This window comes from Knoellia subterranea KCTC 19937 (assembly GCF_000768685.1).
Taxonomy (GTDB): domain Bacteria; phylum Actinomycetota; class Actinomycetes; order Actinomycetales; family Dermatophilaceae; genus Knoellia; species Knoellia subterranea.
In genome coordinates this window covers 1-57671 of record NZ_AVPK01000005.1, presented here as the reverse complement: position 1 = coordinate 57671, position 57671 = coordinate 1, and the positions used below count along the sequence as shown (strand labels likewise).

The window sequence follows — 57671 nt, the reverse complement described above, 5'->3', positions numbered from 1 at the left end:
CCCTTGAGGAACGCGGTGGACGCGCGCGTCACCGTCTTGGGGTCGGAGCCGTACTGCCGTCCCCACTTGCCGATCGGCTCGTTCGCCTTGCCGATGTCGGCCGGGACGGTGTCGGTGACCGGCGCGAGGTTGACGTTGATTCCAACGGCCTTGAGCTCCTCGGCCCACCCCTTGGCGGCAGCCGTGAGGGCCGAGGACGACATCTGGGCCTGAACCTTCGCGGTGGGCGGGGCGGTGAAGCCCTCACCGCGCAGTTGGCGGACCTCGCCGCCCTCCTGGTCGGCCGCCAGGAGAAGGGGTATGCCGGCCGTCGCGGCCTTCGTGGCCTGGTCCTGGAGGTGGGCGCTCGTGGCCTTCACTCGCGTGGCCCCGTCCCAGCCACCCAGGTAGATGACGTTGCCGACGTGCTGATCGGCGATGAGGCCGTCCAGCGCCGTGCGCGAGGCAGCGGTATCGAACGCGACCATGAGGAGCTGCCCGAGAGCCTGCTCCTCGGTGAGGGACTCGGCCTTCTGCCGTGCGCAGGCCGTTGCCGAGACGGGGCCGCCGTCCGCGGACGGCGTGGTGCTCGCCGTGGCCGACGTCGAAGCCGACGGCTCCGTCGATGACGTGCCCGGGCCCGTGCTGGTGGTGCTCCCGCTGCTTCCCGTGGGGTTCGCCCCGTCATCCGAACCAGCGCCGCCGCATCCCGCGGCGAGGACGCCCACGAGCGCCACGGCGACGGCGGCGGTGAGGCGTGCACGGACAGGGGCGGTGGGGCGGGAGATCACCCCCAGACGGTAGTCGACCCACGGCTTACGCTCGGACCATGGCCCTCCCCGTGATTCTCGACGTCGACACCGGAGTGGACGACGCGTGCGCCCTGATCCTCGCGTGCCTGCACCCCGAGCTGGACCTGCGCGCGGTGACCTGCGTCGGCGGGAACGCGCCGCTGCCGGACGTGGTGCGCAACACCCTCACCGTCCTCGAGGCGTGCGGGCACACCGAGATTCCGGTCGCGGCCGGCGCATCGCACCCGCTGCTCGAGCGACCCGTCGATGCGCGGCACGTCCACGGTGATGACGGGATGGCCGACCTCGGGTGGCCCGAACCGACGATCGGCGTCGACGCGCGGCACGCGATCGATCTCCTCCGCGAGACCATCGACGGCGCCCACGCCGAGGGTGACCCGGTCACGCTCGTGCCGCTCGCGCCGATGACCAACATCGCCCTGCTCGCCCGCATGTATCCCGACTCCTTCGAGCGGATCGGTCGCATCGTCTTCATGGGCGGCGGTGCGATGGTCAGCAACGCGACTGCCGCCGCGGAGTTCAACGTCTTCCACGACCCGGAGGCCACCGCAGTCGTCCTCGACGCGAGCGCAGACCACGACGTCCCCGTGACGATGTATGGCCTCGACGTCTTCTACGAACCGCGCATCACCCTCGCCGACGCCGACGAGCTGGCGGCCCTGGACGAGCGCGGTCCCGGCGCCCTCGGGGCTGGGCTCATGCGCTTCATGAGCCGCCACTTCGACAGCGACAGCGCGACGATCGGTGACGCCGGAGCCGTGGCGCTGCTCGTCGACCCCGAGGCGGTGCGGACCGAGAGGCTCCCCGTCCGCGTCGAACTCTCCGGCACCTGGACCCGTGGTCGCACGATCGTCGACACCCGGGACTGGTCCGGGGACATGGACCACGACCCGCACGGCCTCGCCCAGGCCCAGGTCGACGTCGCCCTCGAGATCGACGGACCCCGCATCGCCCGACTCTGGCTCGACACCATCCGGAAGGCGTCTCGCTGATGGGTCGCGTCGTTGTCCTCGGTTCACTCAACGTCGACCTCGTCACCCGCGTCGAACGTCATCCCCGTCCGGGCGAAACCCTGCTCGGTGAGGGGCTGGACCGTCTCGCCGGCGGCAAGGGCGCCAACCAGGCCGTCGCCGCCGCTGCTGCGGGCGCACACGTCCACATGGTCGGATGCGTCGGGAACGACGCCGGCGGCACGGCATACGTGGAGCGCCTGTCCCGCAGGGGAATCGACGTCTCACGCGTCCGTGAAGTCGAGGGGCAGGCGACCGGCCACGCGCTCATCGCGGTCGACGACGCCGGAGAGAACAGCATCATCGTGATCCCGGGAGCGAACGGCGCCCTCGACGACACCGAGGTCGCTGCGGTCGACGAACTCGGACCGGGCGACGTGCTCCTGGTCCAGCTCGAGGTGCCGCTGCCGGTCGTCTGCGCGGCCGTTCGGCGGGCCGCTCACGTCGGTGCCCGCGTCGTCCTCAATACCGCCCCGTATGCCGCTCTCCCGGCCGATGTCGTCGCGCTCGCCGATCCGGTGGTTGCCAACGAATACGAGATGGTGGCGTTGGCCGAGTCGGGGGCAGTGGCGGGTTCGCTGCTCGTGACGTTCGGCGCCAACGGGGCCTCGTGGGACGGCGAGACCGTTCCGGCCCACCAGGTCGGCCCGGGAGCTGTGCGCGACACGACGGGCGCCGGCGATGCGTTCTGCGGTGCGCTTGCTGCGGCGCTGGCGTCGGGAGCCGATCGCGCGACTGCGCTGGACCGTGCCCTGGCGGCGGGTGCCGCTGCGGTCCAGCACGAGGGCGCCCAACCCGACCCTCAGCTTTAACCCGCACTTATTGCCCATTCGTGCACAGTCCCAGCGCAGGGAGCGGCTCGTGGACCTGCGCGAATGGGCAATAAGTGCGGAATCAGGCAGAGGAGACGATGAGCGCGGCGGCTTCCCCGCCGACGCGGGTGAGGACCACCGTGGCCTGTTCGCCGTCGCCGGCCTTGGTGCCGATCTTCAGGTCGCGACGCAGCTGCTCGTCATCGAGGCGGATGCCGCGCTTCTTGATCGTCAGCCCGGTGACGCCGTGCTCGCGCAGCCAGCCACGCAGGGTCTTGACCGTGAACGGCATGGCCTCGTGGACGGCATACCGACGGGTGTAGGCGAGGGAGACGTTGCGCGACGTGAGGACGTAGCCCGTGCCCTCGTCCGACTCCATGCCGGCGGTCGCGCGGGTCGCCGCGCCGACGAGGCCCGCACGGATGACGGCCTTGTCGACGTCGTGGAGCCAGCCGCCCACGTCGGAGAGTGACGTGGCCGTCGGTGGGAGGGCGTCCGCCATGGATTCGGTGACGACGACGGGTGTCGCGTCGGGGCCCATGATCCGGGCCGTGCGTCCGCGGGTCATGGCCAGCGGCCCCCACCACAGTGCGCACTCGACAACGTCACCGTCCCACGACGTCCACTGGGCCTCGGTGCCGGCGGGGATCGCCTCGTGGTCGAAGCCGGGGCTGAGCTTGACGCCCGTCGCGGGGACGGCCGCGGCGACCTGCTGGACGAAGTCCCAGGACGGCGAGATCTCCTCGAGGCGGAACGTGCGCCGGGTGCGTCCGGAGATGTCGGCGACCCCGCGAGTGCGGCGGGCCGGGTCGAGCCAGGCGCCGACCCGGTTGCGGCCCGGGTCGAAGCCGAAGTCGGCGTACTCGGCCTTGCCGACCCGCGCTCGCGAGTCCGGCCAGGGGCGCAGGTTCGCGTCGGCGACGGCAGCCGTCACGGGATCGGAGTCCACCGCCCGCACGGTCACTCCGAGCGAGGACAGGGTCACGGCATCGGCGCCGATCCCGCAGCCGAGGTCGTGCACCGTGGCCAGACTTGCCCGGCTGAAGCGATGGGCGTGGGCGACCGCAACCTCGAGGCGCGTCGCCTGCTCCAGCCCGTCGGGGGTGAAGAGCATGTCGGAGGCGAACTCACCGAACTTGGCGACCGCCCTGGCCCGCAGCCGTTGCTGGGTGAGGGCAGCGGCCGTGAGCGCGGCCGGGTGGCCGGCGCGACGGAGCCGATCCTGGACCGTGAGGACGTCGGAGTCGCTGTAGGGAGGGAGGGAACGCAAGAGCTCCTGCCCATCCGGGGCAGCCAATGCCCTCACAGTGCTCACGTCCACTGGTCAACCTTCTCATTGTCCGGTCAGTGGTCGTGACGCCGCTTCCACTCGTAAGGCGTCGTCGAGGTCACCCTGACGAGACCGGAGCGTTCGAGGATGGGGCGGGAGAACTCCGTCGAGTCGCTGTTGATCCAACGCTTCCCGTGGTCGATCGCCGACCGGGCCCGTGCCGCCGTGAGTGCGCGGTAGATTCCCCGCCCCCGGTGCTCTGGCCTCGTCGCGCCACCCCAGATGCCGGCGAAGTCGCTTCCCTCGACGGGTTCGAGCCGACCGGCGCTCACGATCACGCCACCCTCCTCGGCGGCCCACATCTCCATGTCGTCCCGAGTGCGCAGCCGATGAAGGAGGGCCTCGGCCATCTCGGCGGCGTCCTCGGCGTCATCGCCGAAGACCTCGGACTGCATGGCCACCATGGCCCGCACGTCGGCCTCGTCGGTGACCCGACGAACCGTGACCCCCTCGGGGAGGGCGAGGTCGAGCGCGAGAAGCGAGGCGTCGCCGACCATGACTGACTCGGGCTCGTCCGGCGTGAACCCCGCAGCGACGAGGGCGTCGTGGAGTCCCGGCGCGTGGTCGTGTCCGCGCGTCTTCCACTCGATCCGCTTGATCTCCGGGCGCGCGGCGTAGTGCTCGAGGGCGCCGGTCACGAGGTCGCGGATCGAGTCCTCGGTGGCTGGCTCGCCGTCCACCTCGAGGCTGCGGTAGGTGATGAACCCGCGCCCTCCGAGGTACTCGGCCAACAGGAGCGGGCCGAGTTCGGTCGTCCGGATGGCGGAGAGGACCTCGGCATCGCGGCGGAGCTGGGCGTCGTAGGCGGCAAGCAGGGTCGCGGTGTCAGTGTCGGTGTCGGTGTCGGTCACAAGGGTCAACCCTCGCGTCGGGCGACGTGCGCCGCAACTGGGTTGTCGGTCCCGTTGTGCCCTCGGCGAACACCCGAGAACCTTTGGCACTCGAGTTGACCGAGTGCTAATTGCCGACCTAGATTTGGATCATTGGCACTCACCTCCGGCGAGTGCCAGCGCAAGCGGACCGACACGACCCCCGCGACGGCGTATTGGCTCGACAGCTGCGCGCAACTTTGCATCCCATGTCCACCTTCGACTCATCCCAAAGGGGAGGTCACACAGTGTCGGTTTCCATCAAGCCGCTCGAGGACCGCATCGTCATCAAGTCGCTCGACGCCGAGCAGACCACCGCGTCCGGTCTCGTCATCCCGGACACCGCGAAGGAGAAGCCCCAGGAGGGCGAGGTCCTCGCGGTCGGCCCCGGTCGCATTGACGACAACGGCAACCGCGTTCCGCTCGACGTCACCGTCGGCGACCGTGTCATCTACAGCAAGTACGGCGGCACCGAGGTCAAGCACGGCGGTCAGGAGTACCTCATCCTGAGCGCGCGCGACATCCTCGCGATCGTCGGCTGACGAACCGCGTAGGCAACGCAGGGCGGTCAGCGCCCGAGGCCCGAAGCGGTGAGGAAGCCGACGCGAAAGCACGGCGGCTGACCGTTGTCTTGGGTCTGAACCACCACGTATGCCGTGGGCTCACCTCCCACGGTGAGCTCACGGCATACGCGCATCACCACTGCTGGACCACAGCGACACGATCGCTGTCCACTGACTACTGAAGGACATTCATGGCCAAGGAACTGGAGTTCAACGACTCCGCCCGCAAGGCGCTCGAGCGGGGCGTCGACGCCCTCGCCAACGCCGTCAAGGTGACGCTCGGCCCCAAGGGCCGCAACGTCGTCATCGACAAGAAGTGGGGCGCCCCCACGATCACGAACGACGGTGTCACCATCGCGCGTGAGGTCGAGCTCGAGGACGCCTACGAGAACCTCGGCGCCCAGCTCGCCAAGGAGGTCGCGACCAAGACGAACGACGTCGCCGGTGACGGCACGACGACCGCGACCGTCCTCGCCCAGGCCATGGTCCGTGAGGGCCTGCGCAACGTCACGGCGGGCGCCGCCCCGGCCGGTCTGAAGCGCGGCATGGACAAGGCCGTCGAGGCCGTGTCGACCAAGCTCCTCGAGACGGCTCGCGAGGTCGACGGCAAGGACGAGATTGCCTCCGTCGCGTCGCTGTCGGCGCAGGACAAGGAGATCGGCGCGACGATCGCCGACGCGTTCGACAAGGTCGGCAAGGACGGCGTCATCACGGTCGAGGAGTCCTCGACCGCGTCGACCGAGCTCGAGTTCACCGAGGGCATGCAGTTCGACAAGGGCTACATCTCCCCGTACTTCATCACCGACGCCGAGCGCATGGAGGCCGTCCTCGAGGACGCCTACGTCCTCATCAACCAGGGCAAGATCTCGGCCATCGCCGACGTCCTCCCGGTCCTCGAGAAGGTCGTCCAGTCGGGCAAGCCGCTCGTCATCATCGCCGAGGACATCGATGGTGAGGCCCTCTCGACGCTCGTCGTGAACAAGATCCGCGGCACGTTCAACGTCGCCGCCGTCAAGGCCCCCGGGTTCGGCGACCGCCGCAAGGCGATGCTCCAGGACATGGCCGTCCTCACCGGCGGTCAGGTCATCGCCGAGGAGGTCGGGCTCACGCTTGCCCAGGCCGACCTCACGGTCCTCGGCCAGGCCCGCCGCGTCGTCGTCACCAAGGACACGACGACGATCATCGACGGCGCCGGAGACGCGTCCGAGGTCGAGGGCCGCGTCAACCAGATCAAGGCCGAGATCGAGCGCACCGACTCCGACTGGGACCGCGAGAAGCTCCAGGAGCGCCTCGCCAAGCTCGCCGGTGGCGTCTGCGTCATCAAGGTCGGTGCCCACACCGAGGTCGAGCTCAAGGAGAAGAAGCACCGCATCGAGGACGCCATCTCGGCGACCCGCGCGGCCATCGAGGAGGGCATCGTCGCCGGTGGTGGCTCCGCCCTCATCCAGGCCGTCAAGGTCATCGACGGTCTCGACCTCGAGGGCGACGAGAAGGTCGGCGCGAGCATCGTGCAGAAGGCCGCGGCCGAGCCGCTGCGCTGGATCGCCGAGAACGCCGGTCTCCAGGGCTACGTCGCGGTCGCCAAGGTGTCCGAGCTCGAGCCGGGTCAGGGCCTCAACGCCGCGACCGGTGAGTACGAGGACCTCGTCAAGGCCGGCGTCATCGACCCGGTCAAGGTGACCCGCTCCGCGCTGCGCAACGCCGCGTCGATCGCGTCGATGGTCCTCACGACCGACACGCTCGTCGTCGACAAGAAGGAAGAGGAGCCCGCCCCCGCTGGCGGCCACGGGCACAGCCACTCGCACTGAGGCTGATCCTGTTCTGAACTGAACACGCACGTATGCCGTGTGCTCCCGTACAGGGGGAGCACACGGCATACGTGTTTCTGAGGGTTCGTTTTCTAGGGTTCGTCTCTGGGTTCGTCTCTGTTTTGCTCGACCCGACAAAGGTCCCCTTCACCCGAGTTGCCAACCCGGGCGAAGGGGACCTTTGTCGGGTCACCCGATAATGCGACGAGTGGCCGGTCAGGTGACGGTCACGGTCACCTGGGCCACGGTGTCGTTGCGGCTGTCGCCGACGAGGATCCGCACCGTGTAGGTGCCGGGCTTCGCCCAGGTGTGCGAGCCGCTCAGGGTGGCGGTGCCGTCGGCGGCCACGGTGACCGTGGCGTTCGTCGTCGGGCTGCCGTCGCCCCAGGCCACGCGGGCGCTGTAGCCGTCCTCGCCGAGCACACCACCCGCGACCTCACCCAGCGTCACCGTCGTGGCGACGCCGGACTTCGCCGTGGCGCTCGCGGCCGGCGTGACCTCGAGCGGGGTGCCGTTGTCGGCCACGGAGAAGACGTGGATCCGACCGTTGGCGTGCGGGTCGCCCGTCTGCGTCGGCAGCGTCACCGACTGGACGGTCTTGCCCGCGGGGATCGTCAGCGGTGCGGTGGCGAACAGCTTGAGGTGGCAGCTGTCCGTCCCCGTTCCGTTGAGGCGTGAGGTCATCTCGACGGCGAGGAGGTTGTCGAACTTCACGCCGCCGCACCAGTCGCCGTACTGGATCCTGTATGCCGTGCTCGTGCCATCGGTGTACGTCACCGTTCCGGTGGTGTCCTGGTCCTTCTGGGTCGCGGTGCCGATGAGGCTGAGCTTCGTGGCACCGGGCGCCAGGGTGATGGGCAGGGTCTGTCCGGCTCCCGTGGCGTTGTCGTTCTCACCCGCCGGGATCGCCGGCATGGAGAACCGCAGGTCGGTCCCGGGGACGGTGAGCAGCTTGCCGGGGGAGGCGCCCGCAGCGGCGAGGGCCGGGCGGGAAACCGCAGCCTGGTCGCCGTCGCACGGGATCTCCTGACCGGGGTTACCGATGCAGACGAGGTCGAAGCCCTCGGCATACGACGGCACGACGGCCTGGTGCACGGTCACGACCGCGGTCGCTGCCGCCTGACCCTTGGCGTCCTTGACCGTGATGACCGGTTCGTAGACGCCCGGCTCCTCCCACGTGTGGCTTGCCCGGACTGTGAAGGCGCCCAGCTCACCAGCAGTGATCGTGCCGGTGGAGGTGGCCCCGTCACCCCACGCGATCGTGGCGGTGTAGTCGGCCGCAGCGGTTCCCTTGCCACCGGAGAAGGTGGCGATGGTGCCGCTGATGGCCTGGCCCTCCAGTCCCTCGAGGTCGGTCGCTGGGCTCACCTTGATGCCGGTGTTCTCGGCGTGCGACCCGTCGGTGAGGAACTCGACCTCGGAGAGCGTCGGCGTTCCCGTGCTCGCCGTGACGACGAGGCGGTATGCCGTGTACGTCCCGGGCGTCGCGATCTTGAACGGACGGGTCTGGGTGCGCCAGGTGAACGACTGGTCCTGGCGGGTGTCGATCGTCGTCCACGAGCCGTTCTTGAAGCCCTCGACCCGCCAGGCCTTGGGTTCTCCGGCCGCCGACCCGTTGGTCAGGGTGTAGAACGTGGCCCGCTGTCCGATGCCGGACAGGGTGTAGGTCACCGTCGGCGTCGCCGAGTCGAACGTCGTCGAGGTCGTCGACGAGTTGTCGACGAGCGCCTTGGCGTTCGTCGCTCCCGGTGCCGTGACGGTGCCGCGGTTGGGTCCCGTGGCGTCACGGAGCGGCGCCGGCTTGGCGTCGCCCTTGGTCAGCGACGGGGGAGCGGCGTTCGGCTTGCTGCCGTAGTCCGACGGCGAGGAACCCATGGTGAAGTCGATCGTCGTCGGTCCCGTCATCATCGAGTGCGGGATCGAGACGTTCTTGAACCCGTCTCCGTTGACCTTGAGCTTCTGGACGTAGATGTTCTTCGCCGAGTTCGCCGGGGCGTTGACGACGAGGTCGCCCTGGGCGCGGTGCACCGTCGCCTTGGTGAACTTCGGTGAGCCGACGGCCCATTCGGCCGAGCCGACCTGGAGCGGGTAGATGCCGAGGGACGAGAGCGTGTTCCACGCGGACTGCTCGCCGTTGTCCTCGTCACCCGGGTAGCCCTGGCCGATCTCACTGCCGACGTAGAGGCGACGCAGCACCTCGCGCACGGTCTCGGCGGTCCGCCACTGCTTGCCGGTCCAGTTGTACATGTAGGGGATGTGGTGCGAGACCTGGTTGCTCATCCCGAACATGCCCATGCGGACGTCGCGGGCCTCGATGATCTCGTGGATGATCCCGCCGTAGCTGCCGGGCTTGGTCCCGGTCTCCGGTCGGGTGAAGAACTCGTCGAGCTTGTCGGCGAGAGCCTCCCGCCCACCGAGGAGGTTGGCGAGACCGTTGCCGTCCTGCGGCGCGTGGAACGCGAAGTTCCAGCCGTTGGTCTCGGTGTAGCCGTTGCCCCAGGCGTCCGGGTCGTAGTTCGGCGCGAACTCACCGCCCGCCTGACGGACCCGCAGGAAGCCGGTCTCGGGGTCGAAGTGGTTGACGTAGTCGGTCGCTCGCTTGAGGAAGTACTCCGACTCCTCCTTGAGCTGGGCCTGACGCGCCGCGGGCACGCTCGGGTCGGTGGCGAGTTTGGCCGCGTGGTTGCCGATGCCGAAGTCGTTGATGAATCCCTCGAGGCCCCACGACACGCTCTCGTGCGCCGTGTCCGGGGTGTAGCCGAGGAACTGCGACGAGTCCATGCCCTTGCGGCCCACGCCCGAGGAGGGCGGCAGGACCGTGGCGTTGCGCAGGGCGGCCTCGTAGGTGCCCAGCTTGTCGGGCAGGTCGACGCCCTTGACGAAGAGGTCCGCGAACGAGACGTCGGAGCTCGTACCCGTCATGAGGTCCGCGTAGCCCGGCGAGGACCAGCGGGCGACCCAGCCACCGTCACGGAACTGCTGGACGAAACCGTCGGCGATCTCGGCGGCGACCTCCGGGTAGAGCAGGGCGTAGGCCGGCCACACGGTCCGGTAGGTGTCCCAGAACCCGTTGTTGACATAGATCTTGCCGTCCTTGATGGCGGCGTTCGTCGTGGTCGGGGTGGCGTTGCCGGACTTCGGGGAGACGGGGCTGGCGTACTGGTAGCGCGGTGCGCTCGCCGTGCCCGTGTTCTCGAACTGGCTGTTCGGGTAGAGGTTGAGTCGGTAGAGGTTCGAGTAGAGCGTCGTCAGCTCCGAGTCGCTGGCATCCTCGACCTCGACGACGCGAAGTCGCTTGTCCCACAACGCCTTTGCAGCACCCTGGACGTCGTTGAACGACTTCCCGGAGAGTTCGAGGTCGTGGTTGCGCTTGGCCTGGTCGAGCGAGATGAACGATGTGGCGATGCGGAGTTCGACGTCCCGGTCGGTCGTCGTGTCGAACGACGCGAAGCGGGTGCCGGTGTGGCCGTTGGGTGCAGTGCCGGTCGCGCTGGCGGGCCGGTCGAAGACACCGTGGACGAACATGCGGCTGCGGCCGACGGAGAGGCCGCTGCCGTTGTCGACCCAGCCGGTGAGGGTGCCGGTCGCGGTGTCGACCGTGAACGAGCCGTTGTTGTCGACCGTGTCGATGACGAGGCTGCCCTTGGGGGCGCCCTCGGGGAAGGTGAAGCGCCAGATGCCGCCGTGGTCGGCCGGGGCGGTCTCGGCGATGATTCCGCCGTCCAGGTGGACCCGGTAGTGGTCGGGGCGGGACACCTCGGTCGCGTGGTCGAACGCGAGCCCGCGGCCGGACGCGCTGCCGGTCGGGGTGCCCGACGTGATCGAGGGCATGACCGACATCTGGTTGCGGTCACCCATCCACGGCGAGGGCTCGTGCGAGATCCCGAGCCCCTGGAGGACGGGACGGTTCTGCGCGTTGTTGCCCGACTGGTAGTCGTACTGCCAGGACTGCGAGTTGGCGTTCGTCACCGGGGTGAAGAACGTGAATCCGTTGGGGACGGCGCTGATCGGCAGGTTGTTGCCGCGCGAGAAGGACCCGCTCGAGTTGGTTCCGCGCCGGATGTCGACGGCGTTCGTCGGGCTCGTCCGGTCCAGCGCGGCCGGCGACGGGTCGATCTTCAGGTCGTCGATCCAGCCGCCGAACGTCGTCTCCTTCGTCGCCCCCGCGGTGTTGTCGTAGCCGACGAGAATCGCGTCGATCGTCTTGCCTGCAGCCTTGGGGCCGAGGTCGATGACGACGGAGTTCCACTGTGCGGCGTAGAGGATCTTGCCGACTCCCTGACCGTTGGGCGAGGCCGCCGTGTCGTGGCTGTCGGATGCGCCGAGGCCGGACAGGTAGGTGCCGTCGGTGAACTTGAGGTCAACGGCCGTGTAGGTCGACGGGTAGCTCAGGTCACCCGTGATCATGTCCGGGATGATCTTGTAGGTGAGCTGGGACCGCTGTCCCACAGGCACATCCACGTCGAAGAGCCGGTTCCAGGCGTAGCCGCGACCGCTCGCCGTGTGCCTGCCTCCGTAGCGCAGGGCCTTGACGCCGGTCCAGCCCACCTGGGCCTTGACGTTGTAGCCGGAGCGGGGCCCCGAGCCCACCGTCGAGACGATCGGCGACAGCTCGGGCTCCCCCGGCTCGATCGCGCCGAACAGTCCCCAGTCGGCCAGCTGCACGATGGAGGCGCCGTTGTTGGCCGTGACGTCGAGCCGGTAGTACGTGAAGTCGCCGGGTGTCGTCACGTCGAAGGTCTGCTTCTGCCCTCGCGTCGCGAACGCCAGGCCGGTGCGGCGGTCGAGGTCGGTCCAGGTCGTGCCGTCTGCCGACCCCTGAAGGGTGACGTCCTTGGGGTCACGGCCCGGCTCATCGTTGCCGGACGTGAGGCTCCACGTCAGGGCCCGCTTGGGTTGGGTCAGTTGGTAGCGCACCCACCCGGTCCGGGCGAATGCGAGCCACTTCGTGTCGGGGTTCGCGTCGGTGAGGTTTGCCGCGACCTCACCCGGAGCGTTCTCGGCGCTCGCGGTCACGGCACTGACGGAGCCGAGAAGGCTTCCGTCGGCTGCGGCGCCGCCGGTCACGTTCTGCTGCCGGGGGCTGTCGCCGTCGACCTCGACGGTCGACTCGAGCGGTTGCGGCTGGCCGGCCTCGAACGAGGTCGACCACGCGCTACCCTCGTCGGCCGCAGCCGGCACGTTGCCCAGCGCGTTGGTCGGGGGAGCGGCTGCGGCCGACCCGGGGGCCGTGGCCCACCCGAGTGCGAGCGCGAGGGCTCCTGCGGTCAGTCCTCTGGGGACGGCGGTCGTGAGACGCATGCTTCCTCCGGGGCTCATCGTTGAGCATCGGCCGATCTCCCGTGAGCGGCCGTCGGCACGACCCTGTCCGTATGCCGTCCGCCCGCGCAACGGGAGCCCCTCACCTTGTCCGGTCGTGACAGGGAATCGGACAAACCCGGGCGGACGCGGGCGCTGAAGGGGCCCCGACGTTGCTGTGCCGGGCGGAGTTTGGTGTGATCGGGGAGTGACAGCGTTGTCAGGGAAACGGACATCGGCGAGGCCGACGATGGCGGACGTGGCGCAGGAGGCGCACGTCTCCGTCAAGACCGTGTCCCGCGTCGTGAATCGGGAGCCGGGGGTCCGACGCGACACCGAGTTGCGGGTGCGCGGCGTCATCGATCGGATTGGGTTCATGCGCCACGACGGTGCGCGCATCCTCCGACAGGGGCGGACCCAGACCATCGCTCTCGTCGTCGAGGATCTGGCCAACCCGTTCTATTCGCAGATCGGCGCCGCGGTCGAGCGTGAGGCCCGGATCCGGCAACACCAGCTCATCACGGCCTCCGCGGAGGGCTCGCCCACGCGTGAACGGGTCGTCCTCGAGGGCCTCATCAACCGTCGCGTCGACGGCCTCGTCGTCGTCCCGGCAGGGGAGCGGCCAGTGTCGGACCCGACCGTGTCGGCCAGTGGGACGCCGATCGTCTATGTCGACCGGCCGGTGCGTGGCGAGCCGTGCGACACGGTCATCAGCGACAACCCGGGCGGGATGCGCAGTGCCGTGGAGCACCTCGTCGCGCACGGCCACCGGCGCATCGCCTTCGTCGGTGACAACGCCGAGTTCTGGACCGCACGCCAGCGCCGCGAGGCGTTCGTGTCGATCCACGAGGCCCTCGGCCTGCCGGGCGATGCCCGGATCGCCATGGGACCGCACACGACCGAATCCCTCACCGAACGGCTCGGCGACTGGTCGCGGGAGCGCAGCCCGGTCACTGCGGTCATCACTGGCAACAACCGGGTCACGCTCGCCGCGCTGCACGCCATGCGGGCGCTCGGCATCCGGATGGGGCTCGTCGGTTACGACGACTTCGAGCTCGCCGACCTGGTCGAGCCCTCGGTGACGGTCGTCCATCAGGACCCCGCATCGATCGGACAGAAGGCCGTTCTCCAACTCTTTGCCCGGCTCCTCGGCGACGAATCCCCGGCCCAGACCGTCGTCATGCCGACGCGCCTCATCGTGCGGGAGTCCGGGAGGCTCCCCGACCCGACCCCAGCCCGGAAGGCCCACCCATGACCGACACGTCGACGAGCGCGGCCTCGGCAACGACTGCATCCCTCGCCATCAACACACCGCGGCGCTTCTATCGCGGCGGGGAACGCATCCTTGCCTTCCGCGGCCTGTCTGCCCCCGAGGATTTCGACGGCTATCGCCCCGAGGACTGGATCGCCTCCACGGCACGGCTGTTCGCCGAGGGTGGCGGGGGCGTCAGCACCCTCGACAGTGGGACGGCGCTCCCCGAGGCGTTCTCGTCGGACGCCGCCGGGTGGTTCGGTGGCGCGCACGTCGCGCGCTTCGGCGGTGATCCCAATCTGCTGACCAAGCTCCTCGACAGCGGCGAACGCCTGCCGGTGCACTCGCACCCCAGCCGCCAGTTCGCCGCGGCCCACCTCGACTGCGACCACGGCAAGACCGAGGCCTGGATCGTCCTCGTCGCCGACCCGGGGGCGACCGTCTGGGTGGGGTTCCGCGACGAGCTCTCCCCGGACGAGCTGGCCGAACTCGTGGACGCCCAGGACGAGCGGCTGCTCGCGGCTCTCAACCCCATCGAGGTCACCGCCGGAGACGCCGTCCTCGTGCCCGCGGGCCAGCCTCACGCCATCGGCGAGGGCGTGCTCATCCTCGAACTCCAGGAGCCCACCGACTTCTCGGTCATGTTGGAGCACGAGCGTTTCGGCCTCGAGCTCGACCATGCGTTCCTCGGTCTCGACCACCAGGTCGCGCTGGAGAGCGTGGACCACGGTCCGGTGACAGCCGACCGCCTCGCAACGCTTCGGCGCCGCTGGGTGGATGTCGAGGGGGTCGGTCCGGCGCTGCCCGACGAGGCCGCGCCCTTCTTCCGCGCCGAGGTCGTGCACCCGGTGACGGGCGACGTGAGTCTCGACGCGGCATACGCCGCGGTGGTTGTCGTCGACGGCAGCGGAACTCTCTCGTCCACGGACGGCCCACGCGACGTCGCCGCTGGCGACGTCCTCCTGGTCCCGCACTCGGCTGGTGAGGTCACCGTGAGCGGCGACGTCACCCTCATTCGCTGTATGCCGCCCGCCCCTGATCGGGGACCGCGCCTCAGCTCTCCGCGACGACCGAGAACGTCTCGCCCGCGTAGGTGACCGTGTCGCCGGCGCGAACCTGACGTCCGCGCCGGGTGTCGACCTCGCCGTTGACCTCGACCTCGCCGGCCTCGATGACGGCACGGGCGTCGGCGCCGTCCTCGACGACGGAGGCGAACTTGAGGAGCTGGCCGAGCCTGATGCTCTCGCCGCTGATCGGGATCTCGATGGGGTTCACGCCACCAAGGATAGGTGTGCAGGTCGGTGGCCTAGGGTGCCGAGCATGCGCACCCTCGGAGTCCTCGGCGGGATGAGTTGGACGAGCACGGCGAGTTACTACCGCCTGCTCAACGAGGGGGTGGCGGCGCGACTCGGGGGACTGCGCTCGGCTCGCCTGCTCGTGCACAGCGTGGACTTCGCGCCGGTGGCAGCGGCCCAGCACGAGGACGACTGGGACGCCACCCTGGCGATTCTGGCCGAGGCGGCACAGGGGTTGGTGCGCGGCGGTGCTGAAGGGCTGCTGCTCGCGACGAACACGATGCACAAGATCGCCGACGAACTCGAACAGGCCTGTGGCACACCGCTGTTGCACATCGCCGATGCCACGGCGGACGCCATCCTGGCGGCCGGACAGACTCGGGTCGGACTGCTCGCGACCGCGTTCACCATGGAGCAGGACTTCTATGTGGGCCGCCTCCGGGATCGCGGCATCGAGGTCGTCATCCCCGACGCGGGTGAGCGGGCGGAGGTGCATCGGATCATCTATGACGAACTGTGCCTCGACGTGGTGCGCGAGGAATCCAGGGCGATCTATCGCGACGTCATCGGATCACTGGTTGGTGCCGGCGCGGAGGCGGTGATCCTCGGGTGCACCGAGATCTCCCTGCTCGTCCGGGACGAGGACAGCCCGGTGCCGCTCCACGACACGACCCGCATCCACGCCGCGGCCGGCATCGACTTCCTGCTCACCTGACCCCACCCGCCTCCCCTTTTACGGGTCACCCGTAAAAGGGTTCCCGAGCAAGGGAACTGTTCTCTTGCTCGGGAAATGTTGAGCGGGGGCCCCGTAAAAGGGGACTACTCCGAATCCGGCGGCCGGGCAAAGAATTGTCGGGTGGCCGAGAGCGTCCCTGTTCGCTCCCAGCCACCCGACCGAAGCGCCGAACCTTCGAGAGCGTCCCTGGTCGCCCCGGCCGGTCCGGCCGTCTGTGTGACTCGCCGCTGGTGTCAGCTGGCGAGTTCTGCCTGATTGAGGTGGCGGATCCGCTCCTCCTCGGTCATGCCTCCCCACACCCCGTAGGGCTCGCGTGCGGCCAGCGCGTGCTCGCGGCACATGGTGAGGACGGGGCAGGAGTCGCACACGGCCTTGGCGCGGTCATCGCGCCGCCGCCGCTGGTTGCCGCGCTCGCCCTCGGGGTGGAAGAAGACGTCCGGGCTGACCTGACGGCAGTGTCCGTCGAACTGCCACTCCCACACGTCAAGCGTCGGCTTGGGCAGCCGTGCGATGTCTGTCATGACCCCTCCTGTCCGTGGCTCTCGACGGCGTTGTCGAGCGCCTTCGTCGTGACGTGCCCGTGTGGGCAGGATCAGGCTAGGAACCGCTTGGCAAAAGGCGGGTCTGGCAGAGGTAAGAAGTTGGCAAAGTCCCGCAGGTGGGTGGAAACGCACAGGTCAGAGGCGTCTCAAGGCGTGGACCGAGCCTTGCCCGGCGTCGGTTCGGAGGCGTGGGCAGCCTGTCCTAGAATTGGGCAATGAGCCTTGGTGTCGACCGCCCATCCACCCACCTCGAGGCCGAGCCCGCCGCCCCGGCGCCGGCAGCCCCCGTTTTCGCCGCCGAAGCCGCACAGCCGGCGCTCCCGGCCCCGTTCGCCGAACTGGGCCTGACCTACGACGACGTCCTGCTCCTTCCGGGCGAGACCGACGTCATCCCCAGTGAGGTCGACACCACCGCCCGTCTGACCAAGGAGATCAGCCTCCGGGCCCCGCTCGTGTCGGCGGCCATGGACACGGTCACCGAGTCACGCATGGCCATCGCCATGGCTCGTCAGGGTGGCATCGGCATCCTGCACCGCAATCTGTCGATCGAGGATCAGGCCTACCAGGTCGACCTCGTCAAGCGCACCCAGACCGGCATGATCTCCAACCCGGTCACGATCGGCCCGGACGCCACCCTCGAGGACCTCGACAACCTCGCCGGTGAGTACCGCATCTCCGGCTTCCCTGTCGTCGACGGCGACAACCTGCTCATCGGCATGATCACCAACCGCGACCTGCGGTTCACGCCGGTCGCCGAGTGGACGACGACGCGTGTGCGCGACGTCATGACCCCGATGCCGCTCGTGACCGGACGGGTCGGCATCTCCCGCGAGGACGCGACGACTCTCCTCCGGCAGCACAAGCGTGAGCGCCTTCCGATCATCGACGAGGCCGGTCGCCTCGCCGGACTCATCACCGTCAAGGACTTCGTGAAGTCCGAGCAGTTCCCCGACGCGAGCAAGGACGGTCAGGGTCGTCTGCTCGTCGGCGCCGCGATCGGCTTCTTCGGCGACGCCTGGGAGCGTGCGACGAGCCTCGTCGACGCCGGCGTCGACGTCCTCGTCGCCGACACCGCCAATGGCCACGCCCGCCTGCTTCTCGAGATGATCACGCGACTCAAGAAGGACCCCGCGACCAGCCACGTCCAGGTCATCGGCGGCAACATCGCCACCCGCGCCGGCGCCCAGGCCCTCATCGACGCTGGTGTCGACGGCGTCAAGGTCGGCGTCGGGCCCGGCTCGATCTGCACGACGCGGGTCGTGGCCGGTGTCGGTGTCCCGCAGGTCACGGCCATCTACAACGCCGCCCAGGCCTGCACCCCCGCCGGCGTCCCGCTCATCGGTGACGGTGGCCTCCAGTACTCCGGTGACATCGCCAAGGCGCTCGTCGCCGGTGCCGACACCGTCATGCTCGGCTCGCTCCTCGCCGGGTGCGAGGAGTCGCCGGGCGAGCTCGTCTTCGTCGGGGGCAAGCAGTTCAAGGCCTATCGCGGCATGGGCTCGCTCGGGGCCATGGCCTCGCGTGGCAAGAAGTCCTACTCCAAGGACCGCTACTTCCAGGCCGACGTGGCCAGTGACGACAAGATCGTTCCCGAGGGCATCGAGGGTCAGGTTGCCTACCGCGGGCCGCTCGGCAACGTCGTCCACCAGCTCGTCGGTGGCCTGCACCAGTCGATGTTCTATGTCGGTGCCCGCACCGTCCCGGAGCTCAAGTCGCGCGGCCGCTTCGTGCGCATCACGACGGCGGGCCTCAAGGAGAGCCACCCGCACGACGTCATGGGCATCGTCGAGGCCCCGAACTACTCGTCCCGCTGAGCCACCGGTCCATGCGCCACACTGGAGTCACCGACGACAGGAGGGTGCCATGGCCAGCGAGGCCCAGCGCGATCTCGAGCAGCGCGTTCACGTCGATCTGCCGCGCATCACGGTTGACCAGATGACCACGGGTCAGGACACCGAGCCGCCGCCGGACCCCACTGGCGGTCGTGACGTCGAGACGGAGTTCATGATCCGCCACATCGGCTGGTGACTGACCTGCTCGAGGACTCCGCTGCGGGTGTGGCGGTCCTCCCGGCCCGCGGAACTCAGGCGTCCCGGGCGTCGATGACGTCGGTGTGCCCGAAGTCGTCACCCTTGAACAGCAGTGGTTCGTCCTCGTCCATGGCCAGTGCGTAGGAGAAGCAGTCGCCGAGGTTGAGTCCCGCCGGGTGCCCGGACCCGCGGCCGAAACGCTGGTGCGCCCGTCGCGCCGCGCGTGCGTGCTCGGCCGTGAACGGCACGACCTCGATGCCGAACGAGTCGAGAAGGTCGTCGAGCCGGCTCTGCCCGGTGGTGGACGGTCGTCTGTCGAGCACGATGGCCGCCTCCACGTAGGTCGCTGCCGACACTCGTGGCCTGCGCCCACCCCCGATCAGCTCCACGAACGCTTGTCGCTCCGGCTCTCCCTCGTGGATCGCGACGATGGCGGAGGAGTCGATGATCACCTGGGGAGGCCCGTCTCGGGGTCGTACATCTCGTCCATGATCTCGGCGACCGTCGGTCCGCCCTCGATTCTTGTGGCGTCGATTTCCTTGAGGAGGGTGTCGATGCGCCGACGCTTCGTGTCCCGCTCCGCCTCGCGGACGAGGTCGGCGAGGTAGCGCTCGAGGGCGCTCTCGATGGCACCCGTCTGGGTCTGCCCGGTGCGCTCGGCGACGTCGCGGGCCAGGGTCACAACCCGCTCGTTCTTGATGTTCAGGGCCATGGGTAGAAGTCTACCTTGGGCGTCTACCCTTCCACCATGGCATCGCGCCACGACGTGAGCGCCGCTCCACCGTTGGCGGTGCGGTCGACCGACTCCGCGGCCAGCATGGCGTGACCGATGGCGCGCGCGACGCAGTCGGCGGCCGCCGCCTGGAGGTGGACGAGATCGAGGTCGCCCGGCGCGTCCCGCTCACCTGTTGCGAGGGTGAAGATCGTGTCCCCGTCGTATGCCGTGTGCACCGGATTGAGGGCCCGAGCCAGTCCGTCGTGACTCACCTCGGCAAGCTTGCGGCACTGGGCCTTGGTGAGGGTGGCATCAGTTGCGACGACACCGATGGTCGTGGCCATGCCCGCGCGAAGCTCCGCCTCGGCTGCGGCCAGCGCCTCCCAATAGGCCTGTGCCGCAGCGGGATTCGGTGGTGGCACCGAGGCGAACTCGTCCGCGAGACCGGAGCGGACGGCATACAGGGATCCGTCAGGAGCGCACGGTGAGCCCATCGCGTTGACGACCACGAGCGCGCCCACGGTGTGCTCACCGATGCGAATGCTCGCGGTGCCGACACCACCCTTGAGGCCGCCGGCGCGGGCACCGGTGCCGCCGCCGACATTGCCCTGGGGGACGGGGCCATCCGTGGCCGACCCGTACGCCCTGTGCCCGTCGTCGGCGGTCGGCGCGTGGGCGAACGAGCCTCCTCGGCCGAGGTCGAGAACGACGGCGGCCGGGACGATCGGGACGACCTCGGCAGGCGACTCGGGGTTGGTCGGCCAACCCAGCCCGGCGGCATACGAGGCCTGCATGACCCCGTCCGCGGTGGCCAGCCCGAACGCACTCCCACCGGAGAGGACGACGGCATCGACGCAGTCGACGAGCCGCGTGGGGTCGAGGAGGTCGGTCTCACGCGTGCCCGGAGCGCCACCACGGACGTCGACTCCGCCGACCGTTCCAGAGGGTGGCACGACGACAGTGACCCCGGTGAGCCAGCCCGGCTCGTCGCGGGTCACGTGACCGACACGAATGCCGGCGACGTCGGTGAGGGCGTTGAGCGGTCCCGGCTGTGGCGCGTTCATGCCCCCAGCATGCCGAAAGCCCCGCTGGCTGCGACGTGGGTCGCGAACCAGCGGGGCTTTCGGGTCGATCAGTGCAGGATGACGGGGGTCGAGACTGCGTCCTCGTCGTCGAGCAGGTGGCTCTCCTCGTGCTTGCGCGGGAGGAAGGCCGCCGAGATCAGCGTGAACGCGACCATGATCGCGGCCACGAGGAACGTGTTGCCGAAGACCTTGCCCATGGCGTCGTGAATGGCATTCCCGAGCGCGGCCTGACCGGCGGCCTGGTCCTGGAACTTGCCGAGGATCTCGGCGACGGCCGGGAACTTCTGCAGGATCCCTGCAGCGCCCGCCGGGTCCGCCTTGACGGCTTCACCGTACGCAGCGGCCTGCGACACGAGCACGTCGTTCTTGAGGCCGTTGGTGAGGACCACCGAGATGATCGCGACACCGATGGAGCTGGCGATCTGCTGCGTGATGTTGAGCAGCGTCGAGCCGCGAGCCACCTGGTGGGCCGTGAGCGTCTTGAGCGCCGAGGTCATGAGCGGCATCATCGTCGCGCCCATGCCGAGACCCATGATGAACAGGACCGGGATGAGGTAGCCCCAGTAGGACGTGTCGCCGTCGACCTGGGTCAGGGCGAACATGCCACCCGTGATGGTGAGCAGGCCGAAGGGCACGATGCGGCCGACCGGGAACTTGTCGGCGAGCGCGCCGGCGATGGGCATCGTCAGCATGGCGCCGATGCCCTGCGGGGCGACGAGGAGACCGGCGTCGAGGGCCGACTCGCCACGAACCTGCTGGAGGTAGGTCGGGACGAGCAGCAGGCCTCCGAAGAAGGCTCCCGCGAAGATGAACATCGTGATAGTCGAGACCGTGAGGTTCTTGTTCTTGAACAGGCGCAGGTCGAGCAGCGGGTGCTCGGGCTTGAAGCTGTAGATCACGAACGCGACGATCAGGGCGAGGCCGACACCGGCGAAGCCGAGGACCTTGGCCGAGAGGAACGTGCCCTCCTCCGGGATGGACGAGATGCCGTAGAGGAAGGCCGCGAGACCCGGGCTCATCATGGCCATGCCGACGAAGTCGAAGGACTCGGACGGCTCGGGGTTGTCCTTGGCCAGCGCCCACCAGGCGTAGGCGAGGGCGATGAGGCCGAGCGGCAGGTTGATGAGGAAGATCCAGTGCCACGACACGGTGTCGATGAGCCAGCCGCCAAGGATGGGGCCGGCGATCGGGCCGAGGAGCATCGGGACGCCGAGGATCGCCATGAGGCGACCCATGCGGGCCGGACCGGCAGCCTTCGTCATGATGACCATGCCGAGCGGCATGAGCAGACCGCCACCGAGGCCCTGGATCACGCGGAAGAGGATGAGCATGTTGATGCTCGTGGCCATGGCGCACAGCACCGAGCCGAGCGTGAAGAGACCGAGGGCCAGCATGTAGAGGCGCTTGGTGCCGAAGCGGTCGGCCGCCCATCCCGTGAGCGGGATGACCGTCGCTAGCGCGAGGGTGTAGGCCGTGACCGTCCACGCAACGGTGGAGTAGGGTAGCGGGTTGTCGGCACCCGTGAACGTCACCTGGAGGTCAGGGAGCGCAACGTTGACGACGGTGATGTCGAGGATCGACATGATGGCGCCGAGGACGACGACGCCAGCGATCTTGAGAACCGCCCCGTCGATCTTCTCGGGGTACTCAATCTGAGCAGGGCTGGACAAACGAAGCTCCTCAGAGCCGAAGGATTGGTGGGAGGTCGGCGACGCTGCCGGCATGCGGGATCGCCCGCAGCAGACATTGTGCTCCTCGCCCAACCTTCGACGCCAATCTGTTATTCCCGCGCGCGCAGATAGGCTGCACCGCGTGAACGAGATCGAGATCGGACGTGGCAAGCGGGCCCGACGCGCCTACTCCTTCGACGACGTGGCGGTGGTGCCGTCCCGGCGCACGCGCGACCCCGAAGAGGTGAACGTCGGCTGGCAGATCGACGCCTACCACTTCGACCTCCCGGTCATCGCCGCCCCGATGGACTCGGTGATGTCGCCCGAGACCGCAGTGGCCTTCGGCAAGCACGGCGGCCTTCCCGTCCTCGACCTCGAGGGCCTGTGGACCCGCTACGAGGACCCGGCCCCGCTCCTCGCCGAGATCGCCACACTCGAGCCGGCCCTCGCGACGGCGCGGATGCAGGAGATCTACCAGGCCGACATCGTCCCCGAGCTCATCGTCGAGCGCCTGCGCGAGATCCGCGAGGCCGGTGTGACCGTGGCCGGTGCCCTCACCCCGCAGCGCACCCAGCAGCTGTGGAAGACCGTCGTCGATGCCGGCGTCGACCTCTTCGTCATCCGCGGCACGACCGTCTCCGCCGAGCACGTCTCGAGCCGCGCCGAACCGCTCAACCTCAAGCGCTTCATCTACGAGCTTGACGTCCCCGTCATCGTCGGCGGCGCGGCCTCCTACTCGGCGGCACTGCACCTCATGCGCACGGGCGCTGCTGGTGTCCTCGTCGGCTTCGGTGGCGGAGCCGCACACACGACCCGCCGCACCCTCGGCATCCATGCGCCCATGGCCTCCGCCATCGCCGACGTCGCGGCCGCGCGTCGTGACTACCTCGACGAGAGCGGCGGCCGCTACGTCCACGTCATTGCCGATGGTGGTGTCGGCACGAGCGGCGACATCGTCAAGGCGATCGCCTGCGGCTCTGACGCCGTCATGCTGGGCGCCGCGCTGGCCCGGGCCACGGAGGCTCCCGGGCGCGGCTTCCACTGGGGCGCCGAGGCGCACCACCCGGAGTTGCCGCGCGGTGAGCGCGTCGAGGTCGGTGCGGTCGCGTCGATGGAGGAGGTCCTCTTCGGACCGAGCCGCGTCGCCGACGGCACGACGAACCTCGTCGGAGCCCTGCGTCGCGCGATGGCGACGACCGGCTACACCGAGCTCAAGGACTTCCAGCGCGTCGAGGTTGTCGTCGCGCCCTACGACGCCGACTGACCACGACACGCGCCTCCGACGGCGGGCCAGCGGGGGGTGCCGCTCAGTGGGTCGCACGTCTCATGGGCAGGGTCTGTTGTCGGTGTGAACTTCTGGTTACTCTGCGGTAATGGCCGACGTCATCGCAGACCCGGAGCTCGACCCCACCGCCACGTATGCCGTGGACCCGACTCGCGCTCGCACGCTCGCCGCGCGCGTCGTGGCCAGTCCCGGGGGTGAGCAGCACGTCAGCCACACGCCGATGACGGGCGCCCCACTCGCGTCCCTACCGGTGTCGACTCCGCAGGACGTCACCGTCGCCATCGCCACGGCGCGCGCCGCGCAGCGGGCGTGGGCGCGACTGAGCGTCGAGCAGCGCGGGAAGGTGCTGCTGCGCTTCCACGACCTCGTGCTCGAGCGGCAGGTCGAGCTGCTCGACCTCATCCAGCTCGAGGCCGGCAAGGCGCGCAGCCATGCGTTCGAAGAGGTCGCCGACTGCGCGATCGTCGCGCGGCACTATGCCCGCAAGGCGCCGGCATACCTCAAGGACCTCAAGGTGCCCGGCGGCATCCCGGTGCTGTCGCAGACCGTCGTGGGCCATCGCCCGAAGGGCGTCGTCGGCATCGTCTCACCGTGGAACTACCCGCTCAGCCTGGCGATCACCGACGCCCTGCCCGCGCTCATGGCCGGCAACGCGGTCGTGCTGCGTCCCGACCAGCAGTCCTCGCTCACGGCGCTCGCCGGCCACGAGCTCCTCCTCGAGGCAGGGCTCCCCGAGGGCGTGTTCCAGGTCGTGCTCGGCCCGGGCAGCAGCACGGGGCAGGCGATCGTCGACCAGGCGGACTACGTCTGTTACACCGGCTCGACCCCGACCGGCCGGGTCGTCGGCCAGGCCGCGGCCAAGCGGCTCGTCGGCTTCAGCCTCGAGCTTGGTGGCAAGAACGCGATGTACGTCGCCGCCGACGCCGACGTGCCGCGAGCCGTCAAGGGCGCCATCCGCGCCTGCTTCGCCTCCGCCGGACAGCTGTGCATCAGCGCCGAGCGGCTCCTCGTGCACCGCGACGTCTACGGCGAGTTCGTCACCCAGTTCGTCGAGGCGGTCGAAGCGATGAAGCTGGGCACCGACCTCGCCTACGGCTACGACATGGGCTCCCTCGTCGGGCAGAGCCAGCTCGACACCGTGACCCGTCACGTCGAGGACGCCCGCTCGAAGGGCGCCATCGTGCTCACGGGTGGCCGTGCTCGCCCGGACATCGGCCCGTTCGTCCACGAGCCCACCGTCCTCAGTGGGGTCACCGAGACCATGGCCTGCCGCAATGACGAGACGTTCGGCCCGGTCGTGTCGATCTACGAGGTGGGGTCCGACGACGAGGCCGTCGCCTTCGCGAACGACACCGAGTACGGCCTCAACGCCTCCGTGTGGACCCGTGACGTCGGCCGCGGCCGCGAGATCGCGTCGCGGATCCAGACCGGAACCGTCAACATCAACGACGGGTATGCCGCGGCGTGGGGCAGCGTCGGCGCACCCATGGGCGGCATGAAGGCGTCGGGCATCGGCCGTCGGCACGGTCGCGAGGGCATCCTCAAGTACACCGAGAGCCAGAACGTCACGGCCCAGCACCTCGTCGGCTTCGGCGGGCTGCCCGGGGTGCCCGAGGACAAGTACGCCCAGGGCATGTCCGTGGCGCTGCGTGCGATGAAGGCGCTGGGTTTCAAGTGACCGTCTCTGACACCACCACCACCAACACCGGCTCCGCCACCCAGACCGACGTCGATGTCGTCGTCATCGGCACTGGCTTTGGTGGCTCCGTCGCCGCCCTCCGCCTCGCGGAGAAGGGCTACTCGGTGCACATGCTCGAGGCGGGTCGCCGCTTCGAGGACGAGGACTTCGCCAAGACCTCGTGGGACCTGCGCAACTACCTCTGGGCGCCGCAGCTCGGGCTCTACGGCATCCAGCGCGTCCACCGCCTGCCCGACGTCATGATTCTCGCCGGTGCGGGCGTCGGCGGTGGGTCCCTCAACTACGCCAACACGCTGTACATCCCGCCGGAGCCGTTCTTCCGCGACCAGCAGTGGGGCCACATCACCGACTGGTCGAGCGAGCTGGCGCCGCACTACGAGACGGCGTCCGCGATGCTCGGTGTCGTCGAGAACCCGTGCGAGGGGCCCGTCGAGGAGATCTGGCGCGAGGTCGCCGACGACATGGGCGTGCCGGAGACGTTCCGCAAGACGCCCGTCGGGATCTTCTTCGGCGAGCCGGGTGTCGAGGTCGACGACCCGTACTTCGGTGGTGCCGGGCCGAAGCGGCGCGGCTGCATCCAGTGCGGCAACTGCATGGTCGGCTGCCGCCACGGCGCCAAGAACACGCTCCGCAAGAACTACCTCCACCTCGCCGAGCGCCTTGGTGTCGTCATCGAGCCCATGCGCACGGTGACCCGGCTGGGAGTCGTGCCGGGCACGGAAGCCAGCGGGCCGGCATACGACGGAGAGATTTATCGCGTTCTCCACGAGCGCACCGGTCCCGTCCCGGGCAAGGACCCGCGGGTCATCACGGCTCGCCACGTCGTCGTCGCCGCCGGCACGTGGGGCACGCAGACGCTGCTCCACGCGATGCGCGACGAGGGTGAGCTGCCGCGGCTGTCCGACCGGTTGGGCTACCTCACGCGGACCAACAGTGAGGCGCTGCTCGGTGCGATGACGCAGCACGTCAGCCCCGAGGCCGGCCTCGCCGACGGGATCGCGATCACGGCGTCGTTCCACCCGGACGCGGACACGCACGTCGAGAACGTCCGCTACGGGCGCGGCTCCAACGCGATGGGCCTGCTGTCGACGCTGATGGTTCCCGGCGACACGGGTCGGCCGCGCCCGCTGGAGTTCCTCGTCCAGCTCGTGCGCGACCCGCAGGCGCTCATCAAGCTCTTCCCGTGGCCGCTGCGCTGGAGTGAGCGCACGATCATCGGGCTCGTCATGCAGAGCCGCGACAACTCGCTGCACGTCTCCGGGCGCAAGGGCCTCTTCGGGCGGCGCCGCCTCACATCCCGCCAGGGGCACGGCGAACCGAACCCGACCTTCATCAAGTCGGGGCACGAGTCGATGACGGCGGTGGCCGAACGGCTCGGCGCCCTCACCGGCGACTACGCGGTGGCCGGTGGGTCGTGGCCGGAGGTCTTCGACATCCCGCTCACTGCGCACTTCCTCGGTGGGGTGCCGATCTCGGACTCACCGGAGACGGGCGTCATCGATGCCTATCACCGTGTGTGGGGACATCCGGGCATCTCCGTCACCGACGGTTCTGCGGTCTCGGCCAACCTCGGGGTCAACCCGTCGCTCACGATCACGGCGCAGGCGGAGCGGGCGATGTCGTTCTGGCCCAACCGTGGTGAGGCTGACGCGCGACCGGTGCAGGGTGAGGGATACCAGCGCGTCGAGCCCGCTGAAGCCCGGAACCCGGCAGTGCCCGAGGTGCGCGCGCTCAACGGCTCGGGGGTCGACCTCGGCATGCCGCTCGTGCGAACGGTCTAACCCTCAGCCGCGCTCAGTCTTCATCCCGCCACGCCCGCCACAGGGCCGCATACGCCCCGTCACGTGCCATCAACTCATCGTGGGTCCCGAGTTCGGTGATCGTCCCGTCCTCGACGACACAGACCCGATCGGCGTCGTATGCCGTGTGGAGACGGTGCGCGATTGCCACCACCGTGCGTCCCTGCGTGACGGCCGCCAGCGACCGCTCGAGGTGTCGTGCCGCGCGCGGGTCGAGCAGCGACGTCGCCTCGTCGAGGACGAGGGTGTGTGGGTCGGCGAGGACGAGCCGAGCCAGCGCGAGCTGCTGCGCCTGCGCCTCGGTCAGCGTGTGCCCACCCGATCCCACGGTCGTCTCGAGTCCCTCCGGCAACGCACGCACCCAGGCGTCGGCATCGACAGCCGAGAGGACGGCATACAGGTCCTCATCGGAGGCGCCGGGACGCGGAAGGCGGAGGTTCTCCGCGACGGTCCCGACGAAGACGTGGTGCTCCTGGGTGACGAGCGCGACCTCGCCACGCAACTCGGTGAGGGTGAGGTCGACGAGCGGCACGCCGCCGACGGTCACGCGACCGGTGCGCGGTGCGTCGATGCCCGCGAGGAGGCGCCCGAGGGTCGACTTGCCGGCGCCGGACGGACCGACGATGGCGAGGCGTTCGCCGGGCTGCAGCGTGAGCGAGACGCCGTGGAGGACGTCGCGGCCGGAGCGGTAGGAGTAGCGGACGTCGTCGACCTCGATCGTCTCGCCACGGGGCTTCTCGCCGGTGGCGACGCGGTCGGGCGGGACCTCGCCGACGCCGAGCACGCGGGACAGCGATGTCGCGGCGAACTGGATCTCGTCGAGCCAGCTGATGAGGTCGCCGAGTGGGTCGAGCATCTGCTGGATGTAGAGCGTCACGGCCGTCGCGGCACCGATGGAGATGTGGCCGTTCCAGGCGAGCCACCCGCCCCACAGGACCGAGACGGCGATCGGCAGGAAGAAGCCGATCTCGAGCCACGGGAACCACCGCAGTCGCAGCCGCACGCCGAGTCGCTCGGCGCGTCCTGCCTCGTCGAGGGCCTCGTCGAAACGCTCGCCCCGGCTCGTGGCCAGGCTGAGGTTGTCCATGGTCCGCAGGCCCTCGATCGTCTCTGCGCCAACGGAATTGAGCCGGGCGTACGCCGCGTGCTCCCAGAGGTAGACCTTGCCGGCGCGCTTGAGGTACCAGGCGCTCGAGGGGATGTGGACGATCAGCGGAGTGAGGAGGGCGAGCGCGGCCAAGGGAGACGTGACGATGGCCGCCACGACGGTCGCGGTGACCGTCATGACGGAGACGACGATGGCCGGGATGCCGAAGCGGATGACGTGCGTCATTGCCTCGATGTCGTTGGTCGTGCGAGCGACGAGGTCGCCGGTGCCGGCCCGTTCGAGCGTCGACAGCGGGAGGCGCACGGCGTCGCGGACGAAGTCCTCACGCAGCCGCGCGAAGACGTGCTCGGACAGGATGAACGCCGCCCGCCGTGCGAACCACGTCAGCACGGTCTGGGCGACGATCGCGCCGACGAGGACGGCGATGAGGAGGTCGATCCGGCTCAGGCTCGCGCCGCCATGGGTCACTTCCTGGACGATCTGGCCGATGACCCACGGGCCGACGAGCCCCACGAGCGCGGCGAGTCCGTGCAGGCCGAGCACCCACAGGAGAGGGCGTCGGTGGTCGCGCAGGAGGACCCGCGTGTGGGCGATGACCGTCTGCCGCGTGGCGATCGGCAGCGACCGCTTCGCGTGGTCGACTTCGCCGATCTGGCTGAGGATCGGGGTCATGTCAGTCCTCCTCTCCGCGCAGGACGATGCGTCGGTATGCCGGGTTGTTGCGCACGAGGTCTCGGTGCGTTCCGTGGGTGGTCACCTTGCCGTCCTCGACGACGAGGATGCGATCCGCGCGGTCGAGGACGAGGGGACTCGCGGTGACGATGACGGTCGTGGAACCGTTGCGGTGCTTGGGAATTCGCTCGGCGATGCGAGCCTCGGTGTGCGCGTCGACGGCGCTCGTGGGCTCGACGAGGACGAGGACGGCGGGGTCGCGCAGCAGGGCACGGGTCAGGGCGAGACGTTGGCGCTGACCTCCCGAGAGGGACCGTCCGCGCTCCTCGATCTCACCGTCGAGCCCTCCGTCGATGGAGTCGATGACGTCGGCTGCATCGGCCGTGTGGAGGGCTGCGAGGAGGGCTTCGTCGTCACCCGTGGGAACGCCGAGCTCGCGACGCAGCGGTCCGCTGAACAGGTGCGGATCCGCCTCGGAGACAACGATGTTGGCGCGCACGACGTCGATCGGGAGGTCATCGAGCGAGGCGTCGCCCCACGTCACTCCGTGGCGCCCAGGGACGGTCCGGCCGAGGCGAGCCGCGATCTCCGCGGTCTCCTCGGGGCGCGCCGAGACGAGCGCCGTGAGCTCGCCGGGTTGGATCTGGACACCCGAGACCGGGTCGGTGAGCACCCCACTGCCCCTGTCTCGCGACTGATTGCCCGGTTGGGACAACTCGCTGGCGCTCGCCGTCCCAACCGGGCAATCAGTCGCGGTTTTCGGGTGGTCGGGCTGGGCCTCGAGGATCGAGGCGACGCGCTTGGCCATGACACGTGAGGTGATGAGCTTGTTGACGAACTCGGTCGCCGTCCGCAGCGGCATCGTGAGGAATGCCGTGTAGCCGTAGAACGCCACGAGCTGCCCGGGTGAGATGTCACCCGCCACGGCGAGGTGTGCGCCCAGCCCGGTCACGACCACGACGAACACACCGGGCAACAACACCTGGGCCGCATCGAGCACGGCCTGAACGCCGGCCAGACGCACACCGGCGGAGCGGACGCGACCGGACTGACCGGCATACCGGGTCAGGAAGTTCTCCTCACCGCCGACGCCCCGCAGGACGCGCAGACCGGTGACGGTGTCGGCGCCGAGCGCCGTGAGGCGACCGGCCTCCTCGCGCTGAGCCGCCTGCCGCTTCTGGAGCGGGCGCATGACGAGCGAGAGTGACGCCAGGAGCAGAGGCCCTCCGATGAGCATGACGAGACCGAGCGTCAGCGACCCGCTCAGCAGGATGATCGACACGACGGTGAAGCTCGCGATGGCTCCGGCGAACCGCGCGGACACGTCGAACACCATGCCCATCCGCCAGAAGTCGTTGGCATAGGCCGTGAGCACCTCTCCCGCCGGCTTCTCCCGGGTGAGCGCAGGACCGGTCCGTCGGATGGCGCGATCGGTGACGATGGCCGAGCGGAACGACGCGAACAGCCAGTTGCTCACCGCGAACCAGTGCCGCAGGTTGGTCGTCGCCGCGCTGACGAGACCCATCGCGAGGATGACGCCGGCCCAGAACAGCAGCGCCCGACCGTCGCGCGCGACGATCCCGTCGTCGATCGCCTTGCCGATGGACGCCGGCACGAGCGCAATCGAGAGCATCCACGGGATGCCGAACGCGGCGCCCGCCACGATGGTGCGCCACTGTCGCCGAACGAGCCAGAGGAGGAGTCGGTCGGCGTCTGTCGGGGGAGTGGCATCGGCCTCGAGGGCGTAGGGCCAGGAGAGTGTCGGCATCGCCCTCCAACCGTAGAAGCCGGCACCGACGCCGAGCCACCGAGTTTCGACGTGGCGGTCCGCCGTGAGACGGGAAACTGAACTCAGCCGAGGATGCCGCGCTCGTAACCCGCTGCGACGGCTGCTGCCCGGTCTGACGCCCTCAGCTTCTCGAAGACGTGCGTGAGGTGGGTCTTGACGGTGGCCTCGCTGACGAAGAGTTCCTTGGCGATGCTGCGGTTCGGCAGGCCCCGGGCCACGAGGACGAGCACTTCGCGTTCGCGCGCACTGAGCGATGCGCTACGCGCCGGCGCCCGGACGTGCGATGCGAGCCGGGTGGCCACCGATGGCGAGAGCACGGTCTCCCCGGCCGCCGTGGCGCGGACGGCAGAGACGAGGGTCTCCGGCGGCGAGTCCTTGAGCAGGTAGCCCACCGCACCCGCCTCGATCGCCGCGACCGTGTCCGAGTCCGTGTCAAAGGTCGTGAGGACGAGCGCCGCTGCCCGCAGCCCACGACGGCCCATCTCGCGCACGGCGTCGACACCGCTGCCACCCGGCATCCGCAGATCCATGACGACGACGTCCGGGTCGAGCACCGCTGCGAGGTCGACGGCCTCGGGGCCGCTCCCGGCCTGTCCGACCACCTCGAGGTCGGGTGCCGACGACAGCATGGCCGCGACGCCGTCCCGAACGACGGGGTGGTCGTCCACGACGACGATGCGGATGGGTCGGCCGGTCACGCGACGGCCTCACGAGGGAGCGCGGGCAGGCGCAGGGAGAGCGCAGTGCCACCGCGCGGTCGGGATTCGATCTCCAGCTGACCCATCAGTCGTTCGGCACGCTGGCGCATGCCACGCAGGCCGAATGACGTGGCGCCGGTGGCGGCGGCCGGGTCGAACCCGGACCCGTCGTCGCGCACGTCGAGGATGAGCTCGCCGTCGTCATAGCTCAGGGTCACTCCGACGCGCGCCGCGGTGGCATGCTTCGCGACGTTGGCCAACGCCTCCTGGGCTATGCGGAGGACGGTGGCCTCCACCTCCGGGTGCAGGTCGCGCGGTTCGCCCGTGATGACGAGCGAGGCGGTGGCTCCCTGCTCCTCGTCCCACTGCGCCACCAAAGCCTCGAGTGCGGCGGCGAGTCCTGCATGGTCGAGCGCCGCCGGCGCGAGGTCGAGCACCGACCGCCGCGCGTCGGCGAGTGCGTCACGCACGAGGTCCGTCGCGCGCACGACCCGCTGGACGCGACGGTCCGGGTCCGCGTCCGATCCGGCTGCCTGAAGCTGGGTCAGGGCCGCAGCCAGCGTCTGGGCGATCGTGTCGTGGATCTCGCGGGCCAGCCGCTCACGCTCGTCGTGCACGCCGGCGAGTCGAGCCTGGCCGACGAGGCGCTCGTGGAGTTCGGCGTTCTCGGCGAGGGCCCGTTCGAGCTCGGCGTTGACACGTTCGAGTTCGACGATGGTGGCGGCCTGCTCCTCGCTGCGTCCCTTGGCCTCACCCTCGAGACGGTCGAAGAGCAGGAAGATTCCGGAGTGGACGACCACGAGCGCCACGACGATGACGGCCTGCCACACCGTCGAGATGGGGAAGCCACCCGATTGCGAACCCGCCACCGTGAACGCGATGCCGAGCACGACGACTCGGCGGGCCCACCCGGTGAAGGCTTCCGAGACATCGAGGAAACCCACCCACGCGAAGAGGGCGAAGAAGGGGTTGATCCAGGTCAGGGCGAAGGCGAGCAGCGTCCGACCCACGATGTGGACGGCCATTCTGGGGCGATCACTGCGCCAGTCGGGGCGACGCAGGGTCCACCACCACGACCAGATCGCCGCCGTCGCGACAAGCACGCCCTGTGTGGTGAGCCAACCGGGGGAGTCCTTGCCGAACACCGCCGCAGTCCCGAGGGCCGTGACCGACCCGACGGCCAACATGATGAATGGCACCCAGGGCACCCATCGCCCGAGGCCCGTGGTGTCGGCGAGGGGCAGAGGTCGGAGGCCGTGCCGGATGCCGTTCTCGCTCACGGGATCCAGCCTCTCACTCCCCGGGAAGTCCCTCACTCCCAACGGAAGAACCGCGCCGACAACAGAGACAGGACGAGAGCCCAGGCTCCGACGACGAGCAGGTGGCGTGGATCGGGGAAGTCGCCGACCATCGCCGCGTTCATCGCCTGGGTCGCGGCCCCCAACGGCGTGAGTTCGACGGTGTCGCGCAGGGTGCCGCTCATGCCGTCGACGGGGTAGTAGACCCCTGCCGTGAACATCGAGGCAAAGAAGGCGATCGTCCCCAACGTCGTCCCGACCCGGGCATTCGGCGCGAGGGCCGTCACGACCGACCCGAGCGAGAAGGACGCGACCAGCACGAGGACGTACGCCACGGCATACCCGATCCACGACTGCGGAAGTGACGTGTCGAGCACGAGCTGCCCCACGATGAGGACGAGCAGGGTCGAGGCGAGCACCGCGGCGGCGTGCAGCAGCACTTGGGCGCCGATGAGGCTCTCCGGCTTCACTGGAGTCGTCCGCAGGCGCCGCAGGATCCCGGCATCGCGGTAGGCCCAGACCACCGCGGGCATCGCCATCAGGCCGGCCATGATCATCGACACGAGGATGACGACAGGTCCGTAGAGGTCGATGACGCGTCGCCCGCCGAGCGCCGGGTCAGCATCGCGGAAACCCGGAATGAGGCCGAGCACGAGGAGCAGCGTCACGGGGAAGAGGACGATCCAGAACAGCGAGGCGAGTTCGCGCGTGAACAGTCGCGCTTCGGCGCGGATGACGGCGCTCGTTGCGCTGGCGCGCTGTGCGCCGTCGGAGGTGTGGGCGGCCGTGCTTGTCATGTCGTCTCCAGAACGTGGTCGGCAGTGAGATCGAGGTATGCCGTGTCGAGACTTCCCTCCACCACGCGCAGCTTCGAGGGCGAAACCCCCTGTGCGGCAAGGGAACTCAACACTTCGAGCGCCGAGTCCTCGGCGCCCTCAACGGTGATGACCCCGCTGTCGGTTCGCACCGAGGCCACGCCGTCGATCTTTCGGAGGGCTTCGAGGTCGACCGTCGTGCTGGCACGGAACGACGTCACCGTCGCACTGGCCGCACGGCTGACGAGGCCGTCCGGGGTGTCGAGCGCGCGGACTCTTCCGCCGCTGATGATCGCGACGCGGTCGCAGAGCGCCTGGGCTTCCTCCATGGAGTGGGTCACGAGCAGGACGGTGACCCCCGTGTCCCTGACGTCCCGCACGAGGCCCCACACCTCGCGCCGAGCGCGTGGATCGAGGCCGGTCGTCAGTTCGTCGAGGATGACGACCTTGGGACGTCCGACGAGGGCGAGGGCGATCGACAACCGTTGTTGTTGGCCGCCGCTCAGCGTTCGGAACTGCTGTTGCAACAGGTCGGCGAGTCCGAGGCGAGACGCCAGTTCACCGCTCGGGATCGGATCCGCATAGAACGCGGACCACAGTTCCAGTGCCTCGGCGACGGTGATCTTCGGCTGGAGTTTGCTCTCCTGCAGTTGCACGCCCACGAGCCGCGTCAGCTCAGCCCGATCGCGGACGGGGTCGAGGCCATGGACCCGGATGGTCCCGGCGTCCGGCGTGCGGAGCCCGGCGATCGACTCCACCGTCGTGGTCTTGCCGGCACCATTCGGCCCCAGGATTCCGAAGATCTCACCCGCCCGCACGTCGAAGCCGACATCCGCGACGGCCACCGTCGTGCCGTATGCCTTGCGCAACCCGGTCACGCTCACCACTGCTTCGGTCATGGCTCCAGCGTCATGGCCCGCCGGCGTGCGCACATCGGGGCTTCGTCGGCGACGGGATCATCCGATCGGAGGATGCCCAGACTCCACGGTTACGCTCTGCCCGTGCTCCGTACCGCCCGCAAGCCGCGCAACCTCGCGCTCCTGGCGGTCGCGGTCCTCATCGTCATCGCGTTCGTCCAGCTCGGACGGTGGCAGCTCGGAGTCGCCGAGGACAAGGCGCTCCAGGAGTCGCTCGAGAAGGCCCGCACGCAGCAGCCGGTCGCGATCGAGACCGTCCTCACGCCGCACACCGACTTCCCCAACCCCAAGAGCACGCTGCCGGTGTCGGCGACAGGGGAGTTCGGTTCGGACCAGGTCGTCGTCGCGGGCCGCCGCCTCGACGGACGCACCGGCTTCTGGCTCGTCGCCCCGTTCACTGTCGAGGCGACGGGCGCGACCCTGCCGGTGCTCCGCGGCTGGCTACCGTCCCCGGACGACCTGCCGCCCGTCCCGAGCGGGACCGTCACCGTCACGGGTGGGCTGGCTCCGCCCGAATCCCCGTATGCCGGCGAGTCGCCTCCCGAGGGTCAGCTCGGCTCGATCGACACCTCGGTCCTCGTCGCGCGCTGGCCCGGGGAGCTCTACAACGCGTTCGTGTTCCAGCAGACCGAGGAACCGGCACCGGCCGCTGCGGCGTTGGGCTCTCTCGAAAGGGTTCCCACACCGTCGGGTGACACGGGGTTCAAGTGGCGCAACGCGGCATACGCCCTGCAATGGTGGGTTTTTGCGCTCTTCGCCCTCTACATGTGGTGGCGGATCGTGCGCGAGGAGGACGAGAGGGAGAATGGCGACCATGACGCAGACGAGTGAGAAGCAGGGCGTGATCCGGGACGAGACGGCGGCACGCAAGGCGCTGACGTTCTTCAAGGTGATGGCGTTCATCGTCGGCATCGGCCTGCTCGTGCTCGTCGTCGAGATGGTGCTCGAGTACGGCACGTCGATGAAGGGCGAACAGAACCCGCTGCACTGGTGGCCGCAGCCGCACGGCTTCATCTACATGGTCTACCTCGTCGCCACGGCGAACCTCGGCTTCAAGGTCGGCTGGTCCCTGCCCAAGATGGTCGGCGTCATGCTCGCCGGCTGCGTCCCGTTCCTCTCGTTCTGGGTCGAGCGCAAGGTCGCCGCCGAGGTCGAGGGCCGCCTGACCCGTTCTTGACCTCTTTGCCCGACGTTGACCCGGGCCTGACGCGACCCTGACCTCGGTCTGACCCGGGGCGTGGCCGCTGGTGAATAGACAGGACGAGTGCCGATCCGGCACCCCTTCGGTGCCGATCCGGCACCCGTTGTCCCCACCAGGAACGAGGAACCATCATGGCCACCCTTCGTCGCACCATCGCCACCGGAGCCGCCGCGCTCGCGGGAGCCGCCGCCCTGAGCGGCGCACCCGTCGCACCCGTCGCCGGGCCGGTCGCGCCCTCAGCCCCTGCGCTCGCTGCACCCACAGCGCAAGCCGGCCACGCGGCCTACACGGAGGGTTCTCTCGACCCGCGGATCCAGGCGGCGCTCGAGCAGCGGCTCGCCGAGGCGAAGAGGGAGGCCGCTCGCGAGGCGGCCACGGGCGCGAAGAAGCCGGTCGCGGCTGCGACGGTCATCTACTACGACGACTCGCAGGCGCCCAGCTTCGACAGCCTCATCGACCAGAGCGCCGCCATCTGGAACGCACGGGTCGCCAACGTCAAGCTCGTCGAGAAGGACGGCGCGGGCGGTGCCCTCAAGTACTACGAGGGCAACGACACCCGCGGCTCCTACTACTACGGCCGCGGCCAGGGCGACGGCTACATCTTCATGGACTACGCGCAGGCCGACGTCTACGCGCCGCTGCGGATCGTCGCCCACGAGACCGGCCATGCGCTCGGCCTGCCCGACCGCTACACGCAGCCGTGCAGCAAGCTCATGTCCGGCGGTGGCCCCGGCCCGTCGTGCACCAACCCCTACCCGGACTCGGTCGAGGCCTCCGAGGTCGACACCCTCTGGCGCTGAGAGAGGTGGGACGGGGCGCCGATAGGCTGTGCGGGTGAGCGAGACCCCCCACTCCGAAGTCCTGTCGGACCGCCCAGTCCTCGTCGTCGACTTCGGCGCCCAGTACGCCCAGCTCATCGCCCGCCGCGTGCGTGAGGCCAACGTCTTCAGCGAGGTCGTGCCGTCGACGATGGCAGCCGACGAGATGCTCGCCAAGGAGCCGGCGGCCATCATCCTGTCCGGTGGCCCGAGCTCGGTCTACGAGGACGGCGCCCCGAAGCTCGACCCGGCGCTGCTCGAGGCCGGGGTGCCGGTCTTCGGCATGTGCTACGGCTTCCAGGCGATGGTCCAGGCCCTTGGCGGCACGGTGGAGCGCACCGGTCTGAGCGAGTACGGCTCGACCCCGGCGCAGGTCTCCGACACCGAGTCCACCCTCTTCAACGGGCAGCCCGCCGAGCAGTCGGTGTGGATGAGCCACGGCGACTCGGCCACCTCCGCGCCCGAGGGCATGCGCGTCACGGCGGCGACGTCGGGTGCGCCCGTGGCAGCGATCGAGGACGACGAGCGTCGTCTCTACGGCGTGCAGTGGCACCCCGAGGTCATGCACTCGACGTTCGGTCAGCGGGTGCTCGAGAACTTCCTCCTGCGCGGAGCCGGGCTGTCGGGGGAGTGGACCGCGGCCAACGTCGTCGAGTCCCTCGTCGCTGACGTCAAGGAGACCATCGGCGACAAGCGTGTCCTCTGCGCCCTCTCCGGTGGCGTCGACTCGTCCGTCGCGGCCGCACTCGTGCAGCGTGCCGTCGGCGACCAGCTCACCTGCGTGTTCGTCGACCACGGTTTGCTGCGCTCGGGCGAGGCCGAGCAGGTCGAGAAGGAGTTCGTCGAGGCGACCGGCGTCGACCTCGTCGTCGTCGACGCGCGTGAACAGTTTCTTTCCGCGCTCGCCGGGGTGAGCGACCCCGAGGAGAAGCGCAAGATCATCGGACGCGAGTTCATCCGTGTCTTCGAGCAGGCCGCCCGCGACATCGTCGGCTCGGGCGAGCGCGAGGGGCACCCGGTCGAGTTCCTCGTCCAGGGCACGCTCTATCCCGATGTCGTCGAGTCCGGTGGTGGCACGGGCACGGCGAACATCAAGTCGCACCACAACGTCGGTGGCCTGCCCGACGACCTCCAGTTCAAGCTCGTCGAGCCGCTACGTCTCCTCTTCAAGGACGAGGTGCGCCAAGTCGGGCTCGAGCTCGGGGTGCCCGAGGTCATCGTCTGGCGCCAGCCGTTCCCAGGACCCGGCCTCGGTATCCGCATCGTCGGTGAGGTCACTGCCGATCGCCTCGACATCCTGCGTGCGGCCGACGAGATCGCCCGCCATGAGCTGTCGGCGGCCGGACTCGACCGCGACATCTGGCAGTGCCCGGTCGTGCTGTTGGCGGACGTTCGCTCGGTCGGTGTCCAGGGAGACGGTCGGACCTACGGCCACCCCGTCGTGCTGCGTCCGGTCTCGTCCGAGGACGCGATGACGGCCGACTGGACGCGCGTGCCCTATGAGGTGCTTGCCAAGATCTCGACCCGCATCACCAACGAGGTGCGCGAGGTCAACCGAGTGGTGCTCGACGTGACGAGCAAGCCGCCGGGGACGATCGAATGGGAGTGAGCCACACGGCATACCCTTGGACGTCCCCTGACAGCGAGAACTGAGGTCACCAACGCATGTGCGGCATCGCCGGCTATTACGGCCTGAACGCCAACGAGGCGCTTCTGGGCACGATGAACGACTGCATGGAGCACCGCGGTCCCGACGGTGAGGGCGTTTTTGTCGATGGACCGTGCGGGCTCGCGCACCGCCGCCTCTCGATCATCGACGTCGCTCACGGTCAGCAGCCGATGGCGACGGCCGACGGGCGCTACACGATCGCCTACAACGGTGAGGTCTACAACTACCTCGACCTGCGCGGCGAGCTCGAGGCACTCGGTCGCACGTTCGAGACCGACAGCGACACGGAGGTCGTCCTTCAGGCGTTCGCGCAGTGGGGCGGCGAGGCGTTCGACCGGTTCAACGGCATGTTCGGCCTGGCGATCTGGGACCGCGACGAGCAGCGGCTCACCCTTGCTCGAGACCACTTCGGGATCAAACCCGTCTATGTATGCCGGGTGGCCGGCTCCGAGGGTGGGTCCCCGTCCGAGGGACTCCTGTTCGCCTCCGAGATCCGCCCGATCCTGCGCAGCGGCCTCTACGAGAAGAATCCGAACGAGCGCTCGATCTACCGCTACCTCAAGTTCCGCGCCCACGAGGACGGGACGGAGACGTTCTTCGACGGCATCGAGCGCCTCCAGCCGGGCGAGATGCTCGAGGCGGACGCGAACGGCATACGCCGCTCGATGTTCACGCGCCTGCGCGAGGAACTGCTGGAACTGGCCACCGAGCAGCGTCCCTACGACGACGCGGCCGCGGCCGAATACAAGGCGCGCCTCATCGAGTCCATCCGCCTCCGTCTGCAGTCCGAGGTGCCGGTCGGCACGTCCCTGTCGGGGGGTCTCGACTCGAGCGCCGTGGCCGTCGTCATCAACCAGCTCATCAACGACGGTGACAAGACGACCGAGTCGGTCGGCGTGCAGCAGAACACCTTCAGCGCCGTCTTCCCGAACTCGATCAACGACGAGGAGCGCTACGTCGACGCCGTCCTCGACATCTGCACGGGCCACGTCGACGGGCACAAGATCCTGCCGAAGCCCGAGGACTTCAAGGCCGACCTGCGTGACTTCGTCCGCACGCAGGAGGAGCCGCTCATCTCCAGTGGTCCCTACGCGCAGTACCAGGTGATGCGCGAGGCGACGAAGCACGTCACCGTCCTCCTCGACGGCCAGGGCGCCGACGAGATGATGGCCGGCTACATCCCGTACTACGCCGTCTACCTGCGGCAGCTGCGCGCCCAGGGCGCCAAGGCTGCTGCGGCCGAGCTGAGCAAGTCGCTCGACGTCCTGTTCCGTCTCGGCCGCTTCCGGGTCAAGGCCAAGCTCAAGGGCCGCAAGGACGTGCCCGTGACGTCGCTGCTCAACCCGAGCTTCACGTCGCAGTGGACCGACGAGCGCTTCCCCGTAGAGCAGAGCAACCTCAAGAAGCGGCTCGTCCAGGACCTCTTCCACAACTCGCTGCCGAGCCTGCTCCGCTACGAGGACAAGAACACGATGCGCTTCTCACTCGAGGGACGCGTGCCGTTCCTCGACAAGGAGGTCGTGAAGTTCATCTTCAGCCTCACCGACGAGGCGATCATCAAGGACGGCTGGAACAAGCGCATCCTGCGTGACGCGACCCGCGGCCTGCTGCCGGAGTCGATCAACCGTCGCCGCAACAAGATCGGTTTCACGACGCCGCAGTCCGAGTGGTTCATGCGGCTCAAGAACCACTTCTACTCGATCTTCCTGTCGGAGTCGTTCGCGAACCGGCCCTATTTCAACCAGACCGAGGTGCTGCACGCTTTCGAGGGCTGGATCAAGGGCTCGAACAACGCCGACACGATGATGTTCTGGCGCTTCATCAACCTCGAGCTGTGGCTTCAGGAGTACTTCGACGAGGAGCCGCAGGTCGACAAGGCCACCGCGCAGGCCGCGCCGAAGTCCGACGTCGAGCCGAACGCCGGGAAGGCGCTGGACCTCACGACGGACCGTGGCGAGACCGTCCGTCGCTATCCGCTGCGCACCGAGCTCTTCGCCAAGGACGACGACCTCGACGCCAAGGTCCTCGCCCGCATCGACGAGTTCTTCGAGACCCTGCCGACGGCGGGCGCGGAGCACGACGCCGCGACGAAGGGCCGCTGGTACCTCTTCATCTCCGAGAAGATCATCGCGATCACGCAGGGCCGCTCGTTCTTCGTCTGGGACATCAAGGTCGGCAAGCCGGCTCGGGTCCTGTCCCGCTACGTCACCCGCACGCCGGCCGGCATCGGTCTCGGCTCGCCGTTCACCATGCAGCTCGCGATCGAGGAGGCCGGCCTGCCGCGCGTCCTCTACGCCGCCGCCGGTGGCGCGGTCGGCAAGGCGATCGGGCGCAAGGGCCTGTTCTACGAACTCGTCGGCAACCAGATCGCGGCCATCGACGGCCCGACCGAGTACTCCGCCTACCCGAGCAACGTGTCCGCCAAGCTCGCACCCAAGGACCCCGACGACGTGGCCGCACGCCTGTCGGCCGGGATCCGCAGTCGGGTGCCTGCGGCATACAGGGACGCGTTCGCCGGGACGATCGTCATGGACGCCAACGACATCGGCCGCAACGTCCTCGGCAGCGACGTGCCGGACGACAAGGCGCGGTTCGAGGAGATGTTCGCCGACAACCCCCTGGGTCAGGGCAGTGAGCAGACCCCGATGGCGCTCGTCTTCATCCAGGACTGATCGCGCGGCCCCTTGTCTTCGGGCTTCAGTGGGCGGTGGCCTCGGCGGCCTCGATCTCCTCGGGTGCCGCCTTGGGGCTCATCGACCACGTGAGCCAGCCCAGCGCACCGAGCGGCACCTCCATGAGGTGCGTGAAGATCGAGAAGAGGATCGCACCGGTCAGGGCGGCCGTGCCGTCGGCGCCCCATTCGACCAGCGCGAACACCATCGCGGACTCGGTGATGCCCAGGCCGCCCGGGGTGACACCGACGGCCGTGAGCAACCGACCGATGGCGAACGCGGCGAACAGGATGCCCAGTGGCAGCTCGTCGACTCCGACGGCCCGCATGATGAGCACGAAGAGCAGGTAGTAGAAGCCGAAGAAGCCGACCATGCCCAGCGTCATCTGGAGCCATCCGTTGCGGACGACGTCGTTGATGCGGCCCCGCATGTCATGGACGAGATCGGCGATGCTCATGGTGCGCTTCCGGCGGCGGAAGAGCGGCGCGAGCACCCGGTCCAGTCCGCGCCCGATGGTCTGAGCAGCCTTCTCGCTGGCGAGGATTGCGACGAACACCCCGAGGATCGTCAGCCCGGTCAGCGCTCCACCCCAGGCGAGTCGCGTCAACGCCGCCGGTAGGCCGTCGTTGCCCCACCACAGCATGATGATGGCGATGATCGGGAGCGCGATCCGGGCGAGGGTGTTCCACACGCCGGTGACGATGGCCGAGGTGGAGACGTCACGGTTCTTGAATCCCCACGACCGCAGGATCGTGTAGGTCGCCGCGAGTCCCACCGCGCCGCCACCGGGGAGCAGGTTGCTCACCGACGAGCCGCAGATGTTCACGACGAACGCGCGCCAGTGCGACAGCCCGGGCAGTGATCCCGTGAACGTGAACGTGTAGGACCACAGCCCCACGAGCACGAGCCCGAGGAAGCCGAGGGAGTGCCACGGCGACACGGCCTTGAGGTTCTCGAAGACGGCCGCCCACGTCGTGTGGGCGAGCCTCGGGAATCCCCAGCTGATGATCCCGATCGCCAGGGCGATCCCGAGAACTGCCCGGATGACCTGCTTGGTCCGCTTGCTCACGGCAACCCCTCAAAGACGTCGGTGCGTATGCCGGGTGCGCGCTTCACGTTGTCGGCCCCCGTCGCGTGCGGTGTGCCTGTGTCGTCCGCCGCCGCGTCGGGGTCGCGGAACCATTCGCGGCCGAACACGAGGTCATAGAGAGGACGCGGGATCCGTAGGAACGCCGCGAGCGTGCGGTCGCCGCTCTGGGAGCCGTCGTTCGAGGCCTGCGAGGCGTGGGCTCGCATGGAGGCGCGTTTGGCGGCGATGTGCTGGCGGACGTTGATGCGGTGGGTGATGTCGGCGCGGGCGGTGAAGGCTCGCTCGAAGCTCGTGGGGTCGAACTCGTCGGGGAAGCGATAGACCTTGCCCACGAGCCGGATCGCGCGGGCGATGGTGTCGCGGGGGACCGTGGCCTCGAGGACGCGGGGGAGCGCCGTGCCCGAGGTCTCGCGGGCGATCTCGGCAGCGCGGGCGCCGACTTCGTGGACGCGGACGTGGTCGCGGTGCCCGTAGCCGCCGGCAGCGTCATAGGTGAGCAACACGTCGGCGCGCTCGGTGCGGAGGATGGCGGCGAGCCGTTCGGCGGCCTCTTCGATCGGCGCACGGCAGAAGCGGACCTGTCCGGGTGGGTCGGCCGGGATCGGCCCGTCGTGCCCCGAGTCGGCGTAGCCCAGCCACTCGACCCGGGCGACGCCCAGTGCCTCGGCGGACTTCCGGGCCTCGTCGAGCCGCACGTCGGCGAGCGAGCTGGGTGGCACCTCGGAGTCGGCGTCGGGCCGGGGCTCGGTGGACGCGTTCAAGTCATTGGTAGGCGACCTGAAGTCGTCCGAGGCGAGGCCGAGGGCTCCGTCGGTGGCGATGACGAGCACGACGCGATGTCCTTCGGCAGCGGCCTTGGCCATGGTGCCGGAGGTGAGGAGGGCCTCGTCGTCAGGGTGTGCGTGGAAGGCCACGAGCGTGCGCGTCATCGGCTCCATCCTGACGCATGGCAAGGTTGACGTTCGTGAAGGTCGCCCTGTTGTCGGACTGCTATCTGCCGCGCCTCGGTGGGATCGAGGTCCAGGTCCACGATCTCGCGCACCGGCTCACGGCCGAGGGGCACGAGGTCGAGGTCGTCACGGCCACGCCCAGCGACACCCGCGAGGCGACGACGCACCGGGAGACCGACCCGCACCTCGGCACCGTCGTGACCGTCCACCGTCTGCCGCTGCGCATCCCCGGTGCACCACCGATCAACCCTTTTGCCAAGGACGAGGTGCGAGAACTGCTTGTCCGTGGCGGCTTCGACGTCGCCCATGGACACATGGGCGTCGTCAGCCCGTTCGCCACGGACATGATCGGTGTCGCGCTCGACGTGGGCCTGCCGACCGCGGCGACGTGGCACTGCGTCATCGACCGGAGCGCGCCGCTCTTCCGAGCTCTCGGGCACGCCCGCCGATGGGGCGAGGCCGGCGCCGCCCTGTCCGCTGTGTCGTCGATGGCCGCAGAGCGTGTGGCGGGGATCGCTGGCGGCGTGCCGGTCGAGGTCCTCGGCAACGGCATCGACGTCGCCCAGTGGCGTGCGCCGGGCGACGTCGATGCCGCGCCCAGCAGTGCCGCCGCCGGCCACTCCACCGGCGACTCTGCCGGTGACTCCGTGGTGCGGGTCGTCAGCGCCATGCGCTTCGTGCGGCGCAAGCGTCCGGGGGCGCTCGTCGACGTTCTCCGGGCGGCACGCACCCACCTGGACCGCATCGCTCCTCACGTGCGACTCGAATCCCACCTTGTCGGCGACGGTCCCCAACGCCGCCTGATGACAACGCAATTGGAGCGCCACGGCATCGACTGGATCCACCTGCCGGGGCGGGTGACTCGGGACGAGTTGCGGGCTCTGCACTGGCGCAGCGACATCTATCTCACGACGGCTCGCCTCGAGGCCTTCGGCATCGCACCGCTCGAAGCGCGCACCGCGGGACTCGCCGTGGCGGCCCTGAGGGGCACCGGCGTGGAGGACTTCGTCGCGGACGGGCGCAACGGCATACTCCGCTCGTCCGACGAGGACCTCGCAACGGGACTCGCGGAGCTCGCGGCGGACGCCGACCGACTCGCGCAGATCCGGACCCACAACCTCACGACCCCACCCGCACAGTCGTGGGAGCGGATCACCGAGGTGACGTTGGGCGAATACGAGCGCGCGCGGGGACGAGTCCGATGATCGGCATCGTTGCGCTGCAGGGGAATCGGGAGGTCGCGCGCTTCGAGCTGGCGCACGGAGCCGACCCCGCAACGGAACTCGCGACCCGCGGATGGTCGGGCGAACCCGTGTCTGCCGTGCGCGACTCACCCGAGGACCTCACGATCACGTATGCCGTTCGCGCCTCCCACGCGACCGTCGCACCCTCCGCCGTGGTCCCGCACGACGAGGACGTGACGGACGAGGATCTCGCGAAAGTCGTTCCCTACCAACGGATTGCGGCGTATGCCGTCGTGCGGAGCTCGCGAGGAATCCTCGTCACCGAGCTGTCGGCCAGGACCAACGCCGCGGGCCTGTGGAACCTCCCCGGTGGCGGTCTCGATCCCGGCGAGCAACCCTCCGACGCCGTCGTCCGCGAGGTCCATGAGGAGACCGGACAGCACGTCACCGACGTCACGTTGCTCACGGTCATGACCCGGCACTGGGTGGGTCGCGCGCCGAGCGGACGCGTCGAGGACTTCCATGCGGTGCGGCTGTTCCACACCGCCACGTGTCCCGAACCCACGGACCCGGTCGTCCTCGACGTCGGTGGTTCGACGTCGGCTGCCCGGTGGGTGCACGAGACCGAGCTCGCGAGCGTGACGCTCGCGAGCTCGGTCCCGGATGCACTCGCCGCTGCCGGCGTGCCTGTGCGGTGAGCTCTCAGCCCCTGAAGCGCTGACCGCGCAGACCCGCCAGTCCGAGGACGACGAGCAGGACTCCGGCACCGACGACGGTGACGGGTCCGACGACACCCCAATGGATGTCGAGATCGGTGGCCTGCGTGAGGAGCACCGCGATGGCGGTGAGCAGGCCGAGGAGTCCCATGACGGAGGTCATCGGAGCCGGGCCGGACTTGAATTCCTGGACGGCCGGCTGCGTCGCTTGCGCCGCGTACTGGGACGCGACAGGCGGCGCGTATGCCGGTGCGGGAGAGGGGTCCGCGGGTCCGGGGCGCGTGTCCGGCGCCGGCTCCGATGCCGGCAGCGTCGCCGCCGGTTCGGGGGAGTCGGAGGAGGACGTGCGCCCCTCGTGCGACTCGTCGAGCATCGTCTCGAGGACCTCGGTTTCGTGGGTCTCGATGGCCCGCGTGGGGTCGCTCGAGGTGCTCGTCTCGGGCGTGGTGGGCTCGGGGGTGGTGGGCTCTGGCGTGTTCGGGTCGTGCTGGCTCATCGGTCAGCCCTCCTGGATGGTGATCTGGCCGAAGCGCATGTCGGCGCGGACGATGATGGTGGGTGCGGCCCCGCCGACGTTGACGGTCACGGTCTCGCTCGGGCCGTTGTTGTTGCCGTTGTCGCGGTCGGAGAAGGCGCCGGGCAGGTCACCACGCACGACGACCTCGCCGAAGTCGGACCGCGCGACGATCCGGACGTTGGCACCTCGCGGCACGATGATGCGCATCTCGCCAGCACCCTGGCGTGCCTCGATCCGCTGGGGCACCAGTGGCTGGGCCGCGCTCGGAGCGGGGACAGCGCTTGCGGACGGCGCCACGGTGGGCGCCGGTGTCGCACCGGCCGAGGGGGAGTCCGTCGGTGCCGGTGCCGGTGCCAGGCTCGGCGTCGGCACCGTGCTCGGGGTGGGCGCGACCGAGGGGGCAGGCTGCGGTGCGGCCAGCTGGTCCACGAGGGGACGGAGGTCGAGGGTGGATTCTCCGGCGCCGAGCTCGTAGACGGAGTTGGTCGTCGAGAGAGACGGCACCCAGGTGCGACTGCCCTGACCGTTGCTCAGCGTCTCCTCGCCGATCGCGGCGCCGGCAGTGCCGAGACCGAGGATGAGGACGAGCGCCGAAGCCATGAAGCTGCGACGGCCCATGAGGCCGATGATCAACGTGGCAAGGGATGCGGCGGCGAGGCCGATGATGCCGCCGAGCAGCTCGGAGGAGCCCGGGAAGTTCAGCGGGTCGTCGAGCATCAGGCCCGCGCCGTAGCCGACGATCGCGGCACCCAGGACGAGGGCGAATCCGGCGAACCCGGCCCCACGACGGCGCGGACGCGGCGGCGGGGGCGGAGCCAGCGGGACGTGGGCGCGCGGGGGGATGGGGGGAGCGGGCGGCGGGTACCAGGCGGTCTGGGTCTCGGCTGTGCTGCCGGACTGTGCCGACGCCTCGTCGTGCGCCGGTGCGGACGTCGCCGGGAACTCGGGGGCCGACGCGGAGGGTGACGCGGGGGGTGACACGGGGGCCGACGCGGAGGTGGCCGGGAACGCGGGAGCCGAGCTCGCGGCATACATGGTCGTGTCGGGGGAACCGGGCTGGGAGGCGGGCATGGCCCCGGACCGGCTCATGGACGTACCCGAGAACTGCGGTTCGGCCCCGGAGACGGGCGCTCCGACCCACGGAGACGTTGCTGCAGCCTGCTTGCCCTGCTGGTGACGCCAGACGAGCCAGCCGATCACGGCGAGCGGGATGACGCCCCAGCCGATGAGGAAGCCGTCGTCCCCGAAGATGATCGCGGCGATGACGATGAGCGCGATGACCGACAGGGCGATGGCGCCACCGGCATCGGCGGACCCGTCGCGGCCGATGGCGTCGCGGGCCATGATGCGCCCCGTCTCGTCGGGGAGCAGGAGCCAGGCGATCAGATAGACGACGACACCGAACCCGCCGAAGAGGGTCAGCGCAATGACGGCGGCCCGGATGAGCACGGGGTCGACGTCGACCTTGCGCGCGATTCCGGCACACACTCCGCCGAACCACTGGCGGGAGCGGTCCCGGCGGATTCCGGTGGAGAGGATGTCATCCCAGAACTTGCTGCCCTGGGTCTGGCCCGGGCCCTGGGTGGGGGTGGCCGGATTCGGCCCTGATGTCTGCGTCATGTCATCAACAGTGGCCGACGCGGAGCCTCGCTGCCATGAGGGTCGACCCTGACGACTCCCTGAGGGGACCCCCGAGCGACCCCGGCGACGGCCTCCTTCGGCTCGATCGTGCGTCAGGATGGGGGAGTGGCCACACCGTACGAACGCCTGAGGGACCAGGCAGCCGACGCCCCACCGGGACGTCCGGCCCTCACCCGACCCCTCGACGGCCGCTGGCTCGGGGGAGTGTGCGCCGGCATCGCCGAGCACCTCGGCGTGAGTCGGCGGTGGGTCCACGTCGCGATGATCGTGCTGGCCCTCACCGGCCCCGGACTGCCGGTCTACCTCTTCCTGTGGGTCGTCACCCCGTCGAGCGACACCGGGGGCGTCCAGCGCGAGCCGGGTGCCCTGCGCGCGGTCTCCGGCCTCGGCGAGTCCCGGTGGGGCATGTTTGTCGCGGCCGGTGGGCTGCTCGTGCTCATCGGGACGGTCGTCGGACTCCAGTGGGCCGGCGTCGATGTGCGGGCCGGCATCCTCCTCCCCTTGCTCCTCATCGCCGGAGGCGTCGCCGTCGCGTGGTCCCACCTCGACGACGCAGAGCGGACCAAGTGGCTCGGCACGTCGCCCCAGGACCGCGGACTCCTCGTCCTGCGCCTTGGACTCGGTATCGCCGTCGCCGTCATCGGCATCCTCGTGCTCACCGTCCGGGGCAATTCGTTCGCGGCCATCGGCGATGCCCTTCTCGCGACCCTCGCGGTCCTCGTCGGCACCACCCTCATCGCCGCGCCATGGGTGGTGCGGCTGTGGCGCGACTACCGCGAGGAGCAGGAGGTGGCGGCCCGCGCCAACGAGCGCGCCGACATCGCGGCCCACCTCCACGACTCGGTCCTGCAGACCCTCGCCCTCATCCAGCGCCGCTCCCACGACCCCGCGTCCGTCACCCAGCTCGCGCGTGCCCAGGAGCGCGAGCTTCGCTCGTGGCTGTATGCCGGTCCGGCCGGTTCCGACGAGACCCTCGCCTCCGCGGTGACGGCCGCTGCACACGATGTCGAGGACCACAGCGGTGTGGTCATCGATCTCGTCGTCACGGGCGACCGGCCCCTCGAGGAGCACGGCACGGCCTTGGTTCGCGCGATGCGCGAGGCCATGCTCAACGCGACGCGACACGGGAAGCCGCCCGTGACGGCATACGCAGAGATCGGGCCCACGGGAGTGGAGGCGTTCGTGCGCGACCGCGGCGAGGGCTTCGACCTCGACGACATCCCCGAGGACCGGTTGGGTGTGCGGGCGTCGATCCTCGGCAGGATGGAACGACACGGGGGCACCGCCAGGGTGCGCCGCCGTGAGGACGGAACCGAGGTGGAGCTGACGCTGCCGCCTCTCGAAGGAGACGAGTCATGACCCAGCCCACGCAACCCGGTCCGTCCGGCCTGCCGCCGGGCGGCTCCGGCCAGCCCGGCCAGTCGAATCAGCCCAGCGCGCCGCGCACCGGACCCGTCCGGATCGTCCTCGTCGACGACCACCGGATGTTCCGCACGGGTGTCCGCAGCGAGCTCGCAGAAGAAGCCGGCGCGGCCATCGAGATCGTCGGTGAGGCACCTGACGTCGAAGCCGCCGTCAAGGTCATCCGCGACACCAGGCCCGATGTCGTCCTCCTCGACGTGCACCTGCCCGGCGGCACGGGCAAGGGCGGCGCCGACGTCATCCACGGGTGCGTGGGCGTCGAGACGGAGGCCGGAGCCCCCGTGCGCTTCCTCGCACTGTCGGTGTCCGATGCGGCCGAGGACGTCATCGCCGTCATCCGGGCCGGCGCTCGCGGCTACGTCACGAAGACGATCACGGCCCGCGACCTCGCGACCGCCGTGCGACGGGTCGCCGACGGGGACGCCGTGTTCTCGCCGCGGCTGGCGGGGTTCGTCCTCGATGCGTTCGGGGCCGCCGCGGGTGAGATCGCCGAGGTCGACGAGGAGCTCGACCGACTGTCCGCCCGAGAGCGTGAGGTGATGCGACTCATTGCGCGCGGCTATCAGTACAAGGAGGTCGCCAAGGAGCTCTTCATCTCGGTGAAGACGGTCGAGACGCACGTCTCCTCGGTGCTCCGGAAGCTGCAACTGTCGTCGCGGCACGAACTGACCGCCTGGGCGATGGGCCGCCGCCTCGTCTGACGCGCCGCGGCCGTCGCGTTCACGACATCTGCGCCGATCGCGCGACCGGCGCTCACCGTGATGAGCGGCGCTTGCATTCCTGCACCGGTCACCAACATCTGCGCCGATCGCGCGACCGGCGCACAACGTGAAGTGTGGGTCGCGTGACCGGCGCAGAGGTCGCTCGTTGCGGTGCTCGGTGCGGTGGCTAATCTCAGTGCCATGGATGCACTCAAGGTCGTCTTCGTCGTTCTGCACCTCCTCGGCCTTCTGGCGATCGTCGGAAGTGTCGTCGTGCGCCGCGGTGTGCCCACCCCGTGGCTCGTGTGGGGCGCACGGGCCCAGATCATCACGGGACTCGTGCTCGTCGGGATCAACGAAGCCGGTGACGGCGACGTCAACCACACCAAGATCGGCGTCAAGCTGCTCGTCGCGCTCGCCGTGGCCGCTTGCGCCGAGATCGCGGCCGGGCGTGAGCGCCGCGGGCAGGGCGAACCGCGACTCGTGCACGCCGCCGGGGCGCTCGCGATCATCAACGCACTCATCGCCACGCTCTGGACCTGAGGCACCACCGCGCCTGAGCACCAACGCGCCCGGAGTCCAACCAGCAACCCGGGCGCCTCACCCAACCAGAGCAGCCTGAGCACCACCAACACGCATGCAGGGCCCGCCCCGAATGATCGGGGCGGACCCTGCATGTGCCTCTTGTGGTCAGCGCACGTTGAGGCGCGCGTCGAGCGTCCGCGCCGGAGCGATGCGAGCTGCGCCGGCTTCGCTGTCGGTGCTGTCGGCGCTGTCGGTGCCCTTGGCGGCACCGGCACGAGGCGTTGCGGCGCTCGGGCCATCGTCCGCGGTGCTGCTCCAGGCCGGGCCGTTGCCCGTGAGGACACCGGACGTCGGGGCGTAGTCTGCGGTGCGGTAGTACTCGAACGTCCCGACGACGTCGAGCAGGACGTGCGTGGTGCCGTCGGCGTTGTTGATGGAGTACTGGTTGCTCTCCGACAGCCCCGGCATGACCATGCTGGCGACGTTCTTGCCGGCATAGGGGTTCATCGCGCTCACGCCCGGCTTCGGATCGCCGGCAGCCCAGATCGTGAGCCAGGTCGGCTTGGACGGCGCCACCGCGGTCAGGTTGGCCGAGAGCGAGGTCGTCCACGCGCCGGCGACGGAGCCGGCGCTGCCGGTGCCCGTCGCGCCCGGGCCGAGCCGGCCGAAGCCGATGCCGTAGCGCGAGTCGAGGATGCGCTTCGGGGTCGCCTGAGCCTTGAGGCGTGATCCGTCCGTGAGGGTGTCGTCGTCGAAGACGCCGATGATGTCGACGATGACGTGCACCTTCTTGGAGGAGCCGTTGGCCACGGTGAAGGCCGGCACCGTGCCCTGGCGCCCCACGGGGACGACGGTCATGTTCGGGACGGTGCGTCCCGTCGTGAAGTTGAGCGTCGAGACCACGGGCACGTCGATGCTGCCGATGCCGTTCCACAGGGTGAGGTAGCCCGAACCCTCCGGCGCGACGGCGGTGACGTTCATGGCGAGCGCCTTGATCTTGGGGTTGACCGACCCGAAGTCGGCGCTGAGGTCGAAGATCTCGTAGCCGTTGACCTTGACGTCCTTGCGGCTGTCGTAGAGACGGAACGGCTCGAACGCGTGGTAGGAGCCGTAGGCCCCTGCGGCGGACGACGTGCCTGCCGGGTTGCGGTAGTAGCCGACGACGTCGACGAGGACATGCGTGGAGCCGCTGCCGGCGAGCAGGCGGATCTTGCCGTAGAGGCTTCCGGTGCCGACCTTGACCGTGACGGCGTTCGCGCCCGTCCAGCCCTTGGTGTAGTTGATCGACGATGCCGTCGGCACGGCCTGACCCGCCGGGTATGCCGTGACGTAGCTGTTGGCGGACGGCGAGACCACCGTGAGGTTGACGACGACCGCAGAGACCCCGGTGGACGGCATGCCGTTGACGCCGGTGATCTGGAAGTCACGCGGCGCGCCGGCGCGCAGGGGCGTGGTCTGGCGGGTGTCGGCGAAGCGGCGCGGTGTGGCCAGCGGGGTGTAGGAGCCGTCCGGCTGCCGCGTGTTCTGCGTGATGATCGAGGTCGTGTCGAGGCGCTTGCCGTCCGCGTCGCGGATGGTCAGGGCGAGGTACTGGGCCCCGTCCTCGATCGGGTGGGCGTAGACGTCGACGGTGCAGGTCCCACCGGCCGGGAGGGCCTCGTTGGCGCACGTGTTGTTCTTGATCTCGGCGGGCAGGTCACCCACCCAGGCGACGTCCTTGACCGTGCTGGCCTCGGGGGACGTGAAGGTGATGCGGCGCACGCCCGCGTCCTTGCCGAGGGGCTGGCTCCAGCCTCGCTCCGCACCGACGGTGCTGTTGAGACGCAGCTCCACTGCGGTCTGACCGGTGCCGCCGCAGGCGACCTGGGCCGTGGCTGCGAGGGAGGTCACGTTGTCGCCGTCATAGGTGACGTCGTGCACGGTCACGCGCGAGGTCCCCGTGGTGGTGCAGGTCTTGCTGTTGCCGGTGACCTGCACGCCGAGCTGGCCGGCCGCCGTGCCGATCGCGAACGTTCCGACCTTGAACGTCTCGCCCGTGGCCGGGCTCAGCTGGACGGAGTTCGTCCCCGCCGCCCACGTCCACGAGGAGCCCGAGCCGGTGACCGTCGGTGTCTGCGTCGTCACTGCAGGCACGAACGCACCCGCAGCCGTGACGATGGACAGTTCGTTGCGGACCGGAACGGACGCCGCCGATGCTGCGGTGGAGGCTGCGACGGGGGTCGCGGTGACGCCCACCCCAGCAGCGAGAAGGAGCGCGCCGACTGACGACGCGCGGAACCAGCGCTTCATGAGATTCCCCTTGGATTCAGACCACCTCGCGCGACCGCGCGTCGGTACTGGGCGGACCTTATCCCGGCCCGGGGCGGCCTGTCACCGCTTAGGGGATCAGGATCAGCTTGCCCTGCGTGCGTCGCCCTTCGAGATCGGCGTATGCCGTCCGCGCGTCCGTGAGGGGGTAGCGCCCACCGATGGTGATCTGCACCTCTCCGGACTCGATCCAGCCGAAGAGTTCGGTCGTGCGGGCGCGCAGTTCCTCGGGGGTCGCGATGTAGGCGCCGAGGCTGGGGCGGGTGACGAAGAGCGAGCCGAGCCTGTTGAGACGCTGCAGGTCGAAGTCAGGCACCTGCCCACTCGCCGCGCCGTAGAGCACCATGAGCCCACGGGGTCGTAGGGAGGCGAGCGAGGCCTCGAACGTGTCCTTGCCGACACCGTCGTAGACGACGTCGACACCCACTCCTTCGGTGAGTTCGCGCACGGCGGCCGCGAGGTCGTCGACCTCGCGGTAGTTGAGCAAGTCGTCGGCGCCCCGCAGGCGTGCCACCTCGAGCTTCTCGGCGGACCCGGCCGTGGCGATGACCCGGCCGCCGCGCTTCGTGATCATCTGGGTGAGGAGCTGCCCCACGCCGCCCGCAGCGGCGTGGACGAGGGCCACGGACCCCGGCCGGACGGCATACGTGCTCGTGGACAGGTAGTGCGCGGTCAGGCCCTGGAGCATTGCGGCCGCCGCGACCTCGAGGTCGACGGCGGGCGGCACCTGCACGAGGTTGGGGGCGTCCACGACCGCGTAGGCGCGCGCGGAGCCGAGACCCTGGGCCCAGGCGACCCGGTCGCCGACGACGAAACTGCTGACGTCCTCGCCGACCGCCACGACCTCACCCGCACCCTCATTGCCGAGAACGAACGGGGTCTCGATGGGATAGACGCCTTCGCGCTGGTAGGTGTCGATGAAGTTCACGCCAGCGGCTGCGACCCGGACGAGGGCCTGCCCCGGACCGGGCTGGGACACGGGCTCGTCGCGGACCTCGAGGACGTCGCCGCCCCCGGGTCGGGGGACGACGAGAGCGGGGGCGGACTCGGGCAGGGAAGAACCGGAAGCCATCACCTCAGGTTAGCGAGGCGACTCAGGCCGGGTGCAGGTGGACCTCGGTGGCCTTGACCGAGAGCACGACGGGGTTGCCGCGGGCCAGGCCGAGTTCGGCGACCGCCGCGGCGGTGATGTCCGCGCTGAGGACGTCGGTGCGGACCCGGACGAGGTGGGCGTGGGGTTCGAGGTCGACGACCGTGGCGGCGAGGCTGTTGCGGGGGCTGCCGTGGGGGTGGTCGAGGTGGACACTCACGGCGGACGGGGCGACAACAGCTGCCGCCGGGGAACCATCGGTCAGGGGCACTTCGGCGAGGCCGTGGAGGAGGCGACCGTCCGGCATACGCAGGGCTTCCCCCACGGCGACGCCCCGCACGAGGTTGAGCCCGGCGAACCGGGCGCCGAAGTCACTGCGTGGCCGGCCGAGCACCCGAGCCGTGTCACCGAGGTCGACGATCCGGCCTGCGTCGATGACGGCGACGCGGTCGGCGAGCAGGGCCGCGTCGAGGACCTCGTGAGTGACGAGAACCGTTGTGCGAGTGGCGAGCACGCGGCGCAGGAGGTCGCGAATTTCCGGGGCGGACTCGACGTCGAGGGCGGACAGGGGTTCGTCGACGAGGAGGACGCGGGGTTCGGTCGCGAGTGCGCGCGCGATGGCCACCCGCTGCTGCTGGCCGCCGGACAGCTCGTGGGGCCGACGATCCGCGTATGCCGTCATGCCCACCTCCTCGAGCCATCTCACCGCCGTGGTGTGCGCGTCGCGACGCGACTGGCCGTGGGCCCTCGGCCCGAACGCGACGTTGTCGCCGGCGGTGAGATGCGGGAAGAGGCGGGCCTCCTGGGCGAGGAGTGCGATGCCGCGCTCGTGTGGGCGGAGGTGCGTGCCCGTGCTCTCGTCCGCGAGGGTCATGTCGTCGAGCCGGACGGTCCCGCTGCGCGCGATCAGGCCCGCGATGGCCGCGAGGACGGTCGACTTGCCGGCGCCGTTGGGCCCGAGCAGGGCAAGGGTCTCGCCGGTCTCGACGGTGAATGCCACCTCGACGTCGCGTTCGGGGACGGCGACGTCGACCTCGAGGCTCATGACGTGCCCGCCGTGCTCATGACGTCCCCGCCGAGAGGGAGCCCGGACGGGCTCGGGTGAAGCCGATGACGAGCACGGCGACGGCGACGAGGACGAGGGAGAGGGCGACGGCAGCGCGGGGGTCGCCTTCGCGCTGGAGATAGATCTCGAGGGGGAGGGTGCGGGTCGTGCCCTGCAGGGATCCGGCAAAGGTGATCGTCGCGCCGAACTCACCGAGGCAGCGAGCGAAGGCGAGGATCGTGCCCGACACGAGGCCCGGCAGCGCGAGGGGGAGGGTGACGCGGGTGAACACCGTCGTGGGCCCTGCCCCGAGAGTGGCGGCGACGTCCTCGTAGCGGGTGCCGGCGGCGCGGAGTGCTCCTTCGAGGCTCAGGACGAGGAACGGCATCGCGACGAACGTCTGGGCGATGACGACGGCCGTCGTCGAGAAGGCGATCTCGAGCCCCAGGACGTCGAGCGTGTGGCCGAGGATGCCGCGACGACCGAAGGCCTGGAGGAGGGCGATGCCTCCCACCACGGGCGGCAGCACCAGCGGGAGCAGCACAAGACTGCGCAACAGGGTCGCCGCGGTGCCGCTCGTGCGCGCCAGCACAAGAGCCAGCGGGATCCCGAGCAGGAGGCAGAACACGGTGCTCGCCGCGGCCGTGCGCAGGCTCAGCCAGAGCGCCGCCCGCGATGCCTCGGACGTGATGAGCGCTCCGAAGTTGGCCCAGTCGACGGTCAGTGCCATGGCGCCGATCGGGACGGCCACGAGGAGTGCACCGAGGACTGCCGGGACGAGCAGCCACCGGGGGAAGTTGGCTCGGGTCACGGAGCCGCGAATCCTGCTTCCCGAAGCACCGCCTGTCCGTCGGCTCCGGTGATGGCGGAGACGAACTCGGTGGCGAGGGCGGCGTCGGTGGCGCTCTTGAGGGCGGCAATCGGATAGATGTTGATGGCCGACTTCGCCTCGGGGAAGTCGATGCCCTTGACCTCGGTGCCCGCTCCGGCCACATCGGTCACGTAGACGAGGCCCGCGTCAGCCTCACCGGAGCGCACCTTGCCCAGGACGTCGGTGACGGACTGCTCCTCGCTGACCGGCTTGATGTCGATCCCCGCCGACTTCTCGACACTCGTGGACGCCGCCCCGCACGGCACCGCGGGGGCGCACAGCACGACCTTGGTGCCGGACTTGGTGAGGTCGGCCAGACCGGTGATGCCAGCCGGATTGTCCTGTGGCACAACGATTTGCAGCGTGTTGGAGACGAACGGCGTCGGTGTCCCGCTGATGAGGGAGTCGGCGACGGCCTTGTCCATCGTCGCTTCGTTGGCGGTGGCGAGGACGTGTGCGGGGGCGCCTTCCTGGAGTTGGGCGACGAGCCCCGACGAGCCGCCGAAGCTGAACTTCACGGTCACTCCGGGGTGGGCCTTCTCGAACGCGTCGCCGATCTCCTCGAACGGCTTCTGGAGGGAGGCGGCGGCAAAGACTGTGAGGGTGCGTGCGGGTGCACTGGACGAGTTTGACTGTGTCGCAGTGGAATTCGCGCCAGAGCCCGTCGCGTCGCCGGAGTCACTACCGCCACAGGCGGCCAATGCGAGAAGGCCGGTGAGAGCGATGGAGGAGCGGACGGCATACCGGATGGTCTGTGTTTTCACGGGGTCTCCACGATGACGGTCGTCGATTTCACGACGGCGACGGCTACGGAACCGAGCTCGAGTTCGAGCTCGCGGACGGCTTCGCTCGACATGAGCGAGACGACACGGAAGGGGCCGCACTGGAGCTCGACCTGGGCCATGACCTTGTCGGTCTGGATGTCGGTGACGAGTCCCACGAAACGGTTGCGGGCGCTGCGGCCAACGCTGGACGGGTCCGTTGCGGCGCGCGACTGCTCGCGGGCGAGGAGGGCGACGGCGTGGCCGTCGACGACCTTGCGACCGGCGTCGTCGGTCTGGGCCTCAAGGGCGCCGCTGTCGACCCAGCGTCGGACAGTGTCGTCGCTGACGCCGAGGAACATCGCGGCTTCGGAGAGGCGCATCTGCGGCATGGAGATCACTCTAGACCCGCAAGTGCGGTGGAAATACTCAGTTTCGCAGGCCGGCCAGGGCGGCGTCGAGCATTTCCGGGGTGAGGCGCCCGGTGTAGGTGTTGTGCGGGCTGACGTGGAAGCAGCCCACGAGCCGCACGGGATGACCGGTCGGGGTGTGAAGTGTCGCCTCGGCGCCGTGCCCGAACTTGGGGCGCGGTTTCGGGACGTCCCAGCCGAGCGTCGACGTCGCGTTGAGGACACCGCTCCAACCGATCGCCCCGAGGGTCAAGATGACGCGCAGTCGGTCTCCGAGGAGGTCGAGGTCGCGGCCGAGCCACGTGGCGCAGGTGGCCTTCTCGGCGGGGGTGGGCGTGTTCTCCGGCGGGGCGCAGCGCACCGACGCGATGATGCGTATGCCGGTGAGTTCCAGGCCGTCTCCGGCGCCGGCAGAGGTCGGCTGGTTGGCGTACCCGGTGCGGTGAAGGGCGGCGAAGAGGAAGTCGCCCGAGGCGTCGCCGGTGAACATTCGGCCGGTGCGGTTCGTGCCGTTGGCGGCCGGGGCGAGGCCGACGATGAGGGCGTCGGCGTCGGGATCTCCGAAGCTCGGTCCGGGGCGCCCCCAGTAGGGCTGGTCGGCGAACGACGCCCGGCGGCCTGCTCTGGCAACCGTTTCGCGCCAGTCGACGAGGCGTGGGCAGGCTCTGCAGACGCTGACCCGGGCATCGAGTTCGGCGAGTTCCGCTGTGCCGGAGGCCAGTTCACGCACCTCGTCAGGGTTGTGCGCCACCGGGGTGTTCTCGTCGGCCGGGTCGCCGGGCCAGCCGGTGCCGGGTGGAACGGGTGACGTGAACGGCTGGCCGGTGATCGGATGTGGATCCGGGCCGACGCGCACGATCTCGTCGCCGAGAGTCATGACTTCCTGGCCGGACCCTTGGACGAGTCATCGGTGTCGGTGTCGCCTTCGGGTTCGGGCGGGGTCTCGGCACCTTCGCGCTCGTCCCGATCGGCCCACTCGAGCAGGGGACTGATGTCGAAGACGTGGTCGTCGATGTCGGCGTGCAGGTCCCCGAGCCTGGCGAACCGTTCGGGCACGGTCGCGATGGTGTTGTCTCGGGGTTCGACGTCGTCGATCTCGTCCCAGTCGATCGGAGTCGAGACCGTTCCGATCGTGTTGCCGCGCACAGAGTAGGCGCTGGCAATCGTGTGGTCCCGCGCATTCTGGTTGTAGTCGACGAAGACCGCCGCTGGGTCGCGATCCTTGCGCCACCACGTCGTGGTGACGTCGTCCGGAGCGCGCCGCTCGACCTCACGGGCGAAGGCCAGGGCGGCGCGGCGCACCTCCTTGTGGCCGTGGTCGGGCTGGATGCGGACATAGACGTGCAGGCCGTGGCCGCCGCTCGTCTTGGGGAAGCCGGTGGCGCCGAGTTCGTCGAGCACCTCGTGGGCGACGTGGGCGACGCGGCGAACCCGGTCGAACGGCGCCTCGGGCATCGGGTCGAGGTCGATGCGCCATTCGTCGGGCTTCTCCGGGTCCGCCCGGCGACTGTTCCAGGGGTGGAATTCGACAGTACTCATCTGCACGGCCCACACGATGTGGGCGAGGTCGGTGGGGCAGAGTTCGTCGGCGTGCAGGCCCCATCGGGGGAAGTGCAGGCGAACTGTCTCGAGCCACGGCGGTGCCCCGCGGGGGACCCGCTTCTGGTGCACCTTGGCGCCGTCGACCCCGTCGGGGAAGCGGTGCAGCATCGTCGGTCGCTCGCGCAGGGCGTTGACGATGCCGTCACCGACGGCGATGTAGTAGGTCGCGAGGTCCAGCTTGGTCTCGCCTCGCGCGGAGAAGTAGACCCGCTCGGGGCTGGACAGCTTCACTTCGTGGCCGGCGACGTCGAGGTACACCGGTTCGCCGAACTCACCCTTGCGAGAGGCCATGCACCCCACCGTATGCCGTTCGCATCCTTCGTCGCCTCGCTCTCGTCCCGTCGGTCTCATCTTCGTCGGACTGGTCTGGTCTGACTCGTCTCGTCGGGCTGGCCCCGTTGTCCTCGACCCGACTGACTTGGTTCAGAAGGGGATGGGGTCGGGTGGTCGTGGGGGTCGTGGTGGGAAAGCGACGACGAGGTCGCGTCCGAGGGTGGTGGTGTCGAGGTCGATGCGTGGTGGTGGTCCGTCGTTGAGGAGGGTGCCGTCGAAGGCGTAGGTCACACGGCGGCTCTGGCCGCGGAGGGCGTTGT

At 69.6% G+C, this 57671-nt stretch carries 50 protein-coding genes (1 of these 50 running past the window's edge); 22 read left to right on the top strand and 28 right to left on the bottom strand.

Features of this window, described 5'->3' with window-relative positions; all coding sequences use genetic code 11:
- Nucleotides 1-770 carry the 5' portion of a glycoside hydrolase family 3 N-terminal domain-containing protein gene (locus N803_RS09705; RefSeq protein ID WP_245617151.1) on the bottom strand. The gene continues 523 nt to the left of window position 1, outside the view, so only the first 770 of its 1293 coding nucleotides appear in the window; it begins with the start codon at nt 768-770; the stop codon falls past the left edge of the window.
- Between the two features lie 38 nt (nt 771-808).
- Between N803_RS09705 and N803_RS09700 the strand changes: the two genes are divergently transcribed.
- Both N803_RS09700 and N803_RS09695 read left to right on the top strand, forming a co-directional pair.
- Nucleotides 809-1783: a nucleoside hydrolase gene (locus N803_RS09700; protein WP_035904671.1), complete on the top strand. Its 975-nt coding sequence runs from the start codon at nt 809-811 to the stop codon at nt 1781-1783.
- Nucleotides 1783-2613, top strand: coding sequence for a PfkB family carbohydrate kinase (locus N803_RS09695; RefSeq protein WP_035904669.1), 831 nt, complete (start codon nt 1783-1785; stop codon nt 2611-2613). The genes N803_RS09700 and N803_RS09695 overlap by 1 nt, the downstream gene beginning before the upstream one ends.
- Nucleotides 2614-2695: 82 nt before the next feature.
- Here the strand turns inward: N803_RS09695 and N803_RS09690 are convergent, their stop codons facing one another.
- Both N803_RS09690 and N803_RS09685 read right to left on the bottom strand, forming a co-directional pair.
- A complete protein-coding gene (locus tag N803_RS09690; RefSeq protein WP_245617150.1) occupies nt 2696-3928 on the bottom strand; it encodes a class I SAM-dependent methyltransferase in 1233 nt (410 codons plus the stop codon).
- A gap of 29 nt (nt 3929-3957) precedes the next feature.
- Nucleotides 3958-4794: a GNAT family N-acetyltransferase gene (locus tag N803_RS09685; RefSeq protein WP_052112121.1), complete on the bottom strand. Its 837-nt coding sequence runs from the start codon at nt 4792-4794 to the stop codon at nt 3958-3960.
- A gap of 266 nt (nt 4795-5060) precedes the next feature.
- On the opposite strand from N803_RS09685, the gene groES reads away from it, so the two are divergent.
- Together groES and groL are read left to right on the top strand one after the other, a co-directional pair.
- A complete protein-coding gene (gene groES, locus N803_RS09680) occupies nt 5061-5354 on the top strand; it encodes a co-chaperone GroES (RefSeq protein WP_035904664.1) in 294 nt (97 codons plus the stop codon).
- A gap of 212 nt (nt 5355-5566) precedes the next feature.
- Entirely contained in the window at nt 5567-7183 is a 1617-nt protein-coding gene (gene groL / locus N803_RS09675; protein WP_035904661.1) for a chaperonin GroEL, read from the top strand.
- 216 nt (nt 7184-7399) lie between these two features.
- On the opposite strand, the gene N803_RS09670 is transcribed toward groL, so the two are convergent.
- Nucleotides 7400-12484: a GH92 family glycosyl hydrolase gene (locus tag N803_RS09670; RefSeq protein ID WP_035904660.1), complete on the bottom strand. Its 5085-nt coding sequence runs from the start codon at nt 12482-12484 to the stop codon at nt 7400-7402.
- 247 nt (nt 12485-12731) lie between these two features.
- Here N803_RS09670 and N803_RS09665 point away from each other — a divergent pair, with 247 nt between their 5' ends.
- Together N803_RS09665 and N803_RS09660 are read left to right on the top strand one after the other, a co-directional pair.
- Nucleotides 12732-13736, top strand: a complete 1005-nt coding sequence (locus tag N803_RS09665) for a LacI family DNA-binding transcriptional regulator (protein ID WP_052112120.1) — start codon at nt 12732-12734, stop codon at nt 13734-13736.
- The gene (locus N803_RS09660) at nt 13733-14830 is read left to right on the top strand and encodes a class I mannose-6-phosphate isomerase (protein ID WP_052112119.1); all 1098 of its coding nucleotides are present in this window, start codon (nt 13733-13735) and stop codon (nt 14828-14830) included. Before N803_RS09665 ends, N803_RS09660 begins: the two co-directional genes overlap by 4 nt.
- On the opposite strand, the gene N803_RS09655 is transcribed toward N803_RS09660, so the two are convergent.
- Nucleotides 14787-15008 carry an RNA-binding S4 domain-containing protein gene (locus N803_RS09655; RefSeq protein WP_035904655.1) on the bottom strand — a complete coding sequence of 74 codons (222 nt, stop codon included), beginning with the start codon at nt 15006-15008 and terminating at the stop codon, nt 14787-14789. The two genes, N803_RS09660 and N803_RS09655, sit on opposite strands and share 44 nt — an antisense overlap.
- A gap of 45 nt (nt 15009-15053) precedes the next feature.
- Between N803_RS09655 and N803_RS09650 the strand changes: the two genes are divergently transcribed.
- Nucleotides 15054-15743, top strand: coding sequence for an aspartate/glutamate racemase family protein (locus tag N803_RS09650; protein ID WP_035904653.1), 690 nt, complete (start codon nt 15054-15056; stop codon nt 15741-15743).
- Between the two features lie 254 nt (nt 15744-15997).
- Here the strand turns inward: N803_RS09650 and N803_RS09645 are convergent, their stop codons facing one another.
- The gene (locus N803_RS09645) at nt 15998-16285 is read right to left on the bottom strand and encodes a WhiB family transcriptional regulator (protein WP_035904651.1); all 288 of its coding nucleotides are present in this window, start codon (nt 16283-16285) and stop codon (nt 15998-16000) included.
- 236 nt (nt 16286-16521) lie between these two features.
- On the opposite strand from N803_RS09645, the gene guaB reads away from it, so the two are divergent.
- The gene (gene guaB / locus N803_RS09640) at nt 16522-18120 is read left to right on the top strand and encodes an IMP dehydrogenase (protein ID WP_084764345.1); all 1599 of its coding nucleotides are present in this window, start codon (nt 16522-16524) and stop codon (nt 18118-18120) included.
- Nucleotides 18121-18169: 49 nt separating this feature from the next.
- Nucleotides 18170-18334, top strand: a complete 165-nt coding sequence (locus N803_RS18325; protein WP_156969729.1) for a hypothetical protein — start codon at nt 18170-18172, stop codon at nt 18332-18334.
- A gap of 55 nt (nt 18335-18389) precedes the next feature.
- On the opposite strand, the gene N803_RS09635 is transcribed toward N803_RS18325, so the two are convergent.
- The 4 genes from N803_RS09635 to N803_RS09620 all read right to left on the bottom strand — a co-directional run bounded on the left by N803_RS09635 (nt 18390) and on the right by N803_RS09620 (nt 21806).
- Nucleotides 18390-18788, bottom strand: coding sequence for a type II toxin-antitoxin system VapC family toxin (locus N803_RS09635; protein ID WP_035904647.1), 399 nt, complete (start codon nt 18786-18788; stop codon nt 18390-18392).
- The gene (locus N803_RS09630) at nt 18785-19048 is read right to left on the bottom strand and encodes a type II toxin-antitoxin system VapB family antitoxin (RefSeq protein WP_035904645.1); all 264 of its coding nucleotides are present in this window, start codon (nt 19046-19048) and stop codon (nt 18785-18787) included. Before N803_RS09630 ends, N803_RS09635 begins: the two co-directional genes overlap by 4 nt.
- A 23-nt stretch (nt 19049-19071) precedes the next feature.
- Entirely contained in the window at nt 19072-20115 is a 1044-nt protein-coding gene (locus N803_RS09625) for a P1 family peptidase (RefSeq protein WP_035904644.1), read from the bottom strand.
- 68 nt (nt 20116-20183) lie between these two features.
- Nucleotides 20184-21806: a DHA2 family efflux MFS transporter permease subunit gene (locus N803_RS09620; protein WP_035905012.1), complete on the bottom strand. Its 1623-nt coding sequence runs from the start codon at nt 21804-21806 to the stop codon at nt 20184-20186.
- A gap of 142 nt (nt 21807-21948) precedes the next feature.
- Here N803_RS09620 and N803_RS09615 point away from each other — a divergent pair, with 142 nt between their 5' ends.
- The 3 genes from N803_RS09615 (at nt 21949) to N803_RS09605 (ending at nt 26571) form a co-directional block, all read left to right on the top strand.
- On the top strand, nt 21949-23070 hold the full coding sequence (locus N803_RS09615; RefSeq protein ID WP_035904642.1) for a GuaB3 family IMP dehydrogenase-related protein: 1122 nt from the start codon (nt 21949-21951) through the stop codon (nt 23068-23070).
- A gap of 109 nt (nt 23071-23179) precedes the next feature.
- Nucleotides 23180-24769, top strand: a complete 1590-nt coding sequence (locus tag N803_RS09610) for a succinic semialdehyde dehydrogenase (RefSeq protein ID WP_035904640.1) — start codon at nt 23180-23182, stop codon at nt 24767-24769.
- On the top strand, nt 24766-26571 hold the full coding sequence (locus N803_RS09605) for a GMC oxidoreductase (RefSeq protein ID WP_035904637.1): 1806 nt from the start codon (nt 24766-24768) through the stop codon (nt 26569-26571). The genes N803_RS09610 and N803_RS09605 overlap by 4 nt, the downstream gene beginning before the upstream one ends.
- 13 nt (nt 26572-26584) lie before the next feature.
- Here N803_RS09605 and N803_RS09600 read toward each other — a convergent pair whose 3' ends face one another.
- The 6 genes from N803_RS09600 to N803_RS09575 form a co-directional block, all read right to left on the bottom strand.
- The gene (locus tag N803_RS09600; RefSeq protein WP_052112118.1) at nt 26585-28369 is read right to left on the bottom strand and encodes an ABC transporter ATP-binding protein; all 1785 of its coding nucleotides are present in this window, start codon (nt 28367-28369) and stop codon (nt 26585-26587) included.
- 1 nt (nt 28370) lies between these two features.
- A complete protein-coding gene (locus N803_RS09595; RefSeq protein WP_035904635.1) occupies nt 28371-30137 on the bottom strand; it encodes an ABC transporter ATP-binding protein in 1767 nt (588 codons plus the stop codon).
- Between the two features lie 83 nt (nt 30138-30220).
- The gene (locus N803_RS09590; RefSeq protein WP_035904633.1) at nt 30221-30856 is read right to left on the bottom strand and encodes a response regulator; all 636 of its coding nucleotides are present in this window, start codon (nt 30854-30856) and stop codon (nt 30221-30223) included.
- A complete protein-coding gene (locus N803_RS09585; protein ID WP_052112117.1) occupies nt 30853-32136 on the bottom strand; it encodes a sensor histidine kinase in 1284 nt (427 codons plus the stop codon). Before N803_RS09585 ends, N803_RS09590 begins: the two co-directional genes overlap by 4 nt.
- A gap of 32 nt (nt 32137-32168) precedes the next feature.
- The gene (locus tag N803_RS09580) at nt 32169-32951 is read right to left on the bottom strand and encodes an ABC transporter permease (protein WP_035904631.1); all 783 of its coding nucleotides are present in this window, start codon (nt 32949-32951) and stop codon (nt 32169-32171) included.
- A complete protein-coding gene (locus N803_RS09575; RefSeq protein WP_035904629.1) occupies nt 32948-33868 on the bottom strand; it encodes an ABC transporter ATP-binding protein in 921 nt (306 codons plus the stop codon). The genes N803_RS09580 and N803_RS09575 overlap by 4 nt, the downstream gene beginning before the upstream one ends.
- A 102-nt stretch (nt 33869-33970) precedes the next feature.
- Here N803_RS09575 and N803_RS09570 point away from each other — a divergent pair, with 102 nt between their 5' ends.
- The 5 genes from N803_RS09570 (at nt 33971) to asnB (ending at nt 40246) form a co-directional block, all read left to right on the top strand.
- Nucleotides 33971-34717 carry an SURF1 family protein gene (locus tag N803_RS09570; protein ID WP_084764343.1) on the top strand — a complete coding sequence of 249 codons (747 nt, stop codon included), beginning with the start codon at nt 33971-33973 and terminating at the stop codon, nt 34715-34717.
- Entirely contained in the window at nt 34701-35063 is a 363-nt protein-coding gene (locus tag N803_RS09565; RefSeq protein WP_052112169.1) for a DUF3817 domain-containing protein, read from the top strand. Before N803_RS09570 ends, N803_RS09565 begins: the two co-directional genes overlap by 17 nt.
- A gap of 155 nt (nt 35064-35218) precedes the next feature.
- Nucleotides 35219-35887 (top strand): snapalysin family zinc-dependent metalloprotease, encoded by a 669-nt coding sequence (locus N803_RS09560; RefSeq protein ID WP_035904625.1) that lies wholly within the window; start codon nt 35219-35221, stop codon nt 35885-35887.
- Nucleotides 35888-35915: 28 nt separating this feature from the next.
- Nucleotides 35916-37514, top strand: coding sequence for a glutamine-hydrolyzing GMP synthase (gene guaA, locus N803_RS09555; RefSeq protein WP_425402407.1), 1599 nt, complete (start codon nt 35916-35918; stop codon nt 37512-37514).
- Between the two features lie 56 nt (nt 37515-37570).
- Nucleotides 37571-40246 (top strand): asparagine synthase (glutamine-hydrolyzing), encoded by a 2676-nt coding sequence (gene asnB / locus N803_RS09550; protein WP_035904624.1) that lies wholly within the window; start codon nt 37571-37573, stop codon nt 40244-40246.
- Nucleotides 40247-40271: 25 nt separating this feature from the next.
- On the opposite strand, the gene N803_RS09545 is transcribed toward asnB, so the two are convergent.
- Together N803_RS09545 and N803_RS09540 are read right to left on the bottom strand one after the other, a co-directional pair.
- Complete coding sequence (locus N803_RS09545; protein ID WP_035904622.1) at nt 40272-41315, bottom strand: lysylphosphatidylglycerol synthase transmembrane domain-containing protein; 1044 nt, start codon at nt 41313-41315, stop codon at nt 40272-40274.
- Nucleotides 41312-42274 carry a PIG-L deacetylase family protein gene (locus tag N803_RS09540; RefSeq protein WP_035904620.1) on the bottom strand — a complete coding sequence of 321 codons (963 nt, stop codon included), beginning with the start codon at nt 42272-42274 and terminating at the stop codon, nt 41312-41314. The genes N803_RS09545 and N803_RS09540 overlap by 4 nt, the downstream gene beginning before the upstream one ends.
- A gap of 26 nt (nt 42275-42300) precedes the next feature.
- Between N803_RS09540 and N803_RS09535 the strand changes: the two genes are divergently transcribed.
- Together N803_RS09535 and N803_RS09530 are read left to right on the top strand one after the other, a co-directional pair.
- A complete protein-coding gene (locus N803_RS09535) occupies nt 42301-43491 on the top strand; it encodes a glycosyltransferase (RefSeq protein WP_245617148.1) in 1191 nt (396 codons plus the stop codon).
- Nucleotides 43488-44168, top strand: a complete 681-nt coding sequence (locus tag N803_RS09530) for an NUDIX hydrolase (protein WP_035904616.1) — start codon at nt 43488-43490, stop codon at nt 44166-44168. Before N803_RS09535 ends, N803_RS09530 begins: the two co-directional genes overlap by 4 nt.
- 4 nt (nt 44169-44172) lie before the next feature.
- Here the strand turns inward: N803_RS09530 and N803_RS17480 are convergent, their stop codons facing one another.
- Together N803_RS17480 and N803_RS09520 are read right to left on the bottom strand one after the other, a co-directional pair.
- Nucleotides 44173-44682 carry a hypothetical protein gene (locus tag N803_RS17480; RefSeq protein WP_052112116.1) on the bottom strand — a complete coding sequence of 170 codons (510 nt, stop codon included), beginning with the start codon at nt 44680-44682 and terminating at the stop codon, nt 44173-44175.
- A 3-nt stretch (nt 44683-44685) separates the two neighbouring features.
- The gene (locus tag N803_RS09520; RefSeq protein ID WP_035904614.1) at nt 44686-46323 is read right to left on the bottom strand and encodes a PspC domain-containing protein; all 1638 of its coding nucleotides are present in this window, start codon (nt 46321-46323) and stop codon (nt 44686-44688) included.
- 126 nt (nt 46324-46449) lie between these two features.
- Here N803_RS09520 and N803_RS09515 point away from each other — a divergent pair, with 126 nt between their 5' ends.
- The 3 genes from N803_RS09515 (at nt 46450) to N803_RS09505 (ending at nt 49010) form a co-directional block, all read left to right on the top strand.
- Nucleotides 46450-47703: an ATP-binding protein gene (locus N803_RS09515; RefSeq protein WP_245617146.1), complete on the top strand. Its 1254-nt coding sequence runs from the start codon at nt 46450-46452 to the stop codon at nt 47701-47703.
- Nucleotides 47700-48467 carry a LuxR C-terminal-related transcriptional regulator gene (locus N803_RS09510; RefSeq protein ID WP_035904612.1) on the top strand — a complete coding sequence of 256 codons (768 nt, stop codon included), beginning with the start codon at nt 47700-47702 and terminating at the stop codon, nt 48465-48467. Before N803_RS09515 ends, N803_RS09510 begins: the two co-directional genes overlap by 4 nt.
- A gap of 201 nt (nt 48468-48668) precedes the next feature.
- Complete coding sequence (locus N803_RS09505) at nt 48669-49010, top strand: hypothetical protein (protein WP_035904611.1); 342 nt, start codon at nt 48669-48671, stop codon at nt 49008-49010.
- A 147-nt stretch (nt 49011-49157) separates the two neighbouring features.
- Here the strand turns inward: N803_RS09505 and N803_RS09500 are convergent, their stop codons facing one another.
- The 8 genes from N803_RS09500 to ligD all read right to left on the bottom strand — a co-directional run bounded on the left by N803_RS09500 (nt 49158) and on the right by ligD (nt 57369).
- On the bottom strand, nt 49158-51281 hold the full coding sequence (locus N803_RS09500) for a hypothetical protein (protein ID WP_035904609.1): 2124 nt from the start codon (nt 51279-51281) through the stop codon (nt 49158-49160).
- A gap of 88 nt (nt 51282-51369) precedes the next feature.
- Nucleotides 51370-52371 carry a quinone oxidoreductase family protein gene (locus N803_RS09495; protein WP_052112115.1) on the bottom strand — a complete coding sequence of 334 codons (1002 nt, stop codon included), beginning with the start codon at nt 52369-52371 and terminating at the stop codon, nt 51370-51372.
- A gap of 22 nt (nt 52372-52393) precedes the next feature.
- Nucleotides 52394-53434 carry a sulfate/molybdate ABC transporter ATP-binding protein gene (locus N803_RS09490; RefSeq protein ID WP_035904608.1) on the bottom strand — a complete coding sequence of 347 codons (1041 nt, stop codon included), beginning with the start codon at nt 53432-53434 and terminating at the stop codon, nt 52394-52396.
- Nucleotides 53435-53450: 16 nt separating this feature from the next.
- A complete protein-coding gene (locus N803_RS09485) occupies nt 53451-54245 on the bottom strand; it encodes an ABC transporter permease (RefSeq protein ID WP_035904605.1) in 795 nt (264 codons plus the stop codon).
- Nucleotides 54242-55069 carry a molybdate ABC transporter substrate-binding protein gene (modA, locus tag N803_RS09480; protein ID WP_035904603.1) on the bottom strand — a complete coding sequence of 276 codons (828 nt, stop codon included), beginning with the start codon at nt 55067-55069 and terminating at the stop codon, nt 54242-54244. The genes N803_RS09485 and modA overlap by 4 nt, the downstream gene beginning before the upstream one ends.
- Entirely contained in the window at nt 55066-55458 is a 393-nt protein-coding gene (locus N803_RS09475) for a TOBE domain-containing protein (protein WP_035904997.1), read from the bottom strand. Before N803_RS09475 ends, modA begins: the two co-directional genes overlap by 4 nt.
- Before the next feature lie 37 nt (nt 55459-55495).
- Nucleotides 55496-56353: a uracil-DNA glycosylase gene (locus N803_RS09470; RefSeq protein WP_052112114.1), complete on the bottom strand. Its 858-nt coding sequence runs from the start codon at nt 56351-56353 to the stop codon at nt 55496-55498.
- Nucleotides 56350-57369 (bottom strand): non-homologous end-joining DNA ligase, encoded by a 1020-nt coding sequence (ligD, locus tag N803_RS09465; RefSeq protein WP_035904602.1) that lies wholly within the window; start codon nt 57367-57369, stop codon nt 56350-56352. Before ligD ends, N803_RS09470 begins: the two co-directional genes overlap by 4 nt.
- Between the last annotated feature and the right edge of the window lie 302 nt (nt 57370-57671).

What these genes read in the sequence shown, in the direction of transcription:
- N803_RS09700 (WP_035904671.1), top strand. Translation starts at nt 809, where the DNA reads ATGGCCCTCCCCGTGATTCTCGACGTCGACACCGGAGTGGACGACGCG.
- N803_RS09695 (WP_035904669.1), top strand. Translation starts at nt 1,783, where the DNA reads ATGGGTCGCGTCGTTGTCCTCGGTTCACTCAACGTCGACCTCGTCACC.
- groL (WP_035904661.1), top strand. Translation starts at nt 5,567, where the DNA reads ATGGCCAAGGAACTGGAGTTCAACGACTCCGCCCGCAAGGCGCTCGAG.
- N803_RS09670 (WP_035904660.1), bottom strand. Translation starts at nt 12,484, where the DNA reads ATGCGTCTCACGACCGCCGTCCCCAGAGGACTGACCGCAGGAGCCCTC.
- N803_RS09665 (WP_052112120.1), top strand. Translation starts at nt 12,732, where the DNA reads ATGGCGGACGTGGCGCAGGAGGCGCACGTCTCCGTCAAGACCGTGTCC.
- N803_RS09660 (WP_052112119.1), top strand. Translation starts at nt 13,733, where the DNA reads ATGACCGACACGTCGACGAGCGCGGCCTCGGCAACGACTGCATCCCTC.
- N803_RS09650 (WP_035904653.1), top strand. Translation starts at nt 15,054, where the DNA reads ATGCGCACCCTCGGAGTCCTCGGCGGGATGAGTTGGACGAGCACGGCG.
- N803_RS09645 (WP_035904651.1), bottom strand. Translation starts at nt 16,285, where the DNA reads ATGACAGACATCGCACGGCTGCCCAAGCCGACGCTTGACGTGTGGGAG.
- guaB (WP_084764345.1), top strand. Translation starts at nt 16,522, where the DNA reads ATGAGCCTTGGTGTCGACCGCCCATCCACCCACCTCGAGGCCGAGCCC.
- N803_RS18325 (WP_156969729.1), top strand. Translation starts at nt 18,170, where the DNA reads ATGGCCAGCGAGGCCCAGCGCGATCTCGAGCAGCGCGTTCACGTCGAT.
- N803_RS09630 (WP_035904645.1), bottom strand. Translation starts at nt 19,048, where the DNA reads ATGGCCCTGAACATCAAGAACGAGCGGGTTGTGACCCTGGCCCGCGAC.
- N803_RS09625 (WP_035904644.1), bottom strand. Translation starts at nt 20,115, where the DNA reads ATGAACGCGCCACAGCCGGGACCGCTCAACGCCCTCACCGACGTCGCC.
- N803_RS09610 (WP_035904640.1), top strand. Translation starts at nt 23,180, where the DNA reads ATGGCCGACGTCATCGCAGACCCGGAGCTCGACCCCACCGCCACGTAT.
- N803_RS09600 (WP_052112118.1), bottom strand. Translation starts at nt 28,369, where the DNA reads ATGACCCCGATCCTCAGCCAGATCGGCGAAGTCGACCACGCGAAGCGG.
- N803_RS09595 (WP_035904635.1), bottom strand. Translation starts at nt 30,137, where the DNA reads ATGCCGACACTCTCCTGGCCCTACGCCCTCGAGGCCGATGCCACTCCC.
- N803_RS09580 (WP_035904631.1), bottom strand. Translation starts at nt 32,951, where the DNA reads ATGACAAGCACGGCCGCCCACACCTCCGACGGCGCACAGCGCGCCAGC.
- N803_RS09575 (WP_035904629.1), bottom strand. Translation starts at nt 33,868, where the DNA reads ATGACCGAAGCAGTGGTGAGCGTGACCGGGTTGCGCAAGGCATACGGC.
- N803_RS09565 (WP_052112169.1), top strand. Translation starts at nt 34,701, where the DNA reads ATGACGCAGACGAGTGAGAAGCAGGGCGTGATCCGGGACGAGACGGCG.
- N803_RS09560 (WP_035904625.1), top strand. Translation starts at nt 35,219, where the DNA reads ATGGCCACCCTTCGTCGCACCATCGCCACCGGAGCCGCCGCGCTCGCG.
- asnB (WP_035904624.1), top strand. Translation starts at nt 37,571, where the DNA reads ATGTGCGGCATCGCCGGCTATTACGGCCTGAACGCCAACGAGGCGCTT.
- N803_RS09540 (WP_035904620.1), bottom strand. Translation starts at nt 42,274, where the DNA reads ATGGAGCCGATGACGCGCACGCTCGTGGCCTTCCACGCACACCCTGAC.
- N803_RS09530 (WP_035904616.1), top strand. Translation starts at nt 43,488, where the DNA reads ATGATCGGCATCGTTGCGCTGCAGGGGAATCGGGAGGTCGCGCGCTTC.
- N803_RS17480 (WP_052112116.1), bottom strand. Translation starts at nt 44,682, where the DNA reads ATGAGCCAGCACGACCCGAACACGCCAGAGCCCACCACCCCCGAGCCC.
- N803_RS09520 (WP_035904614.1), bottom strand. Translation starts at nt 46,323, where the DNA reads ATGACGCAGACATCAGGGCCGAATCCGGCCACCCCCACCCAGGGCCCG.
- N803_RS09510 (WP_035904612.1), top strand. Translation starts at nt 47,700, where the DNA reads ATGACCCAGCCCACGCAACCCGGTCCGTCCGGCCTGCCGCCGGGCGGC.
- N803_RS09505 (WP_035904611.1), top strand. Translation starts at nt 48,669, where the DNA reads ATGGATGCACTCAAGGTCGTCTTCGTCGTTCTGCACCTCCTCGGCCTT.
- N803_RS09500 (WP_035904609.1), bottom strand. Translation starts at nt 51,281, where the DNA reads ATGAAGCGCTGGTTCCGCGCGTCGTCAGTCGGCGCGCTCCTTCTCGCT.
- N803_RS09495 (WP_052112115.1), bottom strand. Translation starts at nt 52,371, where the DNA reads ATGGCTTCCGGTTCTTCCCTGCCCGAGTCCGCCCCCGCTCTCGTCGTC.
- N803_RS09490 (WP_035904608.1), bottom strand. Translation starts at nt 53,434, where the DNA reads ATGAGCCTCGAGGTCGACGTCGCCGTCCCCGAACGCGACGTCGAGGTG.
- N803_RS09475 (WP_035904997.1), bottom strand. Translation starts at nt 55,458, where the DNA reads ATGCCGCAGATGCGCCTCTCCGAAGCCGCGATGTTCCTCGGCGTCAGC.
- N803_RS09470 (WP_052112114.1), bottom strand. Translation starts at nt 56,353, where the DNA reads ATGACTCTCGGCGACGAGATCGTGCGCGTCGGCCCGGATCCACATCCG.
- ligD (WP_035904602.1), bottom strand. Translation starts at nt 57,369, where the DNA reads ATGGCCTCTCGCAAGGGTGAGTTCGGCGAACCGGTGTACCTCGACGTC.